Here is a 45,398-nt window from a genome sequence, read left to right on the forward strand (position 1 = left end):
TCTTCTACTCGTACATTAATCTTAGAAGATGCAGAAGTACCTGTGGAAAATTTATTAGGTGAAAAAGGAAAAGGACACCGAATTGCATTTAACATCCTAAATGTTGGTCGTTATAAGTTAGCAATCGGTGGTGTTGGTGGTTCGAAGCGTGGAATAGAATTGGCAACCAAATACGTCAATGAGCGTAAACAGTTCGGTACTGCTATTTCAAGTTTTAGCCTTACTAAGGAAAAATTAGCAACGATGGCAGCAAGAACATATGCCAATGAAAGTGCGGTTTACCGTACAGTTGGTCTGTTTGAACAACGTATGGGATCAATGACAGATGAGCAGCTTGCTGATGGTCAAGAAGTTGCCAAAGCAATTGCAGAATATGCAATTGAATGTTCCATAAACAAATATACTGCAACAGAATGCTTAGACTATGTTGCAGATGAAGCCGTACAGTTACATGGTGGGTATGGATTCATGCAGGAATATGAAGTAGAACGCATGTATCGTGACTCACGTATCAACCGTATTTTTGAAGGAACAAACGAAATAAACCGCCTGTTAGTACCAGGTACACTTCTAAAGAAAGCTATGAAAGGTGAGCTTCCATTACTTCAAAAAGCACAAGGGTTGCAAGAAGAGTTAATGATGATGATGCCGGAAGAAGTTGGTACAGAACCTTTAGAGCAAGAAAAATACTTGTTAAGAAATGCAAAGAAAATGGTATTGCTTGGCGCAGGTCTAGCAGCGCAAAAATTCATGCAGAAGCTTGAAAAAGAACAGGAAATCTTAGTAAACTTAGCTGATATGGTTGCTGAAGTATATAATATGGAGTCCGTAATTTTACGTACAGAGAAGGCAATTAATAAATCTGGTTTAGATAAGAATAATCAAAAGTTACTTTATACTCAAGTTTACGTGCAAGAAGCATTTAATCGCCTTGAAGCAGACGCAAAAGAAACATTAATCGCGGTGGAAGAAGGAGATACGCTTCGTATGATGCTTTCGTCATTACGTAAACTAACACGTCATACACCTACAAACGTTATTGCCAAGAAGCGTGAAATCGCTGCGAAGATTATTGATGAAGAAAAATATGTAGTATAATAATTCCTAAAAAATCCTCTCTGTAATAATCAGAGGGGATTTTTACTTTTTAATTAGTGGAACATTTCTTATCAAATTGTTTAGGGATAATATTAATTTTATGATGATAAACCCTAATAATACGCCAAGTGTATTCAAGATTATATCATCAATATCAAAACTTCTGGATAGTATTTTAAGAAATGATAGAATTAGCTGGGTTATTTCAATTGATAACGAACAGGAGAAGCCGATCAGAAATGCTCCCATAAAGGAAAGTTTTTTGTTTAAGAATACGGCAAATAACCCGATAGGAATGAAGACGACTACATTTCCAAGTAAATTTATGATTGGTATAGCTGCATTTCCTTGGAAAGCAAAATATCTATTAATTGTCTGAAAAGGTATAAGATTCACCGATACCTCACCACTTGGATTAGCACCAGGTGATGGAAACACCGTTAAGTACACTACGCTTTCTCCATAGGCGATTAATAGAATATAGACTATTTCTTTATAATAGTTAACCCTATGTTCCTTTCTTTTTACAATGATATAGCGTATGGGCAGATAAAAAGTAAGGGATAGGATGATAATAAGTACTGGAAAACCATTTATGTATTGCATTATATACTCCTTTAGAGATAAAGAATTCTACTTCATAGTATATATTATTTTGACTATTTACACGAGCAAGGCAACATTTTTTATTGTCAAAATTGGCTTCAAACATGGTAAAATACAAGTTATAGGAGGTAGATATTATGGCATTAACATTTTATTGGTACCCAAATTGTGGAACGTGTAAAAATGCGAAGAAATGGTTTGATGAGCATAACGTTGGGTATAATAGCATACATATTGTGGAAGAAACACCAACTAAAGATGAAATTCTAAACTTAATTGAAAAAAGTGGTTTACCAGCAAAAAAGTTTTTTAATACGAGTGGAAAGAAATATCGTGAATTAAATATAAAAGAAAAAATTAAAGATGCTTCTACGGAACAAATGGCAGAAATATTGGCTTCTGATGGGATGTTAATAAAGCGACCAATCGTGACTGACGGTGAGAAAGTAACAGTTGGTTTTAAAGTAGATCAGTTTGAACAAAATTGGTCATAAGTAAGATGAAATACTAGAAATAATAGCTTGTACAATGTATAGTAAATTTGAATGAATTATTGGAGGGATTTAAGGTGAGCTTACCAAAAGATCTGTTATATTCAGAAGAACATGAATGGGTAAAAAAAGAAGGAGACAAAGTACGTATTGGTATTACTGATTTTGCTCAAGACGAACTAGGTGATATTGTATTTGTTGAGCTTCCAGAAGTAGGAGAAGAAATAGAGGCTGATGAGCCATTTGGTAGTGTTGAGTCTGTAAAAACTGTTTCTGAACTTTACGCTCCACTAAGTGGGAAAATAGTAGAAATTAATGAAGAGCTAGAAGATAGCCCAGAATTAGTGAATGAATCTCCTTATGAAAAAGCTTGGATGATTGTAATAGAACCATCCGATGAATCTGAATATGACGATTTATTATCAGCTGAGCAGTATCAAGAAGTTATTGAGGAAGACTAATAAATCGTACATACAAAGGCTGGCTCTACCTATTAAAAGGTAAAGAGTCAGCCTTATTTCACATAGACCAACTTTTAGGGGTGTATGGTAATGATGGAAGAGTGCTCAGATAAGGTTATTATTGTGGAAGGTTTAACTGATAAAAAACAGATTGAAAAGGTTATTGACGAAGAAGTAACGATTATCTGTACCAATGGAACGTTCGGTGTTGAAAGATTTGATGAACTTCTAGAGACCTATGATCTAGACCATAGAGATGTATTTATTTTGGTTGACGAGGATCAATCTGGACAAAAGTTACGTAAGCAATTATCCAATGAACTCCCCCATGCAGAACATATTCATGTAAGTAGTGAATATCGCGAGGTAGCAACAACTCCAGAAAGCTTTTTAGCTACAGTTCTAGTAAGTAAGCATATTGCGGTTAATCCACTATTTTTGATGTAGTCAGTAGGTAGGGTGATTTTTTGCAAGAAATTAATAATGAAATCTTATTACATGATAGTTATTTACTATTTATACATACCCCTTTTTGTGGTACTTGTCATTTAACGCGTTCGATGATTCATCAAATAGAGAAAATTCATCAAACAGATATATTTCATGAAATGAATGCTTCGTTATATCCACAGTTTATGTTGGAGAATCAAGTAGAAAGTGTTCCTTGTTTATTGATTAAACACAAGGAGGAAGTAGTAGAAAAAATATATGCATTTCAGTCCATTCCTAATGTTTATCAATATGTGATGAAGTATCGGCCAGAGTTGTTTGAAAAATAATTTTTTAAAATTAGTTATTGACAGTGAAATTATTGGATGCTATTATTCTATTTATAATTTAAATCGAATATAAGTAACTCTTATCTAGAGCGGTGGAGGGAAAGGCCCTGTGAACCCGCGGCAACCTTCAAACATTTTGTTTGAAACGGTGCCAATTCCTACAAAGCATATGCTTTGGAAGATGAGAGAACGTGAGATATAACTATTTACGTCTTTCTGTTCTCTTGTGCAGAAAGGCGTTTTTTTATGGTTAAAAGGACATAATAATATGAATATAATTTTTTTCATTTAGGAGGATAAGTTGTGATTTCCATAAAAGGTTTAAGCAAGGTTTTTAAGACAAATTCAGATACGATAACTGCTGTAGATCGTCTTGACCTTGATATTCAAGATGGAGATATATTTGGCGTCATCGGTTATAGTGGGGCTGGAAAAAGTACATTCGTCCGATTGTTAAATAGATTGGAAGAACCATCTGAAGGAAATATTACGATTGGTGAGAAGGAAATAACTGCGCTTAACACGAATGAACTTCGATTGGCCAGACAGGAAATCGGAATGATTTTTCAGCATTTTAATTTACTTTGGTCTCGCACAGTAAAAGATAATATTGCTTTTCCGCTTGAAATTGCAGGAATACCGAAAGTGGAACGTGAAAATAGGGTTCAAGAACTAATCAATTTGGTAGGATTATCTGGTCGAGAAAATGCTTATCCATCGCAATTGAGTGGGGGGCAAAAACAACGAGTAGGTATTGCAAGGGCACTAGCTAACAACCCTAGAGTATTGCTGTGTGATGAAGCAACATCAGCTCTTGATCCAGAAACAACAGATTCGATTTTAGATTTATTAGTAGACATTAATGAAAAGCTCGGATTAACAATTATCATGATTACCCATGAAATGCATGTCATCCGAAAGATTTGTAAGCAAGTTGCTGTTATGGAAAATGGAAAAATTGTTGAACAAGGTGATGTACTTGATGTGTTTTTAAACCCAAAACAAACAGTAACGAAAAAATTTGTTGAGCAAGTAATGGGGAATGGCACGGAAGATGATCTGGAACAATTACTAGAAACCTATAATCAAGGGAATGTTGTCCGTCTTCATTTTGTTGGAGAATCAGCAAATCAAGCATTAATTAGTCAGCTTGCAAAGCGATATCATGTAGAGCTTAATATTTTACAAGGCAAAATCACGCAAACGCAAAGAGGTGCTTATGGGACGTTAATAGTCCAAATAACAGGTGAAACAGATGAAATTGATAAAGCAAGACAATTCATAGCTGATGAAACCTCGGTAGAAGTGGAGGTTATTCGAAATGTTACATGATTCCAATATAAAGATAGATGACTTGCTGGAAGCAACATATGAAACGTTTTATATGACAATAATTGCACTGCTTGGAACTTTTATTTTTGGTATTATTCTAGGATTACTTCTATACCTGACAATGAAGGGTGGGATATGGCAAAACAAATATCTTAACTTTATAGTAGCTGCATTTGTTAATGTGTTTCGAGCTATCCCATTCATTATTTTAATTTTATTGTTGTTCCCATTTACGAACTTTCTAATTGGAACTATTCGTGGTCCAAATGCGGCTTTACCCGCATTAATTATCGGAGCAGCCCCATTTTATGGACGTCTAGTAGAAATCGCGCTACGCGAAGTAGATAAAGGTGTGGTTGAAGCGGCACAGGCTATGGGAGCCAAAACTAGAACGATTATTTTCCGTGTTCTTATACCGGAATCTATACCGGCCTTAGTATCTGGAATAACAGTTACAGCAATAGCCTTAATTGGATATACTGCGATGGCAGGTGCTATTGGAGCAGGAGGTTTAGGTAGTTATGCTTATTACTCTGGATTCCAGCGACGTGATTACGATATAGTATTTATTTGCTCTGTGATAATCGTTTTGATTGTATTTATTTTTCAATTTATTGGAGATTATAGTTCCAATAAACTAGATAAGCGTTAATACATGTGGTTAAAGGGTTAAAAGCCAGTTTTCCAAAAAAAATAATAAAGGGGACGTACAAAATGAAAAAGTTTATTGCAATTTTAGCATTATTCGTAGTTGTTACATTAGCAGCATGTGGAGGAAGCAATTCAGATGAAAATACAATTAAAGTTGGTGCATCTAGTGTTCCGCACGCCGAGATTTTAGAAGAAGCTAAAGACCTTCTTAAAGAACAAGGATATACATTAGAAATTGAACCATATGAAGACTATGTGTTACCGAATGATGATTTAGCAAGTGGGGACTTAGATGCAAACTATTTTCAACATATTCCATATCTAGAGCAAACCGTAGCAGATACAGGTTATGATTTAGACTATATTGATGGAATACATGTTGAACCAATTGGTGTTTATTCTAAAGGTATTTCTAGTCTAGACGAAATTCCAGAAGGTACAGAGGTATTATTAAGTAATTCCGTTCCTGATCATGGTCGAATTTTAGGATTGTTTGAATCAGCAGGATTAATTACATTAGATGATGAAATAAATAAAGAGGAAGCTACAATTGAAGATATCGTAGAAAACCCGAAAGGATTAGATTTTCAGCCAGACTATGATCCAGCATTCTTACCAGAATTATATGAAACGGAAGAAAATACACTTGTCGTAATCAATACAAACTATGCACTAGGTGCTGACTTAAATCCATTAGAAGATGGACTATTCATCGAGGATGAAAGTTCTCCATATGTAAATGTCATTGCCGTTCGTTCTGAAGATAAAGAGAACGAGGCAATAAATACATTAGTTGATGTATTACATTCTGAAGAAATTCAAGATTTCATTCTAGAAAAATATGAGGGAGCAGTTGTTCCTGTCGGTGGAAATAATTAAACAACGGAAAAAAATCCAGTGAATTTTTATGAATTCACTGGATTTTTTTGCAAATTTAGAGTATTTAATAGTATATGGTAGAAATCGGTTAAATGTTATTAAAATTAATCGTTATATAACATTCAAGTCGTTATATTCAATTCCATCCTAAACCAGGGGTTCAAATCAACATTGAGCTGAGTTTTGTCCGCGTGTTATGATTTATATCGTAAACAAAATGAAAGGATGGTTCACTATTAATAGTGAGATTAAGATGAATTACACTCCTGAAATGGAGAAAGCTATGCAACAATCACATCAGATTTGTTATGCAGAGTACAGTAGGAAATTGGAAATGAGAATGGCTGTAGAAAAGAGACGTCATGAAGAATATGAAAAATGTAAACATATGATCGCTGAACTTGATAATCAACTTCATAAATAATATAAAGGTATGGCTGATGTTCTATTATGGAGCATCAGTTTTTTTGATGTAGAAAACCCCCATAATGAAGTTTCACTTTACATATGGTTACATATACGTTTTTTAGTGTTACTATTAATATAGAAGAAACTAGGTTTGTATAAATTAATTTAATATCGACAATTACAGCCTAAAAATGTTGATTATACATTCGAAATGCTTTAAGATTGTAATGAGAATAAATTGAGAATGGATGTAATTCAATCCTACATCAATAATAATAAAACAAGTATTTGGAGGTATCGATATGGCAGGATCAACACTAGAAATTAAAAATCTTCATGTTTCAATTGAAGGTAAAGAGATATTAAAAGGTGTAGACTTAACAATAAATGGTGGCGAGTTCCATGCAGTAATGGGACCAAACGGTACAGGGAAGTCCACTTTAGCTTCAGCAATTATGGGGCATCCTAAATATGAAATCACAGAAGGAAGTGTTCTTCTTGATGGTGAAGATGTATTAGAAATGGAAGTTGACGAGCGTGCTCGTGCTGGCCTTTTCTTAGGGATGCAGTATCCAAGTGAAATCAGCGGAGTAACTACTTCTGATTTTCTACGTTCATCAATTAATGCTCGTCGTGAGGAAGGCGATGAAATTCCGTTAATGAAATTCATTAAAGAAATGGATAATGCATTAGATTATTTAGAAATTGATAAAAACATGGCACAACGTTACTTAAATGAAGGTTTCTCAGGTGGAGAGAAAAAGCGGAACGAAATCCTTCAATTAATGTTATTAAAACCTGAAATTGCAATTTTGGATGAAATTGATTCAGGATTAGATATTGACGCATTAAAAGTTGTTTCAAAAGGAATCAATAAACTACGTGATGAAAACTTTGGATGCTTAATTATTACTCACTACCAACGCTTGCTAAACTACATAACTCCAGATAAGGTTCATGTAATGATGCAAGGCCGTGTAGTTAAATCTGGTGGACCAGAACTTGCTCATCGTTTAGAAGCAGAAGGTTATGACTGGATTAAAGAAGAATTAGGTATTGAAGACGAAACTGTTGGGCAAAACGCGTAAGTAAGGAGGGATAACATGACTGTTGATACAAAGTTACCGTATGATCAATCATATATTGAACAGTTTTCAAAAGAACATAATGAACCAGCATGGATGAAAGACTTACGCCTGCAAGCCTTGGAGCAAGTTGATTCATTAGAAATGCCAAAGCCAGATAAAACGAATATTAGCAAATGGAACTTTGGTCATTTCAAACATGCTGCCAGAAATGGTGAAACCATTTCTTCTCTAAACGATTTACCAACGGAAATTCAAGATTTCTTTGATAAGGATAACCTACCGGAAAACTTATTGATTCAACGTAATCAATCTGTTGCTTATACAGCACTTAGCAAAGACTTACAAGAAAAAGGTGTTATTTTCACAGATATCTTTACTGCTCTTAAGGAGCATGAAGAATTAGTGAAACGTTATTATATGAAAGATGCTGTATCTATTGATGAGCATCGTTTAACAGCTTTACATGCAGCATTAATGAATGGTGGAATCTTTGTATATGTTCCAAAAAATGTGCAAGTAGAAGTTCCATTACAGGTAGTTTTCTGGCAAGAAGATCCAGAAGCCGCTTTGTTTAATCACGTATTAGTTGTTGCTGACGAAAACAGTCAATTAACTTATGTAGAAAATTATATTTCACATAATGAAAACGAAGAAACTGTTGCAAATATCGTAACGGAAGTAATTGCACAAAATAATGCTCAAATTTCTTTTGGTGCTGTGGATAATTTTGCAGCTGGTACGACAACTTATGTTAATCGTCGTGGAGTTGCATATCGTGATGCAACGATTGATTGGGCATTAGGACAAATGAACGATGGAAACACAGTATTTGAAAACATCACTCATTTAGTCGGAGATAATTCCGTATCGAATGCGAAGGCTGTTACAGTTGGTAGAGGAAAACAAACTACTAACATGACAGCTAAAATTGTACACTTCGGTAAAAATTCTGAAGGATATATTCTACAACACGGTGTGATGAAAGATAGTGCTTCGAATGTATTTAATGGAATTGGTAAAATTGAACATGGGGCTTCCAAGTCTAATGCAGAGCAGGAATCTCGCGTACTAATGCTTAGTGAAAAAGCGCGTGGAGATGCAAACCCAATTCTATTAATTGATGAAGATGATGTTACAGCAGGTCACGCAGCTTCTGTAGGACGGGTTGATCCATTACAATTATATTATTTAATGAGTCGAGGTATAACACAACATGAAGCTGAACGACTAGTTATTCATGGATTCTTAGCACCTGTTGTAAATCAATTACCAATTGAGTCGGTGAAAGAACAATTAACACAAGTAATTGAAAGGAAGGTTAACTAATGGATCCGAAAGCCATTCGGCAAATGTTTCCGATTTTAAATCAGGAAGTTAACGGCCATCCCTTAGTATACCTTGATTCATCTGCAACATCTCAAAAACCATTACCTGTAATTGAAGCAGTAAGTAATTATTACAAACAAAACAATGCAAATGTACATCGTGGTGTGCATACATTGGGTTCACGTGCAACGGATCAATATGAAGGAGCACGTGAAAAGGTTAGAAGATTTATTAATGCTTCTAGTACTGCAGAAGTAATTTTCACTCGTGGAACAACAACTGCTATCAATACCGTTGCAAGTAGCTATGCGCGTGCAAACGTAAAAGCGGGTGATGAGATTGTTATTACACAAATGGAGCATCATAGCAATATCATTCCTTGGCAGCAAGTAGCGAAAGCAACTGGGGCAACATTAAAATTTATACCATTACAAGAAGATGGATCAATTACACTTGAAGATGCTCGTAATACAATTACTTCTAAAACAAAAGTGGTGGCAATCGCTCACGTTTCCAATGTTTTAGGTACGATCCATCCGGTGAAAGAAATTGCAAAAATCGCCCATGAAAATGGAGCTGTACTAGTGGTAGATGGTGCGCAAGGTGCACCACATATAAAAGTTGATGTACAGGATTTAGATTGCGACTTTTATGCATTCTCCGGTCATAAAATGTGTGCTCCAACTGGAATTGGTGTTTTATACGGAAAGAAATCACTTCTCGAAGAAATGGAGCCAATTGAATTTGGCGGCGAGATGATTGACTTTGTGAATTTATATGATTCCACATGGAAAGAGTTACCTTGGAAGTTCGAAGGCGGGACACCAATTATTGCTGGTGCCGTTGGGCTAGGTGCTGCAATTGACTTTTTAAATGAAATTGGAATGGATAACATCTTAGAGCATGAGCAAAAATTAGCTGACTACGTAATGAATAGAATACGTACAATAGATGGTATAAACGTATATGGACCTGAGCACCGAGCAGCCGTTGTTACGTTTAATTTGGATGATGTTCATCCACATGATGTGGCAACAGCACTAGATTCATTTGGAGTCGCAGTTAGAGCAGGACATCATTGTTGTCAACCATTGATGAAATGGTTGGACGTAACTGCAACAACTCGGGCAAGTTTCTATATGTACAATACAGAGGAAGACGTTGATCGGCTAGTTGATGGACTCTTGAAAACAAAGGAGTTTTTTGGTAATGTCTTTTAACAACCTGGATACATTATACAGACAGGTTATCATGGATCACTATAAAAACCCTCGAAATCGTGGGGAAGTAGAAGGTGAATCCTTAACTGTCGATATGAACAATCCAACCTGTGGTGATCGAATTCAGTTACAAATGCAACTTGAAGATGGTGTTGTGAAAGATGCCAAATTTGAGGGTGAAGGTTGTTCAATTAGTATGTCTTCTGCATCCATGATGACACAAGCAATCAAAGGGAAAAAAGTTGATGACGCATTAAGCATGTCAAAGCTATTTTCGAATATGATGCTTGGTGAAGAGATGGATACGGATATGGATTTAGGCGATATCCAAGCTTTGCAAGGTGTTTCAAAATTTCCAGCACGCATTAAATGTGCCACACTTGCTTGGAAAGCAATGGAAAAAGGTGTCCATGAAGTATAATCTTTTTTTACCTACACCAAAAGGAGGGTATTAATATGGCGAAAAATATGCCTGAAATAGATGAGTATAAATACGGCTTTTCGGATAAAGACGTTTCGATTTTCCGTACGGAACGAGGACTAACTCGTAAAGTAGTTGAAGAAATTTCAAAAATGAAAGAAGAACCCCAATGGATGCTAGATTATCGCTTAAAAGCATTGCAACATTTCTATGATCGTCCAATGCCACAATGGGGTGGAGATCTTACTGGTTTAGACTTTGATGAAATTGTCTACTATGTAAAACCATCGGAAAGACAAGGTAAGTCATGGGATGAAGTGCCGGAAGAGATTAAACAAACATTTGATAAATTAGGTATCCCAGAAGCAGAGCAGAAATATCTTGCTGGTGTATCTGCACAGTACGAATCTGAGGTTGTATATCATAGCTTGAAAGAAGACCTTGAAGATATGGGTATCGTATTTAAAGATACAGATACAGCTCTAAAAGAAAATGAAGATCTTTTCAGAGAGTACTTCGGTAAAGTTATTCCTTATACTGATAATAAATTCGCTGCATTAAATTCAGCAGTTTGGTCAGGTGGATCATTTATCTATGTACCAAAAGGTGTGCAAACTTCAACACCGCTTCAAGCCTATTTCCGTATTAACTCAGAAAATATGGGACAGTTTGAACGTACACTTATTATTGTAGATGAAGGTGCATCTGTACATTATGTTGAAGGTTGTACAGCACCAGTTTATACAACGAATTCATTGCACAGCGCGGTTGTAGAAATCTTTGTTAAAAAAGATGCGTATTGCCGTTACACAACGATTCAAAACTGGGCTAACAATGTTTATAACCTTGTTACAAAACGTGCAACATGTGACGCAAATGCGAACATGGAATGGATTGATGGAAATATCGGTTCTAAGTTAACGATGAAATATCCTGCTGTAATTCTTAAAGGTGAAGGTGCACGAGGTCACACGCTATCGATCGCCCTTGCTGGAAAAGGTCAGGTACAGGATGCAGGTGCAAAAATGCATCATTTAGCACCTAATACATCTTCTTCCATCGTTTCGAAATCTATTTCGAAACAAGGTGGTAAAGTATCTTATCGTGGTATAGTACACTTCGGACGTAAAGCAGATGGTGCTCGTTCTAATATCGAGTGTGATACATTAATTATGGATAACGAATCAACTTCTGATACAATTCCATACAATGAAGTGTATAACAACAACATTTCGTTAGAGCACGAAGCAAAAGTATCCAAAGTTTCTGAGGAACAGTTATTCTATCTAATGAGTAGAGGATTATCTGAGGAGGAAGCTACGGAAATGATCGTAATGGGATTCATCGAGCCATTTACGAAAGAGCTTCCAATGGAATATGCTGTTGAAATGAACCGCCTAATTAAGTTTGAAATGGAAGGTTCTATCGGTTAAGGTCTTATAAACCTTTCCATAACAATGGTTGAACAATTTTATAGGAATGTTAAGCGGAGTTGTGCCGAATTTGTGCCGACTCCGTTAACTATTTGTATAGGCTGCAAAGTTTTTCGAATGAACATCCTTGATCTTATCCGTGAAGTGGATTTGAAAATAAGCGTTTTGGGTATACTAATTGAGGAAAATTGTTAGTGGAATTTGTTATATGGACATTTTTTCTATTAGAAGTTATAATTACTTATAAGAAAACATAAAATAACCGAGAATGCTGGACACATTCCCGGTTAGCACGGTAAGGAGTTTAGGTGGAGATCCCCTCTGGACTACCTTAAAACTTAGGTGAACAAAGAAGAACCCCTACCCTATGTGATTTTGTCGGTCACGGGTGGGGGTTCACTTTTTGTCGATCATATCTTTGATAAGTCTCCTGATGTATTCTAGCAACGCTACAAAGAAAGTTCCTGCTGCGAACAGTATCAAGAATATTGTCGCAAAGTTTTCCAACGACTATCCCTCCTTTCACCAATTAATAATTACATTAAAAATTGGTGTCCAGAGGTTAAAGTGAGTGGTCCCCACCCTCACAACGAACCGTGCATAACTCTATTGTACCTCATTTCAATTACCATTTCCAAATTACACCTATATATCCTGACATTATTATGCTTAAATGCAACAATCATTTGATTAAATGCTATTAGTAATAGAACTTCCGACTCAAGTTCCAATCTCGACAAAGCAGCAGCAACCACCTTTATCAAATAGGTTCAATTGTTGTGCTTATCTATCATCGGACACAAGCGAGCAAAACAAATATATTCAAAAAACAACAATTCAATGCTAGTATTAGACTAGTCATCATAAAATTACATACATAAAGAAGGAGAAAAATCTTGGTTTACATCATTTGTATTATTATTGGAGTTTTAACAGCATTTGTAGGAAGTTTGGTAGGATTAGGTGGAGGGGTTATTTTAATTCCGAGTTTATTACTTTTGAATCAATCAGTTGAAGCATTTTCTTGGGCAACTCCACAGGCCATTGTTAGTATTTCACTATTTGCTATGATATTTACATCACTTTCGTCTACACTTACATATTATAAAAGGGGAAGAGTAGATTATCGAACAGGGTTATGGTTTTTAATTGGAAGCATCCCTGGTGGAGTGATCGGCTCATGGCTTAATCAATTTGTTGAAACGGAAGTATTTTTATTGTATTTTGGGGTATTAATGATACTTATTACGGCATTATTCTCACTCAAACGCCGTCAGCCATCGTCTAATCTTCCGATGAAAAATAATAAAGTGGTTAGAACATTTTACTTAGATGGTGTTACACACAATTATGCGATATCAATGTGGCAAGCAATAGTACTATCCCTTATTGTTGGAACATTATCTGGGTTATTTGGAATTGGTGGAGGTTCCATTATGGTTCCAGCAATGATCTTACTTTTTGGAATACCTGCACATATTGCTACAGCAACTTCCATGTTTATTATTTTCTTCACGAGTATTATAGGAGCTAGTACACATATTATGTTAGGGCATATTGCTTGGGAATACCTATTCTTTTTTATTCCTGGAGCCTGGATTGGTGGAAGATTAGGAGCCAAGACGAATCAAATTCTTCGAGCGGAGACATTGGAACGGATATTGCGAGTTTTATTGATCATTATAGGCTTACGCATGATTGCGGATGGTCTTTTCTAAGGAGTATAACAATATGCAAGAAAAATTGTACTTTTACTACACGAATGATTTACATAGTAACTTCAAACAATGGCCACGTGTGGCTAATTTCCTGAAAGAAGCGAAAACAGCTAAAGAAGCAGCAAGTGAATCATGTTGGATTTGCGATATAGGCGATCATGTCGATCGTGTACATCCTATAGCAGAAGCATTTATGGGAAAAGCAAACGTACAATTAATGAATGAACTGAATTATGACTTGGCTACGATTGGAAATAACGAAGGAATCACAATATCACATCATGATTTATTTCATTTGTATGATGAGGCAAATTTTCAAGTATTGTGTGCGAACTTGCATAGCTTAGATGGGGTTATGCCAAAATGGCTACACTCGTCTACAGTCATTCAATCGGATCAAGGGGTAAAAATTGGGGTACTCGGACTAACCGCCCCTTTCAATGATTACTATGAACTCCTTGAATGGCATGTCTCTGATCCATACGAAACACTAGAAAAGAACATTGTGGAATTAAAAAAATCAGTAGATGTTATTGTATTATTATCGCATTTGGGAATCAATGAAGACCAAGAAATTGCACGTCGATTTAATGATATCGATGTTATTATCGGTGGGCATACTCATCATTTATTGCGCACTGGAGAATGGATTAATAACACATTGATAACAGCTGCAGGAAAGCACTGTTCTTTCGTTGGTGAGGTAATTTTAACCTGGGACCACTTTGATAAGAAAATCATCAATAAAGAAGCGTATGCTACTGACATTTCGCATGTACCAAAGGATTTACAAACAGTTCAAATGCAAGAGGAATTAGAACAAAGTGCTAATAAAATCCTAGGGAAAAGAGTAGTTTATATCGATGAACCTATTAAAGTAAAGTGGTTCCAACATACCCAAATCATGCAGCAACTGACAAATAAAATACGGAATTGGACAGATGCAGATTGTGCTATGTTAAATTCGGGCTTATTACTGGATGAATTACCAAAAGGTATAGTTACCTATAAAGATGTTCACCGAATTTGTCCACATCCGATAAATCCTTGTGTTGTTGAACTAAATGGTGCAGAACTAATTGAAGTGATTCGTGCTTCCTTTACAAAGGAGTTCACGGAATTAAAATTAAAGGGTTTTGGATTCCGTGGTGAAGTTATTGGTAGAATGGTATTTTCAGGGGTGGATGTAGTTACAGATTTTTACGATAATGGTCAGGAATATGTTTTGGATGTTACGATAAACGAAAAGCATTTGGATCCAGAAAAGATCTACACGGTTGCAACTGCAGATACATTCACTTTTGGTCGCTTGCTACCTGAAATAGCTAAGTCAAAGATAAAGGACTATTTCGTTCCTGAATTCATACGGGATTTATTAGCTGAAACATTACGGGAGAACTATGGTTCATAAGCGGAGGTATTTTGGTGTCACTCCTTCTTTTTCGTGCATACATATATATAGAGTATGACGAAGGAGGAATTAATTGAATGATCACAGTAAATCCCCTTGAGATTGACGGTAAATTCTTTACGGCAACTAGTGTGGAACTCCCTAAAACTAACTTATTAATTATATCTAATGATATAGGTTATATTATGTGCGCTGCACTTGATGTTGATATTTTTAACGAGAATGAAAAATTAAAAAAACGTAATGTAATAGCTGGTAGGGCGGAAGGTGTTCGAACTATTGATGAACTCTTGCATGCACCACTAGCTAAAATTACCGATGCATCCAAGGAATATGGCTGGCAACTTGGGATGACTGGTAAAGATGCATTAAAGAAATTAACATAAAATGTCTTCCATTTTTGGAAGGCTTTTTTAATAGAATATATATAGATAATAATTAATTTTCTCATAGCTTTTTTTGATAAGTTTTGGTAATATTTTAGTAGGGATTTGTCGAATAATGACGTTTTTTCGAACTGAGATAGGAGAACATAATGAGACTAGTAAGCACAAAATATATAAAAAAAGGGGCTATCCTTGGACAAACCATTTCTAATGATAATGGAATCGTTTTATTACAAAAGGGAATGAGCCTTTCTAATAGCATTATAAAACGATTGCGAGACCAAGGTATAACTTATGTATACATAGAGGATGAGGAAACGAAAGACGTACAAGTTGTATCTGCGATCTCAGAAAAGCTAAGAAAAGATGCTACCGATTCGGTTCGTCAAGTTTTTTCTGAAGTAAAAAGCACGGATCTTTTGGCAAAATCCTTTATCCTTGATAAAGAAGAGAAAAATTTAAATACTATTGTTCATCGCTTATTAGAAGAAATAAATCAACATAAAGAGTCAATCTCTTTGTTAGGGGATATATTTATAACTGATGATTATATCTTTCAACACTCATTGAATGTCACTATCTATGCTTTAGCGATTGGAAAAGCATTACATTTAAATGAAAAAGAATTAGCGGAATTAGGCACTGGTGCGATATTACATGATATAGGAAAAGCTTTTATAGATTATGATGTATTACAAAAACCTGATCAGTTATCAGATAAAGAGTTCGAAATTATGAAAGAACACACAACTATTGGATTTGATTTACTCCGTAAACAAGGATCTGTGTCATCTGTAGTTGCTCACTGTGCTTATCAGCATCATGAACGCTTAGATGGATCAGGATATCCGCGAGGCTTATCTGGTGATAAAATCCATACATATGCCAAAATCATTGGTGTTGCTGATGTATTTGATGCAGTTACCAGTAATCGTGTTTATCGGGATGCAATGCTTCCTCACGAAGGATTAGAAATCCTTTATGCAGGCGCTGTAAACTTGTTTGATAGGGAAATGGTAGAAGCATTCAAGAAAAGTATTGTTGTATATCCCAATGGTCTGACTGTTTTACTAAATGATGGAACAAGTGGTGTAGTTGTGAAACAGAATAAACACCTCTGCGATCGTCCTATTGTTAGGGTGATAAAAGATAAGCATAAACAAATGATTACACCATATGAACTAGATCTATCAAAGGAACTAAACATAACAATAACGAAATGTAACGTAGAATAATTGGAAAAATGACTAGTAAAATTTATATTCTAACCCCCTTGGAACAAGCATAGATTGTTTTAAGGGGGTTTTTCAAGATGAGACAGCGGATGAGATTTAAAAGAAGACGATCACCACCTCCAGTACGGATGATATTAATGGTGACATTTATTTTATTTACGATATGTACAATTGTTAGCATTATTATAATTGATAAGGGTATTACGCCTACATTAATGGAAGTAGCAAATGAAAAAACAACCGAGTTTGCAACTAGAGGTATTAATTCTGCAGTTAAGTTTGCAGAAAATTATACTTTTGAAGATATAGCTATTACACAACGAAATAATGAGGGTTATATTACGATTGTTGATTGGGATTCGTCTGTAGTAAATAAAATAAATCGTGCAGCAACAGATAGAGTCGAAGAGTTTTTTCATAGTATGAATCGAGGGGAACCTCCTAAATATCAGGACCCACTAGGTGAACCTGATCCATATGGAGATACTGTTGACGAACTTGTTGATCGCGACCCAACCGTCATTGAGATACCAATTGGGCAGGCGACAGGTAATTCTATCCTTGCAAATTTAGGACCAAGAATACCTGTCAACCTTGAACTTATTGGTGCAGTTCGTACAGAGTTAGTAGAAGAAAGAGAAGTTCTACCTATTAACAATGTTTATGTGTCTATTTATGTTGAAGTAGAAGCAGATGTTCAAATTATAATACCTTTTATTACGGATGTTGAAAAGGTAAGTACGAAAATCTTAATTGACAAACATTTAGTAATGGGAGAAGTACCAGAATTTTATGGGGGGAATGGAAGCGGCCCCTCCATAGCGGTACCGAAAGAAGAAATAGGGGATAATGACTTGCAAGATGATTAATTTTTTAGTATGATAGATTTCGAAATTAAATATTGAAACCTTATCAGATCGGTGAGGTAGAGGCGCAAGTAGTAAGATTAATCAATAGGAGTATGACATCTATGATTATTGATGAAAGGACTACTTGCCGAAGCGTAATAAGCGTCAAACTTATTACTGCTGGGTTGTCTTTGAATAAAAGGCAAACTGTCATGCTTTGTGTGTGCATGGGGAACTACTGATCGAAATGGAGGATAACGTAAATTGTTAAGCAATGATAGGTTATTTTCTATCATTGCTTTTTTGTGTTTTTTTCCAAAACGAGCGTATCTCCACATGTACTTTCACAGAAACTAACTACACTACAACAATGGAGGTTACAAAGATGGAAGGAACAATTTTTTCAATTATTCCAGCACTAATTATGTTAGTACTTGTATTATTAACTAGAAAAGTTTTGCTCTCACTTGGAGCAGGGATCATTATCGGAGCATTATTTATTCATGATTTTTCGATATTGGCTGCAGTAAAAGAAATATGGGATATCTTCGTAGGTATATTTATCTCAGATGGAGAATGGAACATAGGAGAGCTTCTCCTAATTGGATTTTTACTATTACTTGGAATCATGACGGCATTTTTACAGGCTTCCGGTGGTAGTAGAGCATTTGGAGAATGGATGATTAAACGAATAAAAACGAGAACAGGTGCACAGCTGATGACACCTGTATTAGGACTAATTATTTTTATTGACGATTACTTCAACGCACTAGCTGTTGGGCAAATTGCTAGACCTCTAACAGATCGTCATCGGATATCACGTGCGAAATTAGCTTACTTTATTGATTCTACATCCGCACCTATTACAGTTATTTCCCCGATATCAAGCTGGGGGGCATATTTAATCGGGATTATCGGAGGTCTAATGGCAGCGAACGAAATTACTGACTTCCAACCACTTGGAGCATTTATAAAGATGATCCCATTTAATTTATATGCATTAGGCGCGTTATTGTTAGTATTTCTAGTTGCTTATCTAAAAATGGATATTGGACCAATGCGTAAACATGAAAAACGTGCGATAGAACAAGGGGATTTACTAGACCCTAAAAATAAAATGGTACCAGGAGATTTAAGTAATACATTTAAATCGCATGGAGGTGGCAAGGTATACCATCTAATAATTCCAATAGTTGTCTTATTAGTAGCAACTATATCAGCAATGGTCGTAACAGGTGCTCAGGCAAGCGAAAACGATATTACTATATTATCTATATTTGAGAATACAGATGTAAACCTATCCTTATTCATTGGTGGACTAGCTGCAGTAGTAACTGCACTAGTATTTCACATACTTCTTGGGAAACCAAAAGCAAACACGAGTAAAGTATTTGTAGAAGGAATTAAAACAATGCTACCGGCAATCTACATTTTACTACTAGCCTGGATGATTGGTTCTATTATTGGAACATTAGAAACGGGAGAATATCTAGCTCAGTTAGTTGAGAATGCGAATATTAGTGCAGCATTATTGCCATTTTTATTCTTCTTGATAGCTGGTGTTATGGCACTTGCTACAGGTACATCTTGGGGAACTTTCGGTATCATGCTACCAATTGCTGCTGAAGTTACAGCAATTACGGATGTATCCTTATTATTACCAACATTAGCAGCCGTTCTAGCTGGTGCAGTATTTGGCGATCACTGTACTCCGATTTCCGATACGACGATTCTATCATCCACTGGGGCTGGAGCTAATCATATCGACCATGTATTAACGCAGCTACCATATGCAATTATCGCAGCAGTTGCAGCTGCTATCGGTTATTTAATCGTAGGAATTACCCATGCTGCATTATTAGGATTACTGGTAACGTTTATAATTATCATAGCTTGTGCATTATTTAGTCATTTTCTCTTAAAAAAAGACTAGAAAGGAACCTTGCATCTTAATTGGTGCAAGGTTTTTTGTATAGGCAATTTTACGATTGATAGAAAATGCATAGCAATTTTATAACGTATTTTACTCTAATCCTATTGAAACGAGAGTTAGAAACCCACTCCGGGAAAATACTTCGCTTTCACTTCCAGTACAAGTGTGACATCTGTTCAAGCTCCCTTGGGATGCTTATACTGTCAGTAGCGATTCGCTCATAAAATGAAATATTCGCTCAGAACCAGCAGCTATTCGCTCATAAAATGAAATATTCGCTCAGAACCAGCAGCTATTCGCTCATAAAATGAAATATTCGCTCAGAACCAGCAACAATTCGCTCATAAAATGAAATATTCGCTCAGAACCAGCAACAATTCGCTCATAAATCGAAATATTCGCTCACAAGCAACAATTCAACGAGTGAAGATCGGAGGAATTTCACGAAGACACCTGAGAGACAGTACAAGATACTTTAGTAGTGTTCTGAACAGTATGTTACTGCCCACTTAATTACTCATTAAGTTGCATTCAAAACTATCTATAAAAAACTGCCTTTGTATAAAAATGTGTATTAAAATAACAGCTCGTGTCATATATGATACTAATGGTTGCGCTTTCTTTTTAACTATTATTTTAAACAATAATAATAATATAGAAAATTAAAAAATTGTTTTGACATAGTTAAAAAGTACCGTTATAATACAAGACAAGATTAATTTCTGAAAAGAATTAAAAATTAAGAATACTTATTACTTTTTAGTGATAAGGGGAAAAAGGGGAGGTCTATTCATGGAAACTCGTTCTCAATGGGGGACAAGAGCAGGTTTTATACTTGCAGCAGTAGGTTCAGCAATTGGGTTAGGGAATATTTGGCGTTTTCCTGCTACAGCTTTTGAAAATGGTGGGGGTGCCTTCTTTATTCCATACCTATTTGCACTATTAACGGCTGGAATTCCGATTTTAATCATGGAATTTGCCATGGGTCATAAATACCGTGGATCAGCGCCGTTAGCATTTAAAAAGATGAATAAGAAAACGGAGTTTATTGGATGGTGGGCAGTATTAGTTGCTTTCGTCATTTCTACCTATTATTCCGTAATTATTGCCTGGGCAATGTCTTATTCTGTATTTTCTTTCAATTTAAACTGGGGTTCCGACACGGAAGGGTTCTTATTTGGTGAATACTTAAATTTATCCGTTGACCCAGGTCAAACTGGTAGTTTTGTACCAGGAGTATTAATCCCATTAGTACTTGTATGGGCGATTGTACTAGCTGTATTATTCAAAGGTGTTAAAAAAGGTATTGAAGTTGCCAACCGAATTTTTATTCCAGCATTGGTAATTGTATTTCTAATTATTGTTATTCGGGCACTTACTTTACCTGGAGCTATGGATGGATTACAAGCATTCTTCACACCTGACTTTAGTCAAATTCGAGAACCAGGTGTATGGGTTGCTGCATATGGTCAAATATTCTTTAGTTTGTCCATCGCATTTGCAATAATGATTACGTATTCTAGTTACTTACCTAAAAAATCTGACCTTACAAATAATGCGTTTATTGTTGGATTCGGAAACTCCAGCTTTGAATTACTCGCTGGTATCGGGGTATTTGCTGCCCTTGGTTTCATGGCGGGTCAAGCTGGTGTGGCTGTTGATGAAGTAGTTGCTGGCGGAGTGGGGCTTGCATTTGTGGTCTTCCCAGAAATTATTAATCAATTCCCTGGATTAAATGCACTTTTTGGATTCTTGTTCTTTGCATCCTTAGTGTTAGCTGGTTTATCATCTTTAATCTCAATTTGCGAAACATACATTGCAGGTTTGGTTGATAAATTTAAAATTTCTAGAACGAAGGCTGTTGCTTATGGTGGTGGATTATCTGCTTTGATTTCACTATTATTCGCAACACAAGGTGGATTATTCTTCTTAGATGCTGCTGATTATTTCATAAATCAATTCGGTGTTGCATTTGTTGGATTAGTTGAAGTAATACTTGTAGCTTGGGTTCTACGTAAAGTTAAGGATCTACAAGGCCATGCAAACGAATTATCAGATATTCGTCTAGGATCTTGGTGGACAATATGTTTAACTATTATTACTCCAGTTGTTCTTGGATATATGATGTTTGGATTGTTCAAGAAAAATTTACTAAAAGAGTTTACTGGTGAAACTAATACGACTGGAAACTATGAAGGATATTCTGATGCATTCATCCTATGGGGAGGATGGGCTGTAGCTGCTGGCGCCTTAGTTGTTGGTATATTATTGGCATTTACGAAATGGAAACCGTCTTCTTCTGTTGAAAATCAAGAAGCTCTTTCAAAGGAGGCAAAATAGAATGAGTGCAGTCATCGTTGCGATTATAGGTATTTTAATTATTTGGGGTGGATTGGCTTTAAGCATAGTTCATGCCGTAAAGAAGAGTAAAGAAGCAAATTAAATTTGATGGGACTGTCCTTTGAGGGACAGTCCCATTTTTAATATTATTATTTATTTCGTGCCATTCTTTCCCATTTTTTTAAATAGGGGTAAGGATCAAATGACCATTCACTGTATCCATTATCTTTATACATTCCATAATGTAAATGTGGTGGGAACTTTCCGGAGGTGCCAGGGGGTCCATAACCAGTTGAACCAACACTACCTAAAATGTCACCTGGTTTTACAATCTGACCTACTTTTACCTCATCTTCATATCCGCTAAGGTGTGCATAATAATGATAAATATTATATATATCACGTATTCCAATTCTCCAACCACCATATAGATTCCAACCTTTTAATTCGACCACACCGTATGTAGTTGATTTAACTGGCGTTCCATAGTCAGCAAATATATCGGTGCCTTCATGGATCCGATTTCCACCAAACCCACGTCGATCTCCCCATGTATTTCTATAACTGTAATTATAATTTATAGCAACTGGAAAATCTCGGTCAGTTAAGTTAATATCCTGAAATTTTTTAAAAACTTTAGCTGTATTTTTAATTGTATGAACAGCTAAGTCACGCTTGTAATAATTCCAGATACCAATCCGAATATCCTCTTCGGTTTGTCCATATTCTAAAATTAAATTTGCCATGGTGTATAATATATCTTCAGGATCATTCGGATCAGCTAGTTTATCATCATTTCCATCTTTTCCTTTTCCGCTAAATAGGTTTATGATTTGTGTATCTTTCTTTTGTGAGCTATTTCCGATACCATACCACAGTTCTTCCGGAATTTTAATGGAGATAAGCTGGTCGTCTTCCAAACCTTTTTGTACCTGTCTTTCATATTGGTCTATTGCTGCAATATAGTACCAAGGAATTTGTGTTAGTGCCTCTGTTTTTTTATAGAGTGACAATCGCTCTTCATAAATGTTTTTTTCTTCTTCAGCACTAGCAGGTTGTACAAGGGAAATGATACCAAGGATAAGAAAAATAAATAGATAATAGCGCTTGTAAGACAATTTTTTCACCTCATTCAATTCTAACTAAGTCATCCTTTGTATAGGGCTAACCCTTTAGTTAACCCTACCTGAAGGACTAAATTACTTTATTCATCTGTTCCTTGTGGTGATTTTTTCATTTCATTAATAATGCTTTTGATTGTGTTTTCATAATCAGAATCGGTCGTTGTAGAGTTATGCAAACTTTCAATATCACGGATTAATACATTGTTATCAGACACATAAATATCAAAGTAGCGAGGCATAACTGATGCTGCTGATTTCTTTGCGACATCTGCTGCTTCATTCTCATCTAACATCTCATTTTTTTCATATGCAATGAGTACTTCGTCACCAGTAACTAATGTTGCTATTTCATCAAATGCTTCATGTCGTAATATTAGCCTTGCTATTATATCGGCCATCTCAGATCTGTCCATTGTGACAACACGATCCTTCTCAGGGTCACGATCAAACTGTTCCTTTGTGTAATTAACATAACCTAGCCTACTTTTGGCTTCTGGATCTTTAAATTCCGTATCGCGGACAGGGCCTTCATCTCTAGTTGGATCTAATTCATCGGCTATTTTTTCTTGCTCGGTTGTTGTGTTATCAGTTGTACAAGCAGTTAGTGCAATTAATAATACTAAAAAGCTGGATAGTACATATTTCAATGTATTTCCTCCTCACTAAACTTTCCGTGTATTTCATGGTTACCTTCATTTCATGTATGGTTAGTTTTGTGTATAAAATAGAAAATCATACAGTAATCAGATAATTATTTTCTAGGTGAAATGGTGGAAATATGATAAACTATACTCAGCGTATGAGGGGTGAGTTTGGTGATAGAATTATTTGGAAAAAAGTACGAACTTATAGAGAATGTTAAAGATGGTTTTAATCAGGATGCATTAGAAGCAAGATATACAGATATTTTAAAGAAATATGATTATATAGTAGGCGATTGGGGCTATGAACAATTGAGGTTAAAGGGCTTTTATCGCGATGATGATATGAAAGTAGCAATTGATTCGAAAATTAGTGCCCTGGATGATTATATTTATGAATATTGTAATTTTGGGTGTGCTTACTTTGTTATTAAGAAGATCGATTAAAAGAGAGGAGAAGCAGTTCTTTGTGAACTACTTCTCCTCTTGTTCTGGATGGACATCGTCAGGTTCGTCATGGATAACATGTGAACCAGCTGCTTGTCTAGGTAAATCTTCATGTAATTCCTTATAAGGGAATACGAAGGCACTAGTACGTTGCTGCTCATCTCCCCATGGTGTAGACTTTCCTGAGACTGGCTCCTTTTTGTTTATTGCAGAACCGAATGCACCTTCTGGAAATTCTTCAGGTATCAAATTATTTCTTTGATTATTTACATTGGAAAAATCGGAGAACTTTTTGTCATCGTTTTTCGCCATATATATCCTCCTTTCTTATCTTAGGTTTTACTAAGAATGGAGGAAGTACTATACCAATTGTTGGTGTTCGTTTGTTTTCTATAACAGAAGTGGCTGTTGGATTTGACTTACCATTGTTGAGGAAAATCATATCCATATTTGGTTCATTTATAAAGTATGAAGATCAAGGCTTAATAAAGTAGTGTCGTAATAATGAAAAAATAGCTTTGATAACAAGTTTTGTTCATTCATAATTAAATATATGATAAAATTTAAGAGAAATTATCTTGGCACAATGGAGTGGGTACTATGTATTTTGTTGATCGAAGTAAAATCGAAGAAATTCTTTTATATATGGAAAAAATTTTAGCTGAGGTAACGAATCACTCAAACAAATCCTTTGTAGGAAAATTAGCCTTAGAAAGGATGGCTCACGTTCTTATTGAGTCCATTATCGATGTCGGTAATATGATGATTGATGGTTTTATTATGCGTGATCCTGGTAGTTATGAAGATATTATCGACATTTTAGTAGATGAACGTGTTTTACCTAAGGAAGAAAGTAATCGATATAAGGAAATAATTGGGTTACGAAAAAAAATAGTTACGAATTATTCGGAAATTGAACATTATAAATTAGAAAAAAGCTTCATGGATCATAAACAGATGTTGGAGGACTTTAGCGGGCATATAAGATCCTATTTAGAAAATGAATTAGGCGTAGCAAATGCTTTTTCAAATGAAAAATGAAGGTGATTAACATGAAGAGAGCACCTACAAGGCAGAAGTTACTTAATATCTTGAAAAAGGAGCATGACTTAACCATTGATGGAATAATGGAATACTTTACTATTTCTGAAATTGCCGTAAGACGACATATTCATGAACTAGAAAATCAAGGGTTGATTAAAAGGAATACGATTAAGCAGAAAATTGGTAGACCATACTATACGTATGAATTAACTGTAGAAGGGCATAGTACTTTTCCAAACCAGTATGATAAGTTGCCAGTGGAATTATTGAAGGATTTAGAGGAGTTACAAGGATCTGCTGCAGTAAATCAATTGTTAATAAGGAGAATGGAAAGAGAAAAAGCTTATTTTGAAATGGAAATTAAAGCAGATAATTTTGATCAACGTATAGCAGAGGTGGCAAAAATACAAGATGAAAAAGGATATATGGTTGAAATTGAGAAAACAGCTGAAGGTCATTATGAAATGAAAAATTACAACTGTCCCATATCCAATATAGCATCTTGTTACAAGCAAGTTTGTGATAATGAAAAGCATGTATTTGATGAGTTATTTGCTGAAAGCGAAGTCATTCCACGTTCGTGTATAACGAATGGTGATAATTTTTGTAAGTGGATAATTAGAAGACCAAATGAATGATGAGGTGTTCATACTCATCTCTTTTTTCGTGAATGTCCGATTCGTAATCTAATAATTAGTATGGGGTGAAAGGAACAATCCCATTGATTAAAGTTTTTATTTATTTTTTTAGAGAGGGTTTAATCATTGAAACGATATAAAGGCTATTTAATAGATCTAGATGGAACAATGTACCGTGGTAATGAAGTAATTGAAGAGGCGCCTGGATTTGTAAATACATTACGTGAAAAGAATATTCCTTATTTATTTTTAACAAATAATTCATCTAAAACACCAGAAGCTGTTTCTGAAAAATTAAATCAAATGGGAATTTATTCGACACCAGATCATGTTTTTACGTCAAGCATGGCTACTGCCAAATATATCAAACATCAAAAAAACAATGCACGTTGTTATGTGATTGGGGAGACCGGTCTTTACACTGCATTGGATAGAGAAGGGTTGTCAGTAACGGATGAAGAATGTGATTTTGTTGTAATGGGCATGGATCGTGACATAACTTATGAAAAATTGGCTAGAGCTTGCTTGGCAGTTAGAAATGGAGCTAAATTTGTTTCAACAAATAGCGATATAGCAGTGCCAACGGAAAGTGGATTACTTCCAGGCAATGGTTCACTTACATCGGTTGTTACTGTCAGTACTGGTGAAGATCCCATCTTTATTGGAAAACCAGAATCCATTATTATGAAAGAAGCATTGAAGGTATTAGGTACCGATGAAAAGGAAACCGTAGTTGTTGGAGATAATTACTATACAGATATTCAAGCTGGAATTAACGCTGGAATTGATACACTAATGGTTTTCACTGGTTTAACACCGTATGAAGATTTACCTAATCTAAAAGTTAAACCGACTTACCATGTGGAAAACTTATCTCAATATGAGATTACATAAGCAGTTCAAATCTGATGAAAGATATTAGGTTTATTTTATATAAACGGTCAAGATTGGATCACCCAAGATGGAGAGATTTTTCTTTCTAAGAGTAAGGGAAGCCAATTTGTATTGATATATAACAAGGTCGTACAGTTACTGTACGACCTTGTTATATGATATGCATCTATAACGGTTCAGCCAATACTGTCGCGTTACTAGACCCTTTGCTACATATTAATCATCTATTAAATCATCATCAGCTGTTGCATGTGCTAGCCTACTTGATGCAGCTGCTGCAATTGCTCCAACGATATCGTCCAAAAAGGTATGGCATTCACCAGTAGATTTATCATTTAATTTTTTTAATATACCAGGCTTTTGTTTGTCGATATAACCGTAGTTTGTAAAACCTATGGAACCATACACATTTACGATGGAAAAAGCGATAATTTCATCCACTCCATATAAACTTTCATCAATTTCAATTGTTTTTTGCAAGGGTTCATCCAATTTTTTTTGTTCAGCAAGTCGATCTAACTGTATACCTGTTAAAATTGCATTTTGAACCTCACGTTTTTTTAATACTTGGTCCACATTATTGTAGCAATCCTCCATTTTTAAATCATCATGGTATTTGGATTGTAAATAATAAACGAGTTCAGCAATATCATCTATTGTTACGCCACGTTCATTTAACCACTTTCTTGCGTTTTTCTCTAGTTCACTTTGTTTTGTTACTTCTTCCATCGTTATCACCTATCCTTAAAAATTTATCGATTTGGTCAAGATATTGTCTAGCTTTACATAAACATCTTACTAAGGAGGAGAGCATTATGAAGGAAATACTGAGATCGGAATACGGGATACAAGTAAGTGATAGAATTCATTTTAAAGGCATGGAGGGCTATAAGGATGATCAATATCTTTATTTTATCATTCCTTCCAAAAACAAGGAAACAATATATATGGAACAAGCGGCTCTTGCATATTATATATTCGAAAATGGCTATGACAATATCGCTCTGCCAATTCATAATATAAATGGTGAGTGGTTTCGTTCTCTCCAAGATGAAAGCTGTATGATTGTCAAAGTAGAACGATTACAAAGCCAATTAGCTACTACACACGGTGAGAGGGTAGCAGAATTTCATCAGTTGGGGTCAAATTATAATTTTGAACCACAAGAGATTTCTAGCTATGGACATTGGAAACAATTATGGATAAATAAATTAACGGCTTTTGAAAATAAAATACAAGAAGAGGCAAAAAGTAATATTAATTCATATAATCGTTTGGTAATGGATATCTTCCCATATATTATTGGGATCAGTGAGAATGCTATTCAATACATGCAAGAAAGTGAAAGTGAAACAAGGTATCATTTACATGATCAAGGTACGATAGCATTTCAACGATATACTAACAATCTCCAAAGTCCCATTATTTGGATGAATGATTTAGTTTATGATCATCCGGCGAGAGACATAGCAGAATACATTCGAAATCAATTGTTGTGGAACAGCGATAATAGTTATGATGAAATTGTTGCCTTCCTTCATGAGTATCAATCTATACGGCCACTTTCTGTATTTAGCTGGAAATTAATTTATGCTCGTTTAATCTTTCCTGTTCATCTATATGATTGTTTAGAAAGGGGATTTTTAAACAAAGATTTTGATGATCAATATGTAGAATTAAATGAATTAGTAGGAATACAGGAAAAATATGAGTATAAATTGGCTAATATTTTTGATGCCTTACAAATTGATCATAAAGCTTTACGGATACCTGTGTTACACTGGTTAAAAAGGAATTAATTGAGGTGAAAGGGAGAATGAAAAAGCCACGAATCTACATAACACGTAAAATTCCAGGTGAAACGATGACAGAGCTTTCAAGTAACTTTGATATTCGTATGTGGAATCATGAGGAAACCCCAGTTCCGAGAGAAGTGTTATTGGAAGAGGCTAAAAATGCGAATGGAATTGTTTGTATGCTCACGGATAATATCGATCATAAGCTGTTAGAATCCGCTCCAAATCTACAAATAATTGCTAATATGGCCGTTGGTTATGATAATATTGATGTTGAAGTTGCTAAAGAGAAAGGGGTTATCGTTACGAATACCCCAAATGTACTAACCGAGACAACAGCTGATTTAACGTTTGCCTTATTAATGGCTACTGCACGAAGAATAGTAGAGGCAAGTAATTACATTCGTGATGATAACTGGAAAGACTGGTCTCCCTATTTACTTGCTGGTTCAGATATACACGGTAAAACTATCGGAATTGTTGGTATGGGTAGAATTGGTCAGGCAGTTGCAAAGCGCGCAAAGGGTTTTGGAATGAAAATTTTGTATCATAATCGAAATAGAAAACCAGATGCTGAAAAAGAATTACAAGCCTCTTATTCAAATTTCGAAAACTTGATTTCCAAATCGGATTATGTCGTTTCCGTTGTACCTTTAACTTCAGAGACGAAATATCTTTTTAATCAAAAAGTATTTGAGCAGATGAAAGCTTCAGCAATATTTATAAATGTCTCTCGAGGACAAGTTGTGGATGAAGAAGCATTATATAGGGCATTACTTTCAAAACAAATAAAAGGTGCAGGACTAGATGTATTTGAAAATGAGCCAATTCGTAGTAACCATCCATTTTTAGCGCTTAGTAATGTTGTATGTTTACCTCACATTGGGTCAGCTAGTTTAGAGACGAGAACGGAAATGATCCAATTATGTATGGATAATATCGAAGGGTTTTTCAGAGGAACCGGAGCTAAAACACCAGTAAATTAATACAAATAAAAAAGCAGACAATACGTTATGTCTGCTTCATTTATGGTTAATATTAAAATACTTGTTCGATTTCTTTTACACCTGGTACTTCGGTTCTTAATGCACGTTCAATACCAGCTTTTAACGTAATTGTAGAACTTGGGCAATTACCACATGCACCCATGAGACGAAGAAGTACAATGCCATTTTCATCAACATCTACTAATTCCACATCTCCACCATCACGTAGTAAAAATGGGCGTAGCTTATTTAACACTTCCTGTACTTGCTCTTGCATTATCCATCTTCTCCTTTCTATCATATATTATAAAGCGAAATGATAAAAAAATCTATCAATAATTTTTCAATAATTGGGGAGTTAGTCAATTATTATTTTATCTTTATACAAAGATTTTGTAAAATAAAAGTGTCTTATAAATAAAATATACTATAATTGGGGGTTTTATGAATGGGGAAGGATAATGTAACTATTACGGTTTATGGCGCAAATCAAATTTGTGCTAGTTGTGTAGGTGCACCAAGTTCGAAGGATACGTATGAATGGTTACAGGCAGCTATAGGCAGAAAGTATTTAGATGAGTCCATTCGTTATGAATATATTGATATTAATGAGCCTCCTGAAGTAGAGAAGCATCAGAAATTTGCTGAACAGATCATGGAAGAAGATTTATTCTATCCAATTGTCTTTGTAAATGATGATATGGTCGCAGAAGGAATTCCAAGGTTGAAGACAATTTATCAAGCTTTGGATAAGCACGAAATAATATTGAAGTAACATAGAAAATGAGGGATCAACATGGAAATACCTTTTATTAAGATGCATGGACTAGGTAATAATTATATTTATTTAGATTTATTTACGCTTGATATAAATGAAAAATTACTTCCAACATTAGCACAACGTGTTTCTAATGTGAATACCGGGATCGGATCAGACGGCCTCATAATAATACACCCAAGTGATGTAGCGGAGGTTGGGATGCGGATTTTTAACAAAGATGGCTCGGAAGGGAAGAGTTGTGGCAACGGGTTACGTTGTACAGCTAAATATGCTTACGAATATGGGATTGTAGACAAGAAGAAATTTAACATTGAAACGAAAGCTGGCTTAGTAGAAGCTGAAGTCTTTGAGCATAACGGAAAAGCAGAACATATAACTATAAACATGGGTTCGCCGATATTTAATCGCTCGTCCATCCCAATGGCGGGAGAAGAAAGTGAAAAAGTAATAAAAGAGCCCTTTCTTATCGATGACAGTCAATTAGAAGTAACAGCTGTATCGATGGGAAATCCACATGCAGTATTTTTCGTGGAAAAAATTGAGGAAGCTCCATTATACGATTTAGGTCCTTCGATTGAAAAGGATAGCAGGTTTCCAGAGGGTGTTAACGTAGAATTTATAGAAGTTGTATCTGATCGTGAGTTAAATTTCCGTGTATGGGAACGTGGTTCTGGTGTGACACAGGCTTGTGGAACAGGAGCATGTGCTGCTGTAGTTGCAGCGACACTAAATAATCATGTTGCGAGAAATGAAACCATTACGGTTCATTTACAAGGTGGGGACCTAAAAATAAAATGGGATCAAGAAAATCAAGTATGGATGACTGGTGGAGCAGTAATAACAGCTATAGGAACGTACTATTTCCATGATAAAGAATAATTCATATAGTTGAATCATCGCTCTACACTTTGTATACTAGTAGTAACATGTAAAAAGGTATTTTCGAAGAAGGAGGTAATCAGAAATGCCAATTACAATTACAGATGATGCTCGTCACCAAATTCAAGATATGATGAAAGAAGAATCCGAAAATGTACGCTTGCGTTTCGGAATCAAAGGTGGCGGTTGTAGTGGATTATCCTATTCATTAGGGTTTGAATATGATATTAACGAAGAATTAGATATGGTTGATGAGATAAATGATATTCCTGTCGTTATTTTTAAACAGGATATCCCAATTATTGAAGGTACAACAATCGATTTTAAACAGAATATGATGGGCGGCGGATTTAGTATCGAAAATCCAAATGCTATTGTATCTTGCGGTTGTGGGTCTTCATTTAAAGCGAAGGATCATGAAGGTACGCCGGAAAAATGCTAAAACGAAGCTAGAATACTACAAGTGTTCTAGCTTTTTTAGTAGAAATATGTTTACGAAAGGCTATTTTCTAAAAGATTGTTGCTTTTTCAAGTAAATATCTTTCTGAGTAATTGATATAAACTGCGTAGTACTTTTTTACGTTTTTCTCTAACACTCTTTTGGATAGAGTACTACAAAATCGCTTCGGCAGAATACTTCGCAGGCTTATTTTAAAAAAAGCTTGAATTTTTATCACGATAAAAATTCAAGCTTTCAGATTAAAACATGCTTGTTGAATGTTTGGGTTGTACACGTGCAGTTGGGTCAATATATTGTTTCGCATTATTGATTGCTGTTGGACCTTCTCCAAAACCAGTAGCTATTAATTTGACCTTACCTGGATATGTACAAATATCTCCTGCAGCATAGATTCCTGGAATATTTGTCTCCATTTTCGAATTAACTACAATACTGTTCTTTTCAATTTCCAATCCCCAATCTTTGATAGGACCTAAAGTTGAAACAAAACCATAGTTACAAATTATCGAATCAACATCCAATTCGACTTTTTTATCGCCTTTTACTTCCTCTAATAATAATTTTTCGATTTTATCATGAGCGACAATATCAGTAGGTACAAATGGTGTTAACACTTCTACACTTGAATTCATTAATTGTTCAACACTATGTTCATGGGCACGGAATTTATCTCGGCGATGTACTAATGTTACTTTTTCGGCTATTGGTTCAAGCATTAATGCCCAATCTACTGCCGAATCACCACCACCTAAGAGTACAACCTTTTGTCCTTTGTATTGATTCATGTCTTTCACATAGTAATGCATATTAATTCCTTCATAGTTTTCAGAATCACCAACATTCAATCGTCGCGGTTGGAACGCACCATTACCTGCAGTGATAATAATTGTCTTGGTGAAATGAACCTCTTTATTGGAAGTTAACTTAAATGACCCATCCTCAAGTCGTTCCACTTCATCTATCGATTGGCCTAGGACGATAGTAGGATCGAATAAATTTGCTTGCTCCTCTAAGTTGTCCACTAACTCCTGAGCACGGACCTTTGGAAAACCTGCAATATCATATATATATTTCTCTGGATATAGAGCGGTTAATTGCCCTCCAGTATGTGGTAAGCTTTCAATGATTTTAACACTTGCTTGACGCATACCACCGTAAAAAGCTGTAAATAAACCGGCTGGTCCAGCTCCAATAATGGTTACATCAAATACCTTTTCTGACATACTATATTACCCCCATTTCAAGAACTACTTATGCCACTAACATAGTATCATAAATAATAGTAAATTGCGTAATTATTGTTTGAATCGATAATCTGAATAGTAAAAAAAAACTATTATGGGTTGAAAAAAATACGTAAAAGAGCTAATATTATCTGTGGGTAAAGTATTACGATTTTGTGACAGGTACATAACAAATTTTTCATTTCTTATACCTATGTACGTGAAAGAAATCACATATACAAAATTTGTAATATGCAATCATAGATTTATAATACTATAAATGGAAGTGATCGAGAGTGAAGAATCCGAACGTAGTAGTTTTAGGTGCAGGTTATGGGGGATTAATGACCACTGTTAAATTACAGAAGTCATTAGGAGTAAACGAAGCAAACATCACTTTAGTTAACAAGAACGACTATCATTATCAAACAACATGGTTACATGAAACAGCAGCTGGTACGATACATCATGATCAAACACGTATTCCACTAAAGGATGTCGTGAATATGAGCAAAGTGAATTTTGTACAAGACACAGTAGTTGAAATCAAACCAGAAGAAAAGAAAGTAAAATTAGCTAATGGTGAGTTAGCGTATGATATTTTAGTTATTGGTCTTGGTTTTGAACCAGCTACATTTGGTATACCAGGACTTGAAGAAAATGCATTCATGATTAGTGATATCAATAGCTCACGTCTTATTAGAGAGCACTTAGAGCATAATTTTGCGATGTATCATAATGAAGAAGAAAAAAATCCAGCTCGTTTAAACATTGTAGTTGGTGGTGGTGGATTTACAGGTATTGAATTTGTAGGTGAATTAGCAAACCGTATTCCAGAACTATGTGAGGAATATGATATTGATAAAGCCCAAGTACGTATTATTAACGTCGAGGGAGCACCTACCGTATTACCTGGATTTGATCCAGAGCTAGTTGAATATGCAATGAATTCACTAGAATCTCGTGGTGTTGAATTTATCACAGGTGCATTACTGAAAGAAGCAAAAACAGACGGTATTGTTTATGAAAAAGACGGAAAACAAGTAGAAATACCAACAATGACAACTGTTTGGGCAGCTGGTGTCCGTGCTAACTCTATTGTTGAAAAATCTGGCTTTGAGAATAACCGTGGTAAAATTGAAGTACGCAAGGATATGCGTTCTCCAGAATATGATGATGTGTTTGTAGTAGGTGACTGTGCGTTGATTTGGAATCCAGAAGGAGATCGTCCTTATCCTCCAACTGCTCAAATTGCATTACAACAAGCAGATACCATTGCACATAATGTAAAAGCACTCGTTAAAGGACATCAAGAATTAGATAGCTTTGAATTTAATTCGCTTGGAACATTGGCATCTCTTGGTCATAATGATGCAGTAGGTGTTATTATGAACAACCGCAAAGTATTTGGCTGGAAAGCTACGTTCATGAAAAAGATGAGTGATAATCGTTACCTTCTTAAATTGGGCGGCGTTGGTTTGATGCTGAAAAAAGGAAAATTTAATTTCTTTTATTAATTGACAAATTATTGAACAGTATATCAGTTTATTGCACCATAAAAAGCAAAGACAGCTAATTGTCTTTGCTTTTTTTATCATTTATTTATAGAATGTATCTAGTATGAATAACTTCGATTGATAAAGGGGAATATACATTGATACAGCTTATCGTTTCTATTTTACTATTTTTTGTTATCTTTTTTGGGATAGCCTTTATCTTAAATATGCTATTAAGACGAACTTGGCTAATGGCTTTTATATATCCAATAATTATTATTTTAATTATTGATAATATGGCAACCACGAAATATTTTACAGAACCAGGAGTTGCTTTCGAGGCATTATGGACGAAGGTAGGCAATTTAACTACCATCGATATTGCCATCCTATTGGCTGGATTTGTAGGAACTATTGTTTCTGGATTAGTCATTAAGTATTTACGTAAAAATGGATACCAAATGTTTTAATTTTTTAATTATTAATACTTAAATGGACTGTTTTTATCCTAATTATGAATAAAATGTTACTAGATTGGAAATGATGACATCCAGAGAGGTGTTATTATTGAAAATCAGTAAAATTATGAGAAGGATAAGTATGACGATCTTGTTCTTGGCAGCATTTTTGACGACACTTTCAAGTATCTCAAATGTCACCTTTGCAGATGTACAAGTCATGCTTGAATCAGATTCTTTAGGTGATTCTGTATCCACTATAGATTATAAACAGGTGGAACATAGAAATGTAGCTTTAGAGGAAAAATCACTAAAACAACTAAAAGAGAAAAAAACATATATTTCAAGTGAAGAAATTGAAGGTCCGAAAACGTTAGAAGAAGCAGTCAATTATGAGCAGTATCCTAGTGCGACAGTTGTTGCTACAGGCTATACAGCTGGAGTGGAATCAACTGGAAAAACACCAGATCATCCACAATATGGGATCACGTATTCTGGTGTAAAGGTAAAACGTGACATATATTCTACGATTGCTGCCGATCTATCTGTATATCCTATTGGAACGATTATGTTTATACCTGATTATGGATTCGGCGTTGTTGCTGACAAAGGTGGAGCAATCAATGGGAATAAAATTGACTTATATTATGAAACAGTAGAAGATGTTTATGCCGAATGGGGTAAAAAAGAAGTAGATGTCTTCATTATTGAAATGGGTGACGGGAATCTAACAGAAGAAACGTTACTAGAATTAAATGAAGATGAAGCATTACAAGTATTTAGAGAGCAGATGAATAAGAGTTAAAAAACTACAAAAATGGACTTCCCGATAACATATCAGGAAGTCCATTTTACTATCAATATAGTTGATAAAGTAAAAAAGCAATTAATATACCAAATAGTCCGCCAAAGAATACTTCAATTGGTTGATGTCCTAATAATTCTTTTAGCTCTTTACGTTTTTGATACTCTTCTTTTTTATTCCAATCTTTTGCTTCATCCACAAAATGTTGGAAATCTTTTATAAGCATATTAAGTACTACGGCTTGTTCTCCTGCATGTCTACGTACACCAGAGGCATCAAACATGATGATGACACTAAAAATGCATGCAATAGCGAACATGGATGAAGTAAAGCCTTCAACAATACCAATACTAGTAGATAAAGCAGTCACAGCAGCAGAGTGGCTACTAGGCATACCACCTGTACTAAATGCTAAGCTTGGTTTAAATTCCTTTGTAGCTAATAATGTAATAGGAATTTTAATTACTTGAGCAAGGATAATTGCAGAAAAAGCTGCCCACAAAGGAAAATTTAAAAATATTTCCATGATGTAAATGCTTCCTTTCTTCATTATGATCGGTATTGTCATTGCGTAAGATTATTATTATTAGACAATACAATCATTTTATCATAAGGGAAGAACAAAATCATGGAAAAAAAGCCTTATCTGTGATGAAGCTTAAGCAGCTACCTTCCGTTTAAATGTAATTCGCTTTGCGAGATTTACCATAAATACAGCAGCTAAACAGGCCAATGCACCATCTTTAATCATAAATGGAATCATACCTGACCAAGCTAAAGCATAAGAGATATTTAATTCTAGCCATGTATTCATGGCTAGGTACATGTATGTGACCCCAATTCCATAATTTATAAATAAACCAATAATTGCTGCAAAAGTATATAGCGAAATCGAGTTCTTAGTATTTTTTTCTGTTATCCAACCAACGAAAAAGGCCATAAATATAAAAGAAATAATAAATCCACCGGTCGGACTAATTAAGGCTAATGGACCTGCTGAAAAGTTAGCAAAAATTGGTACACCAGCAACTCCGACTAGCATATAGGTTACCATCGCAATACTTCCAAGCTTCTTACCTAACATTAATCCAGCTAAAATAGCAAAGAATGTTTGCAAAGATAATGGAACAGTCGCTCCTCCGATTGGTATGGCGAGCATTGGAAACCAAACAGTAATATTCGCTCCTATTGCCATTAAGCAAACAAAAACGGCACCAAAAGTTAAATCAATAGCACGCAAATTCATATATATCTTCTCCTCTCTATATTTGATATTAGCTTTGCTTTTTTTAATTGTCAACCATTTTTTTATTAGGTTAACAATAACTGCAAGAAAAAACAGTTTTTCAATAAAATCTTGAAAAACTGTCTTCGTTCGTTAGCTAATATTACTTAATCGCAGCTTCTAAGGCAATCTCCATCATCTCATTAAAAGTGGTTTGTCGCTCATCAGCAGATGTTTCTTCACCAGTTAAAATGTGATCTGATACAGTTAGTATGGATAATGCTTGGCGATCAAATTTTGCTGCTAAAGTATATAATGCTGTCGTTTCCATTTCAACTGCTAGTACGTTATAGTTTGCAAGTAATTCATTAACTTCTTTAGCATTGTCTCGATAAAATGTATCACTAGTAAAGACATTACCAACCCGAAGATTCATACCTTTTTCTGTACCAACATCATATGCCTTTTTCAATAAATCAAAATCTGCTAATGGGGCATAATCAATTCCATTGAAAATCATACGATTTATTTGTGAGTCTGTTGTTGATCCTTGAGCAAGAATGACATCACGAACCTTGACATCCTTTTGAATTGCTCCACAAGTACCAACACGGATTAATTTTTTTACATCATAACTTTGAATTAATTCATTCACATAAATAGAGATAGATGGAACACCCATCCCTGTACCTTGTACAGATACTCGCTCTCCTTTATAAGTTCCTGTATATCCATACATGCCACGAACCTGATTATATTGGGAGACATCATCTAAAAATGTATCTGCTATATATTTTGCACGTAGAGGGTCTCCTGGAAGTAAGATTTTATCTGCTATTTCACCTTGTTTTGCTCCAATATGTACACTCATTTTCTAATCCTCCTAGTTAATCCTATCAAAAATAACATTAGCATATTGTAATTTTAAAAACAAACGATTTCAAAATCATACAAATTGGTTTTCATAGAGCTCAAAATTGTATATAATACAATTAGTTCAATTATTCACGAGTTGAATTGATTTTATTAGTGAAAAATTGCATACAATAGTACATATTCAATTTGTACAAGTAAACAATATGATTGGAAGGATGAATGAAAATGAAAGAAAAAACATTTACAATAACGGCAGATACTGGTGTACATGCTCGTCCAGCTACATTGTTAGTAAATAAAGCAGGTCAATATCAATCAGATGTAGAACTTACTTATAATGATAAAACTGTAAACCTAAAATCAATTATGGGTGTTATGTCACTTGGTATTCCTAAAGATGCTGAAATTAAAGTTACTGCAAACGGTAATGATGAAGATGAAGCAATCGCTGGAGTAGAAGAAGTAATTAAAGAAAACTTAGGTGAATAATAAAAAGTCTAGAGAGTGTTTTCTCTAGACTTTTTCATTGATAATAACTTTTTCCATATTCTCTTTGTTCGAGGTTCTCTAACGTATTTAATGCTTTCTTGTTAAATTCTGTATCTTTCATGGATAATTGTTCTTTTAGTCTGTCTATTGCTTTCAGGAGTGATTCTTTATAATTTGGTATCCCTTCCTCATAAGGGAAAACAGCCCCTTTTAGAACATTCATTTTTTCAAATTTAGCAAGAGCTTTCCTTTCATGAAAGAATACCCCATCCACTTGTTTGGGATGATGGAGGTCACCTTGCATAGGGTGTTTCTCTACACCCAGTACCTTAACTAAATAACTTTCCCCTCGATCTTCAACGATTTCTCCTATGTAAACGCCAGATTTATAATTAGCCCGAACATGCTCACCGATCGAAACATTTCCCAATATATTCACGCACCTTTCCATTCTATTTTGCCAAATATATTACAAATTAGCGAACATTTGCTTTTTCTATTTATGAAATCAGATATTTGTTATACTATAATTCAGAAGGACGTGATTAACATGATGGAGTTTCTTTATTTTCCAGATGATAAATCAGAATATATCCCAGCAATTATTACATTGGTTGTATTTATGATTGGTGCGGCATTCACAATGTATTTTTTATTTAAGAAATCAAAAAAAGAAGAGAAAGACTTTGATGAAAAATATAAGCAATTAGATAATGAATTTAAAGATTAAGTAAAAAAGCAGGAATTTACCTACTGAATAAGGTTAACTCCCGCTTTTCCTTATGTTTACTCCTTTACTTTTTTGGAATACTAATTGTAGATCGATTGTAAAGGAGTAATTAACATGCGTTTTTTATTTTTAATGCTATTATTCGTTTTAGCTTCCTGTCAACCAAACGAAGAGATTACATCTAAAACGGTTGATATGTATAATACTGATGGAGATATGGTCGGAACCGCAGAACTAACTGAACAACCGGATGGTGTAGAAGTGAAACTTACTTTAGAAGGGTTAACTCCCGGTTTTCATGGAGCACATATTCATGAGTTTCCGATATGTGAAGGACCAGATTTTCAATCAGCTGGAAATCATTTAGATCCAGAAGGGAATGAACATGGATTGATGCACCCAGACGGAGCTCATTTAGGGGATTTACCGAACGTAGAAGCAGATGATGGGGGACTTGTCGATGCTGAATTAATGTTAGCGGGTGCTACGCTAACAGATGGTAAAAATTCAATCTTAACTGGAGAAGGCACTTCGTTAGTTATTACTGAGGGGCAGGATGATGGTGTTAGTCAGCCTGCTGGTGATTCTGGGGCTCGAGTTCTTTGTGGAGAAATAAAGTCAGGTAAACAGGATGAGTCTACAGAGTCACCGGAATCTCCTACAGACCCAACTGACACGAATGAGGATCAAGGGAAATAAGAAAGGCAACATATATTAATTAGAAAATCAAGAGTATAAAAGCAGCTGTACAAACGCTCAGAAATTTTTTCTGAGCGTTTGTGCAAAATAACTTGTATTTTAAAGCAATAGATCCGCTAAAGCAGGTTAAGATTAAGAAGCAAACTTGTAGCGGACATGTCAGCAAGCTCCATAGAAAAAGCTTTTTTTACTTCTTATTCGTAATAGCATCGATTATTCGTTGTACACCCTCTTCTAAGATCACTCTTGGACAAGCAATATTCATACGCATGAACTTAGATCCATCTTCCCCATATTCAATACCGGTATTTAGACCTACTTTAGCTTTTTCTATCATAAATTTCTTCAAAGCCTTATCATCCATCTCTAACGAATTGCAATCTATCCAAACCAAATATGTACCTTCTGAACGAATTACTTGAAGGCTAGTATGTTTTTCAAGCATTTCTGTAACATAATTTCGGTGTTCATATAATACGGTCCGTAATTCATCTAGCCATTTATCCCCATGTTTATATGCTGCTTCGAGTGCTGTCGTTGCCATTGTATTAAGAAGATGGTGTCCTTGCTTTGACAAATTATCATCTAATAATCCTCGATTCGTTTTATTAGATGTAATAATATAGGATGCTTGTAATCCAGCAAGATTAAATGTTTTGGATGGAGCCATACAAGTAATCGTACGGTCCGCGATTTCATCTGAAAGTGACGCAATCGGTATATGAAGTTCATCAGGATTGATAAGGTCAGCATGTATTTCATCCGAAAAGATCATTACGTTATATTTCATACACAGTTGGGCCATTTCTGTTAATTCTTCCTTTGTCCAGACTCTTCCTACTGGATTATGAGGAGAGCATAAAATAAATGCTTTTACACCACTTTTTAGTTTTTCTTCAAAGTCATGAAAATCAATATGATAATAATTATTTCTAAGTACCAGTGGATTCTTTATCACATGGCGATCGTGTTTTTCAATGACACTATAAAAAGGTGTGTATACCGGTGTTTGTATCAAAATCTTATCTTCTGGTTTTGTAAATGTCTGAATAGCCATAAGAAGGCTTGTAACTACTCCTGGACTAAATGATAGCCATGCTTTATTTATCTCCCAACTATGGCGCTTTACATGCCAGTTTGTTATTGCATCTTTCACGGAGTTATCAATAACCGTATATCCATATATACCATGCCTAGCCCGATCTATAATTGCCTCGTTTACTTCTTCAGGTGCTCTGAAATCCATGTCCGCTACCCACATAGGAAGTACCTCTGTTGACTGAAATACTGCATCAAGCATATCCCATTTTACTGAACGGGTATTTCTTCGTTCATGGACCTGATTAAATATTTTCATAACTAAACCTCCTAATATTTCATTAAGGTTATTATAACGAAGCAATAAATAAAATGATATTATTAAACTTACAAGTGAAAAAGCAAAAAAAAAGCAAAGCGTTAAACGCCTTGCTTACAGGGGGAATACGAGAAAGTCTTACGATAATAGTTTTACCCTGTTACAATATATTTAAACATGTTTTTTTTATTTTTTTATTTTGATGAAACATTTCCACGTAAAAGATTCGTTTAATAGATAAGGTAAAGGGGGAGAAAGTAGTGGAAGAGGGGCAGTTAATTCAATTAGTAAAAGAAAATGATGAAAACGCATTCGAGCAACTTATAGAAAAATATAAACCCATCGTAGAACGTTTTGCTTTTCAATTCGGGGTAAGTCCTGAATACATACCAGATATTGTTCAAGAAACATTTATAAAAGTTTATCGCAAACTTCACCAGTACAACTCGGGGAGATTATCGACATGGATTTACCGTATCACTTTAAATACTGCAAGAGATCATTTTCGTAAACAACAAAAAGATAAAAAGGTATTACATAAAGCTACAGAAATTCAGAAAATGCAACATAGTTATGGGTATTATTTTGAAAAAGAGGAACATGTAATAATCCACGAATGCTTACAAGATATGGATCAGAAGTATAGATCACCTTTGATCTTATTTTACTTTCATGATAAAACGTACGATGATATTGGCAAGATCCTTAGACTGAAAACATCCGTAGTGAAAACAAGAATTCATCGAGCAAAAAAGCATCTCAAAAAAGCATATGAAAAAATGGAGGTACAGGAGGTGTTGTTACATGGATGAGAAAAAACTAGATGAATTATTAGACGAAATGAAAGAAGGTTATGAGCATCTTCCGGATTTTATTGATAATCATACTGTTATGGTAAAACTTGATGAGGAAAAGGGGAAAAAGAATTGGAAGAGATGGATGCCATCTATAGCTGCTATTTTCGGGTTATTTCTATTCATTATAATGACTTTAACATTTATGGATTCGGAAGGACGATTAGCAAATAAATCCGAATCAACTGATGAGAAAGAAGGAGCAATGGAGGATGACCAAGATGAAAATAATATGGAATTGGAAAACAAAGTAAAGGATTTAGAGAAAATAAAGTTTATTGACGAATTGGAAGCTTATCTAGAAGAGGCTAAAGAAGAATTCCGTAAGAACCTTGGAATAGAAAATATTGACCAATTTCATGAAGTTCAACAAGCTCAATCCTATATATCAGACATTAGAAATGATAATGAAATAATGCAACATTATAGTTTGGATGAAGCAAAGGAAGTAATTGATAGTATTTTTGTTACACCTAATATGTTAGTTGAACAAATCAATAATAATTCGGGAAAAGTTGAGGAACAACTTTCATATTATTTTCACCTAGCAACATCATTCCACTATTCATTGCAAAATGCTTTTTCTGAATTACTTATAGAATATCGAATAACGGAAGAGAACCAAGATGAATTAGTAGAATTTCAAGAGAATCTTGATCAATATAGTGGTCCAAAAGAAATGGTTCAATTTCTGAAAGCGGTGAAGAAAAATGGGTATCTCATTGAACAAGATAAAACGGGTAAACTTTCAGTAACAATTGATTATGATCATATTTTTAATCAAATAAATTCTTGGAATGTAAAAGAAGGATACGTCAGGTATTTTAAGGTCGTTTCTTCTGTAGAGACTTCAGGAGGGGATCCATTCGAAATGGAATGGGATCAATTTGATACCGCTCTTCTTGAATTAGAAGATATCTATTTCACTTATAAAGATGATTTAGATGAAATGATTAGGAATGAAATTATTCACACAACAGGATATTACTTGAATCTCTATTTAACACAAAGTTTTGGTGCGCAAATAGATCAGCCAATTGATGCAGAGCAGGAATATAGATCTTTTTTAGAGAATCATCGTGATTCTATCTATTGGTCTCTTGTTAATCAGGCAGTTAAAAAATACGAAGAGAACGAGTGGATGGCCAATATTGAACTAAATGATGAATTCCATGCTATTTCGAGGAAGTTAAGAATCCTAATGAATGAAAATTTCGCTAATGTAAATATTGATGATATTATTTGGATAAATCGTTGGCCGATCGATGCAGGGACAAATCAAATCTATGGTGATTATCATGAGGAACATGACGCTGAAATGTTACAAGACTTATCAGCATTTGAGATGACATCACTATTTACTTATGCACACTCTAAAGGTGATCTCGATACGTACTATTCTTTATTTGCAAGTGATAGTAAGTGGGCGGAAATGGATAAAGAGTCGATTCGGGAAGAACTTTATAACAGAAACTCTTTTATTAATACAGCTCAAAATTCCGAATTTGTCGTTTTAGAAAAAACAGATGAGAATAGGGTTAATTTATTTTTCATTCAATGGGAGGAAATATTAGGTAGTATCCAGATGTCAAAAGTAGACGGTGTTTGGAAAGTTTATGATCTATCTACTGACTAATGAGAAACACCTCATGTTCTAGGCATGAGGTGTTTTGCACTTTATTTTAATCGTTTTTCTAATTCTTCTTTCTCTTTTTCAAAGCCAGGTTTGCCAAGTAATGCAAACATGTTTTTCTTGTAAGCTTCTACTCCTGGTTGATCAAATGGATTTACGCCAAGTAGGTATCCACTTATTGCACAAGCTTTTTCAAAGAAATAAACCATGTAACCAAAGGTATATGCATCAAGGGCAGGTAGTTCAATGATTAAGTTCGGAACATTTCCATCCGTATGCGCTAGTAATGTTCCTTGAAATGCTTTGTCATTAATTTCGTGGATTGTTTTACCTGCTAGGTAGTTTAGTCCATCCGAGTTTCCTTCGTCCGCTTCTAATGTCATTTCTTTCTTTGGAGAATTAACATGTAATACAGTTTCGAATAAGTCACGACGTCCATCTTGGATATACTGTCCTAAAGAATGAAGATCTGTTGTAAAATTAGCCGAAGCTGGGAAGATCCCTTTTTGGTCTTTTCCTTCACTTTCTCCGAATAACTGCTTCCACCATTCTGCGAAATATTGTAAATGAGGTTCGTAGTTAACTAGCATTTCTACCGTTTTCCCTTTATTATAAAGCACGTTACGTACAACAGCGTATTGGTAAGCTGGATTATTGGCTAACGAGGGTTCACTAAAATCGTTCATTGCTTGTTTAGCACCATGCATCATGCTATCCATATCAACGCCGCTAACAGCGATAGGAAGTAACCCTACGGCAGTTAACACAGAGAATCGTCCACCTACATCATCAGGAATGACAAATGTTTCATATCCTTCTTCATCAGCAACCGTTTTTAATGCTCCTCTAGCTTTATCGGTTGTAGCATAAATCCGGTTTTTTGCTTCTTCTTTCCCATACTTCTCTTCTAGATACTTTTTGAAAATCCGGAAAGCGATCGCTGGTTCGGTTGTTGTACCACTTTTAGAAATGATGTTAATTGACACATCTTTTCCTTCCAGTACGTCAAATAGCTCATTCATATATGTAGAACTCATATGATGTCCAACGAAAATAACCTGTGGTGTTTGACGTTTTTCCTTGGTTAATAAGTTTTGGAATGAATGATTTAACATCTCCAGCGCGGCTTTTGCACCTAAGTATGAGCCACCAATTCCAATAACAAGTAAAACATCGGAGTCTTTCTTTATTTTGTCAGATGCTGATTTAATACGACTATATTCATCCTTATCATAGTTTTCCGGTAGATCTATCCAGCCAAGGAAATCATTACCTGGGCCAGTTTTGTTATGTAAAGCTTCATGTGCTACCTGAACAAAGCCATCTAAATTATCAATTTCCTGTTGTTCAAAAAACTGAAGTGCATTATCATATGAAAATTGAATATGCGTCATGTTCGTCCTCCTCTATGAGAAAAATCTCAAGTACAAATTTTGTTTTCCATATTACTTTATCGAAGTAATGTTGTGAAATCAAGAAGGAAACTGTTTATAGTTTGACAAATTATAGGCAAACCATCCAAATTAATAGAAATAGCTCTTTTCGAATCGTATGCACAATTGATGTAAAATGCGCATTAACTTAATATGTTGGTTGGTGCCTTTACCTCGCTCCAGAAATACACTTCGCTTTCCGCGGGCGGCTGGTGAGCCTCCTCGTGCTGGCGCACTGTGGGGTCTCACCGATGCCTTTCCTCGAGGCTGCTGAAAAAGTCCAGAAAAAGTCGAAGGTATACCCAAAAAGCTTCTGATTTAGATTATAATAGAACTAATATACTTGAAGCGGTGATTAAAATGTTA

52 protein-coding genes and 2 riboswitches (1 of these 54 cut by a window edge) are annotated in these 45,398 nt (G+C 35.1%); of the genes, 39 read left to right on the top strand and 13 right to left on the bottom strand.

Annotation, left to right across the window (positions count from 1 at the left end):
- A protein-coding gene (locus ACFSTA_RS15700; protein ID WP_377557743.1) for an acyl-CoA dehydrogenase family protein crosses the window boundary here: on the top strand, nt 1–1,098 show its 3' portion. It extends 687 nt beyond the left edge of the window; only the last 1,098 of its 1,785 coding nucleotides appear in the window; its start codon lies off the left edge, out of view; it ends in the stop codon at nt 1,096–1,098.
- Nucleotides 1,099–1,140: 42 nt separating this feature from the next.
- Here ACFSTA_RS15700 and ACFSTA_RS15705 read toward each other — a convergent pair whose 3' ends face one another.
- Nucleotides 1,141–1,704, bottom strand: coding sequence for a VanZ family protein (locus ACFSTA_RS15705; protein WP_377557744.1), 564 nt, complete (start codon nt 1,702–1,704; stop codon nt 1,141–1,143).
- A gap of 137 nt (nt 1,705–1,841) precedes the next feature.
- Between ACFSTA_RS15705 and ACFSTA_RS15710 the strand changes: the two genes are divergently transcribed.
- From ACFSTA_RS15710 to ACFSTA_RS15810, 21 genes are all read left to right on the top strand, one after another.
- Nucleotides 1,842–2,198, top strand: coding sequence for an arsenate reductase family protein (locus ACFSTA_RS15710; protein ID WP_377557745.1), 357 nt, complete (start codon nt 1,842–1,844; stop codon nt 2,196–2,198).
- A 74-nt stretch (nt 2,199–2,272) separates the two neighbouring features.
- Nucleotides 2,273–2,656, top strand: coding sequence for a glycine cleavage system protein GcvH (gene gcvH / locus ACFSTA_RS15715; RefSeq protein WP_377557746.1), 384 nt, complete (start codon nt 2,273–2,275; stop codon nt 2,654–2,656).
- A 93-nt stretch (nt 2,657–2,749) separates the two neighbouring features.
- A complete protein-coding gene (locus tag ACFSTA_RS15720; RefSeq protein WP_377557813.1) occupies nt 2,750–3,103 on the top strand; it encodes a toprim domain-containing protein in 354 nt (117 codons plus the stop codon).
- A gap of 20 nt (nt 3,104–3,123) precedes the next feature.
- Nucleotides 3,124–3,435 carry a thioredoxin family protein gene (locus ACFSTA_RS15725; protein ID WP_377557747.1) on the top strand — a complete coding sequence of 104 codons (312 nt, stop codon included), beginning with the start codon at nt 3,124–3,126 and terminating at the stop codon, nt 3,433–3,435.
- A gap of 77 nt (nt 3,436–3,512) precedes the next feature.
- Nucleotides 3,513–3,623: riboswitch (SAM riboswitch) on the top strand.
- Nucleotides 3,624–3,738: 115 nt separating this feature from the next.
- Entirely contained in the window at nt 3,739–4,767 is a 1,029-nt protein-coding gene (locus ACFSTA_RS15730; RefSeq protein WP_377557748.1) for a methionine ABC transporter ATP-binding protein, read from the top strand.
- The gene (locus ACFSTA_RS15735) at nt 4,757–5,419 is read left to right on the top strand and encodes a methionine ABC transporter permease (RefSeq protein WP_377557749.1); all 663 of its coding nucleotides are present in this window, start codon (nt 4,757–4,759) and stop codon (nt 5,417–5,419) included. Before ACFSTA_RS15730 ends, ACFSTA_RS15735 begins: the two co-directional genes overlap by 11 nt.
- Before the next feature lie 62 nt (nt 5,420–5,481).
- Entirely contained in the window at nt 5,482–6,297 is an 816-nt protein-coding gene (locus ACFSTA_RS15740) for a MetQ/NlpA family ABC transporter substrate-binding protein (RefSeq protein ID WP_377557750.1), read from the top strand.
- A gap of 283 nt (nt 6,298–6,580) precedes the next feature.
- Nucleotides 6,581–6,721: a hypothetical protein gene (locus ACFSTA_RS15745; RefSeq protein WP_377557751.1), complete on the top strand. Its 141-nt coding sequence runs from the start codon at nt 6,581–6,583 to the stop codon at nt 6,719–6,721.
- A gap of 286 nt (nt 6,722–7,007) precedes the next feature.
- Nucleotides 7,008–7,793, top strand: a complete 786-nt coding sequence (gene sufC / locus ACFSTA_RS15750; RefSeq protein WP_377557752.1) for a Fe-S cluster assembly ATPase SufC — start codon at nt 7,008–7,010, stop codon at nt 7,791–7,793.
- A gap of 15 nt (nt 7,794–7,808) precedes the next feature.
- On the top strand, nt 7,809–9,119 hold the full coding sequence (gene sufD, locus ACFSTA_RS15755; protein WP_377557753.1) for a Fe-S cluster assembly protein SufD: 1,311 nt from the start codon (nt 7,809–7,811) through the stop codon (nt 9,117–9,119).
- A complete protein-coding gene (locus tag ACFSTA_RS15760) occupies nt 9,119–10,339 on the top strand; it encodes a cysteine desulfurase (RefSeq protein WP_377557754.1) in 1,221 nt (406 codons plus the stop codon). Before sufD ends, ACFSTA_RS15760 begins: the two co-directional genes overlap by 1 nt.
- On the top strand, nt 10,329–10,760 hold the full coding sequence (gene sufU, locus ACFSTA_RS15765; protein ID WP_377557755.1) for a Fe-S cluster assembly sulfur transfer protein SufU: 432 nt from the start codon (nt 10,329–10,331) through the stop codon (nt 10,758–10,760). Before ACFSTA_RS15760 ends, sufU begins: the two co-directional genes overlap by 11 nt.
- Nucleotides 10,761–10,795: 35 nt before the next feature.
- A complete protein-coding gene (gene sufB / locus ACFSTA_RS15770; RefSeq protein WP_377557756.1) occupies nt 10,796–12,193 on the top strand; it encodes a Fe-S cluster assembly protein SufB in 1,398 nt (465 codons plus the stop codon).
- Between the two features lie 896 nt (nt 12,194–13,089).
- Nucleotides 13,090–13,911 (top strand): sulfite exporter TauE/SafE family protein, encoded by an 822-nt coding sequence (locus ACFSTA_RS15775; protein ID WP_377557757.1) that lies wholly within the window; start codon nt 13,090–13,092, stop codon nt 13,909–13,911.
- A 13-nt stretch (nt 13,912–13,924) separates the two neighbouring features.
- Complete coding sequence (locus tag ACFSTA_RS15780) at nt 13,925–15,322, top strand: bifunctional metallophosphatase/5'-nucleotidase (RefSeq protein WP_377557758.1); 1,398 nt, start codon at nt 13,925–13,927, stop codon at nt 15,320–15,322.
- Nucleotides 15,323–15,399: 77 nt separating this feature from the next.
- Nucleotides 15,400–15,708, top strand: coding sequence for a YunC family protein (locus ACFSTA_RS15785; RefSeq protein WP_377557759.1), 309 nt, complete (start codon nt 15,400–15,402; stop codon nt 15,706–15,708).
- Between the two features lie 149 nt (nt 15,709–15,857).
- The gene (locus tag ACFSTA_RS15790) at nt 15,858–16,943 is read left to right on the top strand and encodes an HD-GYP domain-containing protein (protein ID WP_377557760.1); all 1,086 of its coding nucleotides are present in this window, start codon (nt 15,858–15,860) and stop codon (nt 16,941–16,943) included.
- Nucleotides 16,944–17,020: 77 nt separating this feature from the next.
- Nucleotides 17,021–17,812 carry a sporulation protein YunB gene (gene yunB, locus ACFSTA_RS15795; RefSeq protein WP_377557761.1) on the top strand — a complete coding sequence of 264 codons (792 nt, stop codon included), beginning with the start codon at nt 17,021–17,023 and terminating at the stop codon, nt 17,810–17,812.
- A gap of 49 nt (nt 17,813–17,861) precedes the next feature.
- Nucleotides 17,862–18,037, top strand: a riboswitch (Lysine riboswitch).
- Between the two features lie 139 nt (nt 18,038–18,176).
- Nucleotides 18,177–19,724 (top strand): Na+/H+ antiporter NhaC family protein, encoded by a 1,548-nt coding sequence (locus tag ACFSTA_RS15800; RefSeq protein ID WP_377557762.1) that lies wholly within the window; start codon nt 18,177–18,179, stop codon nt 19,722–19,724.
- Between the two features lie 792 nt (nt 19,725–20,516).
- Nucleotides 20,517–22,064 carry a sodium-dependent transporter gene (locus ACFSTA_RS15805; protein WP_377557764.1) on the top strand — a complete coding sequence of 516 codons (1,548 nt, stop codon included), beginning with the start codon at nt 20,517–20,519 and terminating at the stop codon, nt 22,062–22,064.
- Between the two features lies 1 nt (nt 22,065).
- Complete coding sequence (locus tag ACFSTA_RS15810) at nt 22,066–22,167, top strand: MetS family NSS transporter small subunit (protein WP_377557766.1); 102 nt, start codon at nt 22,066–22,068, stop codon at nt 22,165–22,167.
- Nucleotides 22,168–22,213: 46 nt separating this feature from the next.
- Here ACFSTA_RS15810 and ACFSTA_RS15815 read toward each other — a convergent pair whose 3' ends face one another.
- Nucleotides 22,214–23,182, bottom strand: a complete 969-nt coding sequence (locus tag ACFSTA_RS15815; protein ID WP_377557767.1) for a M23 family metallopeptidase — start codon at nt 23,180–23,182, stop codon at nt 22,214–22,216.
- An 86-nt stretch (nt 23,183–23,268) separates the two neighbouring features.
- Nucleotides 23,269–23,835, bottom strand: a complete 567-nt coding sequence (locus ACFSTA_RS15820; protein WP_377557768.1) for a YhcN/YlaJ family sporulation lipoprotein — start codon at nt 23,833–23,835, stop codon at nt 23,269–23,271.
- 168 nt (nt 23,836–24,003) lie between these two features.
- Between ACFSTA_RS15820 and ACFSTA_RS15825 the strand changes: the two genes are divergently transcribed.
- Nucleotides 24,004–24,276, top strand: coding sequence for a YutD family protein (locus ACFSTA_RS15825; protein WP_377557770.1), 273 nt, complete (start codon nt 24,004–24,006; stop codon nt 24,274–24,276).
- Nucleotides 24,277–24,303: 27 nt separating this feature from the next.
- On the opposite strand, the gene ACFSTA_RS15830 is transcribed toward ACFSTA_RS15825, so the two are convergent.
- On the bottom strand, nt 24,304–24,588 hold the full coding sequence (locus tag ACFSTA_RS15830; protein ID WP_377557771.1) for a hypothetical protein: 285 nt from the start codon (nt 24,586–24,588) through the stop codon (nt 24,304–24,306).
- Between the two features lie 288 nt (nt 24,589–24,876).
- On the opposite strand from ACFSTA_RS15830, the gene ACFSTA_RS15835 reads away from it, so the two are divergent.
- From ACFSTA_RS15835 to ACFSTA_RS15845, 3 genes are all read left to right on the top strand, one after another.
- Nucleotides 24,877–25,317, top strand: coding sequence for a DUF86 domain-containing protein (locus ACFSTA_RS15835; RefSeq protein WP_377557772.1), 441 nt, complete (start codon nt 24,877–24,879; stop codon nt 25,315–25,317).
- A gap of 11 nt (nt 25,318–25,328) precedes the next feature.
- A complete protein-coding gene (locus ACFSTA_RS15840) occupies nt 25,329–25,958 on the top strand; it encodes a helix-turn-helix transcriptional regulator (protein ID WP_377557774.1) in 630 nt (209 codons plus the stop codon).
- 126 nt (nt 25,959–26,084) lie between these two features.
- Entirely contained in the window at nt 26,085–26,852 is a 768-nt protein-coding gene (locus ACFSTA_RS15845) for a TIGR01457 family HAD-type hydrolase (protein WP_377557775.1), read from the top strand.
- A 216-nt stretch (nt 26,853–27,068) separates the two neighbouring features.
- Here the strand turns inward: ACFSTA_RS15845 and ACFSTA_RS15850 are convergent, their stop codons facing one another.
- On the bottom strand, nt 27,069–27,581 hold the full coding sequence (locus ACFSTA_RS15850; protein ID WP_377557776.1) for a phosphatidylglycerophosphatase A family protein: 513 nt from the start codon (nt 27,579–27,581) through the stop codon (nt 27,069–27,071).
- An 86-nt stretch (nt 27,582–27,667) separates the two neighbouring features.
- Between ACFSTA_RS15850 and ACFSTA_RS15855 the strand changes: the two genes are divergently transcribed.
- Both ACFSTA_RS15855 and ACFSTA_RS15860 read left to right on the top strand, forming a co-directional pair.
- Nucleotides 27,668–28,651: a hypothetical protein gene (locus ACFSTA_RS15855; protein ID WP_377557777.1), complete on the top strand. Its 984-nt coding sequence runs from the start codon at nt 27,668–27,670 to the stop codon at nt 28,649–28,651.
- Nucleotides 28,652–28,668: 17 nt separating this feature from the next.
- On the top strand, nt 28,669–29,634 hold the full coding sequence (locus tag ACFSTA_RS15860) for a 2-hydroxyacid dehydrogenase (RefSeq protein ID WP_377557778.1): 966 nt from the start codon (nt 28,669–28,671) through the stop codon (nt 29,632–29,634).
- Between the two features lie 52 nt (nt 29,635–29,686).
- Here ACFSTA_RS15860 and ACFSTA_RS15865 read toward each other — a convergent pair whose 3' ends face one another.
- Complete coding sequence (locus tag ACFSTA_RS15865) at nt 29,687–29,935, bottom strand: NifU family protein (RefSeq protein ID WP_377557779.1); 249 nt, start codon at nt 29,933–29,935, stop codon at nt 29,687–29,689.
- 147 nt (nt 29,936–30,082) lie between these two features.
- Here ACFSTA_RS15865 and ACFSTA_RS15870 point away from each other — a divergent pair, with 147 nt between their 5' ends.
- From ACFSTA_RS15870 to ACFSTA_RS15880, 3 genes are all read left to right on the top strand, one after another.
- A complete protein-coding gene (locus ACFSTA_RS15870; protein WP_377557780.1) occupies nt 30,083–30,409 on the top strand; it encodes a YuzD family protein in 327 nt (108 codons plus the stop codon).
- Nucleotides 30,410–30,430: 21 nt separating this feature from the next.
- Complete coding sequence (gene dapF, locus ACFSTA_RS15875; RefSeq protein WP_377557781.1) at nt 30,431–31,294, top strand: diaminopimelate epimerase; 864 nt, start codon at nt 30,431–30,433, stop codon at nt 31,292–31,294.
- 85 nt (nt 31,295–31,379) lie between these two features.
- Nucleotides 31,380–31,736 (top strand): HesB/IscA family protein, encoded by a 357-nt coding sequence (locus tag ACFSTA_RS15880; RefSeq protein ID WP_377557782.1) that lies wholly within the window; start codon nt 31,380–31,382, stop codon nt 31,734–31,736.
- Between the two features lie 257 nt (nt 31,737–31,993).
- Here the strand turns inward: ACFSTA_RS15880 and ACFSTA_RS15885 are convergent, their stop codons facing one another.
- Nucleotides 31,994–32,977: an NAD(P)/FAD-dependent oxidoreductase gene (locus tag ACFSTA_RS15885; protein ID WP_377557784.1), complete on the bottom strand. Its 984-nt coding sequence runs from the start codon at nt 32,975–32,977 to the stop codon at nt 31,994–31,996.
- 296 nt (nt 32,978–33,273) lie between these two features.
- Here ACFSTA_RS15885 and ACFSTA_RS15890 point away from each other — a divergent pair, with 296 nt between their 5' ends.
- The 3 genes from ACFSTA_RS15890 to ACFSTA_RS15900 all read left to right on the top strand — a co-directional run bounded on the left by ACFSTA_RS15890 (nt 33,274) and on the right by ACFSTA_RS15900 (nt 35,736).
- The gene (locus ACFSTA_RS15890; protein ID WP_377557786.1) at nt 33,274–34,494 is read left to right on the top strand and encodes an NAD(P)/FAD-dependent oxidoreductase; all 1,221 of its coding nucleotides are present in this window, start codon (nt 33,274–33,276) and stop codon (nt 34,492–34,494) included.
- Between the two features lie 137 nt (nt 34,495–34,631).
- A complete protein-coding gene (locus ACFSTA_RS15895) occupies nt 34,632–34,943 on the top strand; it encodes a YuiB family protein (RefSeq protein ID WP_377557787.1) in 312 nt (103 codons plus the stop codon).
- A 97-nt stretch (nt 34,944–35,040) separates the two neighbouring features.
- Nucleotides 35,041–35,736: a 3D domain-containing protein gene (locus tag ACFSTA_RS15900; protein ID WP_377557788.1), complete on the top strand. Its 696-nt coding sequence runs from the start codon at nt 35,041–35,043 to the stop codon at nt 35,734–35,736.
- A 52-nt stretch (nt 35,737–35,788) separates the two neighbouring features.
- Here ACFSTA_RS15900 and ACFSTA_RS15905 read toward each other — a convergent pair whose 3' ends face one another.
- The 3 genes from ACFSTA_RS15905 to deoD form a co-directional block, all read right to left on the bottom strand.
- Nucleotides 35,789–36,262 carry a divergent PAP2 family protein gene (locus ACFSTA_RS15905; RefSeq protein ID WP_377557790.1) on the bottom strand — a complete coding sequence of 158 codons (474 nt, stop codon included), beginning with the start codon at nt 36,260–36,262 and terminating at the stop codon, nt 35,789–35,791.
- A gap of 132 nt (nt 36,263–36,394) precedes the next feature.
- Entirely contained in the window at nt 36,395–36,982 is a 588-nt protein-coding gene (locus ACFSTA_RS15910) for a biotin transporter BioY (RefSeq protein WP_377557791.1), read from the bottom strand.
- 142 nt (nt 36,983–37,124) lie between these two features.
- Nucleotides 37,125–37,832 (bottom strand): purine-nucleoside phosphorylase, encoded by a 708-nt coding sequence (gene deoD / locus ACFSTA_RS15915; protein WP_377557792.1) that lies wholly within the window; start codon nt 37,830–37,832, stop codon nt 37,125–37,127.
- A gap of 230 nt (nt 37,833–38,062) precedes the next feature.
- Between deoD and ACFSTA_RS15920 the strand changes: the two genes are divergently transcribed.
- Nucleotides 38,063–38,326 (top strand): phosphocarrier protein HPr, encoded by a 264-nt coding sequence (locus ACFSTA_RS15920; protein WP_377557814.1) that lies wholly within the window; start codon nt 38,063–38,065, stop codon nt 38,324–38,326.
- A gap of 34 nt (nt 38,327–38,360) precedes the next feature.
- Here the strand turns inward: ACFSTA_RS15920 and ACFSTA_RS15925 are convergent, their stop codons facing one another.
- Nucleotides 38,361–38,756 (bottom strand): kinase-associated lipoprotein B, encoded by a 396-nt coding sequence (locus tag ACFSTA_RS15925; protein ID WP_377557793.1) that lies wholly within the window; start codon nt 38,754–38,756, stop codon nt 38,361–38,363.
- Nucleotides 38,757–38,876: 120 nt separating this feature from the next.
- On the opposite strand from ACFSTA_RS15925, the gene ACFSTA_RS15930 reads away from it, so the two are divergent.
- Nucleotides 38,877–39,056, top strand: a complete 180-nt coding sequence (locus ACFSTA_RS15930; RefSeq protein ID WP_377557794.1) for a hypothetical protein — start codon at nt 38,877–38,879, stop codon at nt 39,054–39,056.
- 114 nt (nt 39,057–39,170) lie between these two features.
- On the top strand, nt 39,171–39,755 hold the full coding sequence (locus tag ACFSTA_RS15935; protein ID WP_377557795.1) for a superoxide dismutase family protein: 585 nt from the start codon (nt 39,171–39,173) through the stop codon (nt 39,753–39,755).
- Nucleotides 39,756–39,942: 187 nt separating this feature from the next.
- On the opposite strand, the gene ACFSTA_RS15940 is transcribed toward ACFSTA_RS15935, so the two are convergent.
- Nucleotides 39,943–41,112 carry a MalY/PatB family protein gene (locus ACFSTA_RS15940; protein ID WP_377557796.1) on the bottom strand — a complete coding sequence of 390 codons (1,170 nt, stop codon included), beginning with the start codon at nt 41,110–41,112 and terminating at the stop codon, nt 39,943–39,945.
- 260 nt (nt 41,113–41,372) lie between these two features.
- Between ACFSTA_RS15940 and ACFSTA_RS15945 the strand changes: the two genes are divergently transcribed.
- Together ACFSTA_RS15945 and ACFSTA_RS15950 are read left to right on the top strand one after the other, a co-directional pair.
- Nucleotides 41,373–41,924: an RNA polymerase sigma factor gene (locus tag ACFSTA_RS15945; RefSeq protein WP_377557797.1), complete on the top strand. Its 552-nt coding sequence runs from the start codon at nt 41,373–41,375 to the stop codon at nt 41,922–41,924.
- Nucleotides 41,917–43,602, top strand: coding sequence for a hypothetical protein (locus tag ACFSTA_RS15950; protein ID WP_377557799.1), 1,686 nt, complete (start codon nt 41,917–41,919; stop codon nt 43,600–43,602). The genes ACFSTA_RS15945 and ACFSTA_RS15950 overlap by 8 nt, the downstream gene beginning before the upstream one ends.
- Before the next feature lie 41 nt (nt 43,603–43,643).
- Here the strand turns inward: ACFSTA_RS15950 and ACFSTA_RS15955 are convergent, their stop codons facing one another.
- Nucleotides 43,644–44,993 carry a glucose-6-phosphate isomerase gene (locus ACFSTA_RS15955; RefSeq protein WP_377557800.1) on the bottom strand — a complete coding sequence of 450 codons (1,350 nt, stop codon included), beginning with the start codon at nt 44,991–44,993 and terminating at the stop codon, nt 43,644–43,646.
- Nucleotides 44,994–45,398: the final 405 nt, after the last annotated feature.

This window comes from Ornithinibacillus salinisoli (assembly GCF_042684965.1).
Taxonomy (GTDB): domain Bacteria; phylum Bacillota; class Bacilli; order Bacillales; family Amphibacillaceae; genus Ornithinibacillus; species Ornithinibacillus salinisoli.

Bases quoted from the DNA above. Each gene is read 5' to 3' on its own strand.
- ACFSTA_RS15705 (WP_377557744.1), bottom strand. From the start codon at position 1,704: ATGCAATACATAAATGGTTTTCCAGTACTTATTATCATCCTATCCCTT.
- ACFSTA_RS15710 (WP_377557745.1), top strand. From the start codon at position 1,842: ATGGCATTAACATTTTATTGGTACCCAAATTGTGGAACGTGTAAAAAT.
- ACFSTA_RS15720 (WP_377557813.1), top strand. From the start codon at position 2,750: ATGGAAGAGTGCTCAGATAAGGTTATTATTGTGGAAGGTTTAACTGAT.
- ACFSTA_RS15735 (WP_377557749.1), top strand. From the start codon at position 4,757: ATGTTACATGATTCCAATATAAAGATAGATGACTTGCTGGAAGCAACA.
- ACFSTA_RS15740 (WP_377557750.1), top strand. From the start codon at position 5,482: ATGAAAAAGTTTATTGCAATTTTAGCATTATTCGTAGTTGTTACATTA.
- ACFSTA_RS15745 (WP_377557751.1), top strand. From the start codon at position 6,581: ATGCAACAATCACATCAGATTTGTTATGCAGAGTACAGTAGGAAATTG.
- sufC (WP_377557752.1), top strand. From the start codon at position 7,008: ATGGCAGGATCAACACTAGAAATTAAAAATCTTCATGTTTCAATTGAA.
- sufD (WP_377557753.1), top strand. From the start codon at position 7,809: ATGACTGTTGATACAAAGTTACCGTATGATCAATCATATATTGAACAG.
- ACFSTA_RS15760 (WP_377557754.1), top strand. From the start codon at position 9,119: ATGGATCCGAAAGCCATTCGGCAAATGTTTCCGATTTTAAATCAGGAA.
- sufU (WP_377557755.1), top strand. From the start codon at position 10,329: ATGTCTTTTAACAACCTGGATACATTATACAGACAGGTTATCATGGAT.
- sufB (WP_377557756.1), top strand. From the start codon at position 10,796: ATGGCGAAAAATATGCCTGAAATAGATGAGTATAAATACGGCTTTTCG.
- ACFSTA_RS15780 (WP_377557758.1), top strand. From the start codon at position 13,925: ATGCAAGAAAAATTGTACTTTTACTACACGAATGATTTACATAGTAAC.
- ACFSTA_RS15785 (WP_377557759.1), top strand. From the start codon at position 15,400: ATGATCACAGTAAATCCCCTTGAGATTGACGGTAAATTCTTTACGGCA.
- ACFSTA_RS15790 (WP_377557760.1), top strand. From the start codon at position 15,858: ATGAGACTAGTAAGCACAAAATATATAAAAAAAGGGGCTATCCTTGGA.
- yunB (WP_377557761.1), top strand. From the start codon at position 17,021: ATGAGACAGCGGATGAGATTTAAAAGAAGACGATCACCACCTCCAGTA.
- ACFSTA_RS15800 (WP_377557762.1), top strand. From the start codon at position 18,177: ATGGAAGGAACAATTTTTTCAATTATTCCAGCACTAATTATGTTAGTA.
- ACFSTA_RS15805 (WP_377557764.1), top strand. From the start codon at position 20,517: ATGGAAACTCGTTCTCAATGGGGGACAAGAGCAGGTTTTATACTTGCA.
- ACFSTA_RS15810 (WP_377557766.1), top strand. From the start codon at position 22,066: ATGAGTGCAGTCATCGTTGCGATTATAGGTATTTTAATTATTTGGGGT.
- ACFSTA_RS15830 (WP_377557771.1), bottom strand. From the start codon at position 24,588: ATGGCGAAAAACGATGACAAAAAGTTCTCCGATTTTTCCAATGTAAAT.
- ACFSTA_RS15835 (WP_377557772.1), top strand. From the start codon at position 24,877: ATGTATTTTGTTGATCGAAGTAAAATCGAAGAAATTCTTTTATATATG.
- ACFSTA_RS15840 (WP_377557774.1), top strand. From the start codon at position 25,329: ATGAAGAGAGCACCTACAAGGCAGAAGTTACTTAATATCTTGAAAAAG.
- ACFSTA_RS15850 (WP_377557776.1), bottom strand. From the start codon at position 27,581: ATGGAAGAAGTAACAAAACAAAGTGAACTAGAGAAAAACGCAAGAAAG.
- ACFSTA_RS15855 (WP_377557777.1), top strand. From the start codon at position 27,668: ATGAAGGAAATACTGAGATCGGAATACGGGATACAAGTAAGTGATAGA.
- ACFSTA_RS15860 (WP_377557778.1), top strand. From the start codon at position 28,669: ATGAAAAAGCCACGAATCTACATAACACGTAAAATTCCAGGTGAAACG.
- ACFSTA_RS15865 (WP_377557779.1), bottom strand. From the start codon at position 29,935: ATGATAGAAAGGAGAAGATGGATAATGCAAGAGCAAGTACAGGAAGTG.
- ACFSTA_RS15870 (WP_377557780.1), top strand. From the start codon at position 30,083: ATGGGGAAGGATAATGTAACTATTACGGTTTATGGCGCAAATCAAATT.
- dapF (WP_377557781.1), top strand. From the start codon at position 30,431: ATGGAAATACCTTTTATTAAGATGCATGGACTAGGTAATAATTATATT.
- ACFSTA_RS15880 (WP_377557782.1), top strand. From the start codon at position 31,380: ATGCCAATTACAATTACAGATGATGCTCGTCACCAAATTCAAGATATG.
- ACFSTA_RS15885 (WP_377557784.1), bottom strand. From the start codon at position 32,977: ATGTCAGAAAAGGTATTTGATGTAACCATTATTGGAGCTGGACCAGCC.
- ACFSTA_RS15905 (WP_377557790.1), bottom strand. From the start codon at position 36,262: ATGGAAATATTTTTAAATTTTCCTTTGTGGGCAGCTTTTTCTGCAATT.
- ACFSTA_RS15910 (WP_377557791.1), bottom strand. From the start codon at position 36,982: ATGAATTTGCGTGCTATTGATTTAACTTTTGGTGCCGTTTTTGTTTGC.
- deoD (WP_377557792.1), bottom strand. From the start codon at position 37,832: ATGAGTGTACATATTGGAGCAAAACAAGGTGAAATAGCAGATAAAATC.
- ACFSTA_RS15920 (WP_377557814.1), top strand. From the start codon at position 38,063: ATGAAAGAAAAAACATTTACAATAACGGCAGATACTGGTGTACATGCT.
- ACFSTA_RS15930 (WP_377557794.1), top strand. From the start codon at position 38,877: ATGATGGAGTTTCTTTATTTTCCAGATGATAAATCAGAATATATCCCA.
- ACFSTA_RS15935 (WP_377557795.1), top strand. From the start codon at position 39,171: ATGCGTTTTTTATTTTTAATGCTATTATTCGTTTTAGCTTCCTGTCAA.
- ACFSTA_RS15940 (WP_377557796.1), bottom strand. From the start codon at position 41,112: ATGAAAATATTTAATCAGGTCCATGAACGAAGAAATACCCGTTCAGTA.
- ACFSTA_RS15950 (WP_377557799.1), top strand. From the start codon at position 41,917: ATGGATGAGAAAAAACTAGATGAATTATTAGACGAAATGAAAGAAGGT.
- ACFSTA_RS15955 (WP_377557800.1), bottom strand. From the start codon at position 44,993: ATGACGCATATTCAATTTTCATATGATAATGCACTTCAGTTTTTTGAA.